The organism is Stenotrophomonas sp. CFBP8980, assembly GCF_034046095.1.
In the GTDB taxonomy this organism is placed as follows: Bacteria; Pseudomonadota; Gammaproteobacteria; order Xanthomonadales; family Xanthomonadaceae; genus Stenotrophomonas; species Stenotrophomonas lacuserhaii.
On record NZ_JAXCXF010000006.1, the window covers coordinates 1 to 57082 of the forward strand.

Annotated in this window: 52 protein-coding genes (1 of these 52 cut by a window edge); 28 read left to right on the forward strand and 24 right to left on the reverse strand. The window is 67.2% G+C overall.

Annotated elements, in window-relative coordinates; genetic code table 11:
• Positions 1 to 278: 278 nt before the first annotated feature.
• A complete protein-coding gene (locus tag SOM47_RS13005) occupies positions 279 to 1106 on the reverse strand; it encodes an inositol monophosphatase family protein (RefSeq protein ID WP_042615229.1) in 828 nt (275 codons plus the stop codon).
• Positions 1107 to 1221: 115 nt separating this feature from the next.
• Here SOM47_RS13005 and SOM47_RS13010 point away from each other — a divergent pair, with 115 nt between their 5' ends.
• From SOM47_RS13010 to SOM47_RS13020, 3 genes are all read left to right on the forward strand, one after another.
• Complete coding sequence (locus tag SOM47_RS13010) at positions 1222 to 1986, forward strand: RNA methyltransferase (protein ID WP_192083322.1); 765 nt, start codon at positions 1222 to 1224, stop codon at positions 1984 to 1986.
• Positions 1987 to 2064: 78 nt separating this feature from the next.
• Positions 2065 to 2997 (forward strand): phosphate/phosphite/phosphonate ABC transporter substrate-binding protein, encoded by a 933-nt coding sequence (locus tag SOM47_RS13015; protein WP_192084128.1) that lies wholly within the window; start codon positions 2065 to 2067, stop codon positions 2995 to 2997.
• Positions 2994 to 5126, forward strand: a complete 2133-nt coding sequence (locus tag SOM47_RS13020) for a putative bifunctional diguanylate cyclase/phosphodiesterase (protein ID WP_320505815.1) — start codon at positions 2994 to 2996, stop codon at positions 5124 to 5126. Before SOM47_RS13015 ends, SOM47_RS13020 begins: the two co-directional genes overlap by 4 nt.
• A gap of 7 nt (positions 5127 to 5133) precedes the next feature.
• Here the strand turns inward: SOM47_RS13020 and epmB are convergent, their stop codons facing one another.
• Entirely contained in the window at positions 5134 to 6138 is a 1005-nt protein-coding gene (gene epmB / locus SOM47_RS13025) for an EF-P beta-lysylation protein EpmB (protein ID WP_320505816.1), read from the reverse strand.
• 120 nt (positions 6139 to 6258) lie between these two features.
• On the opposite strand from epmB, the gene efp reads away from it, so the two are divergent.
• From efp to SOM47_RS13050, 5 genes are all read left to right on the forward strand, one after another.
• The gene (efp, locus tag SOM47_RS13030) at positions 6259 to 6825 is read left to right on the forward strand and encodes an elongation factor P (protein WP_320505817.1); all 567 of its coding nucleotides are present in this window, start codon (positions 6259 to 6261) and stop codon (positions 6823 to 6825) included.
• Positions 6826 to 6974: 149 nt separating this feature from the next.
• Positions 6975 to 8318: a TRZ/ATZ family hydrolase gene (locus SOM47_RS13035; protein ID WP_192083325.1), complete on the forward strand. Its 1344-nt coding sequence runs from the start codon at positions 6975 to 6977 to the stop codon at positions 8316 to 8318.
• Between the two features lie 42 nt (positions 8319 to 8360).
• Positions 8361 to 9077 carry a bifunctional 2-polyprenyl-6-hydroxyphenol methylase/3-demethylubiquinol 3-O-methyltransferase UbiG gene (ubiG, locus tag SOM47_RS13040; RefSeq protein ID WP_320505818.1) on the forward strand — a complete coding sequence of 239 codons (717 nt, stop codon included), beginning with the start codon at positions 8361 to 8363 and terminating at the stop codon, positions 9075 to 9077.
• Complete coding sequence (locus SOM47_RS13045) at positions 9074 to 9769, forward strand: phosphoglycolate phosphatase (protein ID WP_320505819.1); 696 nt, start codon at positions 9074 to 9076, stop codon at positions 9767 to 9769. Before ubiG ends, SOM47_RS13045 begins: the two co-directional genes overlap by 4 nt.
• A 10-nt stretch (positions 9770 to 9779) precedes the next feature.
• Positions 9780 to 10484, forward strand: coding sequence for an isoprenoid biosynthesis enzyme family protein (locus tag SOM47_RS13050; RefSeq protein WP_320505820.1), 705 nt, complete (start codon positions 9780 to 9782; stop codon positions 10482 to 10484).
• Between the two features lie 354 nt (positions 10485 to 10838).
• On the opposite strand, the gene SOM47_RS13055 is transcribed toward SOM47_RS13050, so the two are convergent.
• From SOM47_RS13055 to yidD, 3 genes are read right to left on the reverse strand one after another with little or no spacing between them, the layout of a single operon-like run.
• Complete coding sequence (locus tag SOM47_RS13055; RefSeq protein WP_320505821.1) at positions 10839 to 11678, reverse strand: M23 family metallopeptidase; 840 nt, start codon at positions 11676 to 11678, stop codon at positions 10839 to 10841.
• A complete protein-coding gene (locus tag SOM47_RS13060) occupies positions 11678 to 13024 on the reverse strand; it encodes a dihydroorotase (protein WP_320505822.1) in 1347 nt (448 codons plus the stop codon). Before SOM47_RS13060 ends, SOM47_RS13055 begins: the two co-directional genes overlap by 1 nt.
• Before the next feature lies 1 nt (position 13025).
• Entirely contained in the window at positions 13026 to 13280 is a 255-nt protein-coding gene (gene yidD / locus SOM47_RS13065) for a membrane protein insertion efficiency factor YidD (protein ID WP_042615209.1), read from the reverse strand.
• Positions 13281 to 13650: 370 nt separating this feature from the next.
• Here yidD and dksA point away from each other — a divergent pair, with 370 nt between their 5' ends.
• A complete protein-coding gene (gene dksA / locus SOM47_RS13070; RefSeq protein ID WP_320505823.1) occupies positions 13651 to 14910 on the forward strand; it encodes an RNA polymerase-binding protein DksA in 1260 nt (419 codons plus the stop codon).
• Positions 14911 to 15217: 307 nt separating this feature from the next.
• Here the strand turns inward: dksA and SOM47_RS13075 are convergent, their stop codons facing one another.
• The 9 genes from SOM47_RS13075 to ccmA are packed head-to-tail and all read right to left on the reverse strand — an operon-like array spanning position 15218 to position 21993.
• Positions 15218 to 16210 carry a tetratricopeptide repeat protein gene (locus SOM47_RS13075; RefSeq protein ID WP_320505824.1) on the reverse strand — a complete coding sequence of 331 codons (993 nt, stop codon included), beginning with the start codon at positions 16208 to 16210 and terminating at the stop codon, positions 15218 to 15220.
• Positions 16211 to 16218: 8 nt separating this feature from the next.
• Complete coding sequence (locus tag SOM47_RS13080) at positions 16219 to 16710, reverse strand: cytochrome c-type biogenesis protein (protein ID WP_414715803.1); 492 nt, start codon at positions 16708 to 16710, stop codon at positions 16219 to 16221.
• Positions 16688 to 17305, reverse strand: a complete 618-nt coding sequence (locus SOM47_RS13085) for a DsbE family thiol:disulfide interchange protein (RefSeq protein WP_042615204.1) — start codon at positions 17303 to 17305, stop codon at positions 16688 to 16690. Before SOM47_RS13085 ends, SOM47_RS13080 begins: the two co-directional genes overlap by 23 nt.
• Before the next feature lie 14 nt (positions 17306 to 17319).
• The gene (locus tag SOM47_RS13090; protein WP_320505825.1) at positions 17320 to 19239 is read right to left on the reverse strand and encodes a heme lyase CcmF/NrfE family subunit; all 1920 of its coding nucleotides are present in this window, start codon (positions 19237 to 19239) and stop codon (positions 17320 to 17322) included.
• Positions 19240 to 19701 carry a cytochrome c maturation protein CcmE gene (gene ccmE / locus SOM47_RS13095; RefSeq protein ID WP_320505826.1) on the reverse strand — a complete coding sequence of 154 codons (462 nt, stop codon included), beginning with the start codon at positions 19699 to 19701 and terminating at the stop codon, positions 19240 to 19242.
• On the reverse strand, positions 19698 to 19883 hold the full coding sequence (ccmD, locus tag SOM47_RS13100; RefSeq protein WP_320505827.1) for a heme exporter protein CcmD: 186 nt from the start codon (positions 19881 to 19883) through the stop codon (positions 19698 to 19700). The genes ccmE and ccmD overlap by 4 nt, the downstream gene beginning before the upstream one ends.
• Complete coding sequence (locus tag SOM47_RS13105) at positions 19880 to 20629, reverse strand: heme ABC transporter permease (protein ID WP_320505828.1); 750 nt, start codon at positions 20627 to 20629, stop codon at positions 19880 to 19882. The genes ccmD and SOM47_RS13105 overlap by 4 nt, the downstream gene beginning before the upstream one ends.
• 33 nt (positions 20630 to 20662) lie before the next feature.
• On the reverse strand, positions 20663 to 21358 hold the full coding sequence (gene ccmB / locus SOM47_RS13110) for a heme exporter protein CcmB (RefSeq protein ID WP_101098509.1): 696 nt from the start codon (positions 21356 to 21358) through the stop codon (positions 20663 to 20665).
• A complete protein-coding gene (gene ccmA / locus SOM47_RS13115) occupies positions 21355 to 21993 on the reverse strand; it encodes a heme ABC exporter ATP-binding protein CcmA (RefSeq protein ID WP_101098508.1) in 639 nt (212 codons plus the stop codon). The genes ccmB and ccmA overlap by 4 nt, the downstream gene beginning before the upstream one ends.
• A 203-nt stretch (positions 21994 to 22196) precedes the next feature.
• Here ccmA and SOM47_RS13120 point away from each other — a divergent pair, with 203 nt between their 5' ends.
• From SOM47_RS13120 to SOM47_RS13130, 3 genes are all read left to right on the forward strand, one after another.
• Positions 22197 to 23345 (forward strand): pyridoxal phosphate-dependent aminotransferase, encoded by a 1149-nt coding sequence (locus SOM47_RS13120; protein ID WP_320505829.1) that lies wholly within the window; start codon positions 22197 to 22199, stop codon positions 23343 to 23345.
• Entirely contained in the window at positions 23342 to 24169 is an 828-nt protein-coding gene (locus SOM47_RS13125) for an amidohydrolase (RefSeq protein WP_042615196.1), read from the forward strand. Before SOM47_RS13120 ends, SOM47_RS13125 begins: the two co-directional genes overlap by 4 nt.
• A gap of 90 nt (positions 24170 to 24259) precedes the next feature.
• Positions 24260 to 24697, forward strand: a complete 438-nt coding sequence (locus SOM47_RS13130) for a hypothetical protein (protein ID WP_320505830.1) — start codon at positions 24260 to 24262, stop codon at positions 24695 to 24697.
• A gap of 121 nt (positions 24698 to 24818) precedes the next feature.
• Here the strand turns inward: SOM47_RS13130 and SOM47_RS13135 are convergent, their stop codons facing one another.
• From SOM47_RS13135 to SOM47_RS13145, 3 genes are read right to left on the reverse strand one after another with little or no spacing between them, the layout of a single operon-like run.
• Complete coding sequence (locus SOM47_RS13135) at positions 24819 to 26495, reverse strand: pseudouridine synthase (protein ID WP_320505831.1); 1677 nt, start codon at positions 26493 to 26495, stop codon at positions 24819 to 24821.
• Positions 26488 to 27396: an SMC-Scp complex subunit ScpB gene (scpB, locus tag SOM47_RS13140; protein WP_320505832.1), complete on the reverse strand. Its 909-nt coding sequence runs from the start codon at positions 27394 to 27396 to the stop codon at positions 26488 to 26490. The genes SOM47_RS13135 and scpB overlap by 8 nt, the downstream gene beginning before the upstream one ends.
• Positions 27397 to 27409: 13 nt before the next feature.
• The gene (locus SOM47_RS13145; RefSeq protein WP_042615192.1) at positions 27410 to 28315 is read right to left on the reverse strand and encodes a segregation and condensation protein A; all 906 of its coding nucleotides are present in this window, start codon (positions 28313 to 28315) and stop codon (positions 27410 to 27412) included.
• Between the two features lie 369 nt (positions 28316 to 28684).
• Between SOM47_RS13145 and SOM47_RS13150 the strand changes: the two genes are divergently transcribed.
• The 10 genes from SOM47_RS13150 (at position 28685) to SOM47_RS13195 (ending at position 42607) form a co-directional block, all read left to right on the forward strand.
• Positions 28685 to 28984 (forward strand): YciI family protein, encoded by a 300-nt coding sequence (locus SOM47_RS13150; protein WP_320505833.1) that lies wholly within the window; start codon positions 28685 to 28687, stop codon positions 28982 to 28984.
• Positions 28981 to 29259 (forward strand): BolA family protein, encoded by a 279-nt coding sequence (locus SOM47_RS13155; RefSeq protein WP_320505834.1) that lies wholly within the window; start codon positions 28981 to 28983, stop codon positions 29257 to 29259. The genes SOM47_RS13150 and SOM47_RS13155 overlap by 4 nt, the downstream gene beginning before the upstream one ends.
• Positions 29260 to 29406: 147 nt before the next feature.
• Positions 29407 to 30471, forward strand: a complete 1065-nt coding sequence (locus tag SOM47_RS13160) for a LacI family DNA-binding transcriptional regulator (RefSeq protein ID WP_042615189.1) — start codon at positions 29407 to 29409, stop codon at positions 30469 to 30471.
• Positions 30472 to 30547: 76 nt separating this feature from the next.
• A complete protein-coding gene (locus SOM47_RS13165; RefSeq protein WP_042615188.1) occupies positions 30548 to 33610 on the forward strand; it encodes a TonB-dependent receptor in 3063 nt (1020 codons plus the stop codon).
• A gap of 237 nt (positions 33611 to 33847) precedes the next feature.
• Positions 33848 to 35452: a glucoamylase family protein gene (locus tag SOM47_RS13170; RefSeq protein ID WP_191771470.1), complete on the forward strand. Its 1605-nt coding sequence runs from the start codon at positions 33848 to 33850 to the stop codon at positions 35450 to 35452.
• Between the two features lie 40 nt (positions 35453 to 35492).
• Complete coding sequence (locus SOM47_RS13175) at positions 35493 to 36791, forward strand: sugar ABC transporter substrate-binding protein (RefSeq protein ID WP_414715808.1); 1299 nt, start codon at positions 35493 to 35495, stop codon at positions 36789 to 36791.
• Positions 36788 to 37669: a carbohydrate ABC transporter permease gene (locus SOM47_RS13180; protein ID WP_057506835.1), complete on the forward strand. Its 882-nt coding sequence runs from the start codon at positions 36788 to 36790 to the stop codon at positions 37667 to 37669. Before SOM47_RS13175 ends, SOM47_RS13180 begins: the two co-directional genes overlap by 4 nt.
• On the forward strand, positions 37666 to 38502 hold the full coding sequence (locus tag SOM47_RS13185) for a carbohydrate ABC transporter permease (RefSeq protein ID WP_042615044.1): 837 nt from the start codon (positions 37666 to 37668) through the stop codon (positions 38500 to 38502). Before SOM47_RS13180 ends, SOM47_RS13185 begins: the two co-directional genes overlap by 4 nt.
• Positions 38503 to 38543: 41 nt before the next feature.
• Complete coding sequence (locus SOM47_RS13190; protein ID WP_320505919.1) at positions 38544 to 41666, forward strand: discoidin domain-containing protein; 3123 nt, start codon at positions 38544 to 38546, stop codon at positions 41664 to 41666.
• A 5-nt stretch (positions 41667 to 41671) separates the two neighbouring features.
• Positions 41672 to 42607 carry an endonuclease/exonuclease/phosphatase family protein gene (locus tag SOM47_RS13195; protein ID WP_320505835.1) on the forward strand — a complete coding sequence of 312 codons (936 nt, stop codon included), beginning with the start codon at positions 41672 to 41674 and terminating at the stop codon, positions 42605 to 42607.
• Positions 42608 to 42871: 264 nt separating this feature from the next.
• Here SOM47_RS13195 and SOM47_RS13200 read toward each other — a convergent pair whose 3' ends face one another.
• Positions 42872 to 46348, reverse strand: a complete 3477-nt coding sequence (locus tag SOM47_RS13200; RefSeq protein WP_320505836.1) for an Rne/Rng family ribonuclease — start codon at positions 46346 to 46348, stop codon at positions 42872 to 42874.
• A 407-nt stretch (positions 46349 to 46755) separates the two neighbouring features.
• Here SOM47_RS13200 and SOM47_RS13205 point away from each other — a divergent pair, with 407 nt between their 5' ends.
• Positions 46756 to 47730, forward strand: coding sequence for an RluA family pseudouridine synthase (locus SOM47_RS13205; protein WP_320505837.1), 975 nt, complete (start codon positions 46756 to 46758; stop codon positions 47728 to 47730).
• A gap of 504 nt (positions 47731 to 48234) precedes the next feature.
• Here SOM47_RS13205 and zupT read toward each other — a convergent pair.
• The 3 genes from zupT to SOM47_RS13220 form a co-directional block, all read right to left on the reverse strand.
• Positions 48235 to 49044: a zinc transporter ZupT gene (zupT, locus tag SOM47_RS13210; RefSeq protein ID WP_192083346.1), complete on the reverse strand. Its 810-nt coding sequence runs from the start codon at positions 49042 to 49044 to the stop codon at positions 48235 to 48237.
• 93 nt (positions 49045 to 49137) lie between these two features.
• Entirely contained in the window at positions 49138 to 49560 is a 423-nt protein-coding gene (locus SOM47_RS13215) for an energy transducer TonB (protein WP_042613276.1), read from the reverse strand.
• 5 nt (positions 49561 to 49565) lie between these two features.
• Entirely contained in the window at positions 49566 to 49907 is a 342-nt protein-coding gene (locus SOM47_RS13220) for a 4a-hydroxytetrahydrobiopterin dehydratase (protein ID WP_042613277.1), read from the reverse strand.
• 95 nt (positions 49908 to 50002) lie between these two features.
• On the opposite strand from SOM47_RS13220, the gene SOM47_RS13225 reads away from it, so the two are divergent.
• Together SOM47_RS13225 and SOM47_RS13230 are read left to right on the forward strand one after the other, a co-directional pair.
• Positions 50003 to 50602, forward strand: a complete 600-nt coding sequence (locus SOM47_RS13225; RefSeq protein WP_320505838.1) for an NfuA family Fe-S biogenesis protein — start codon at positions 50003 to 50005, stop codon at positions 50600 to 50602.
• A 10-nt stretch (positions 50603 to 50612) separates the two neighbouring features.
• Positions 50613 to 52397 carry a hypothetical protein gene (locus SOM47_RS13230; RefSeq protein WP_320505839.1) on the forward strand — a complete coding sequence of 595 codons (1785 nt, stop codon included), beginning with the start codon at positions 50613 to 50615 and terminating at the stop codon, positions 52395 to 52397.
• 4 nt (positions 52398 to 52401) lie between these two features.
• On the opposite strand, the gene SOM47_RS13235 is transcribed toward SOM47_RS13230, so the two are convergent.
• Together SOM47_RS13235 and SOM47_RS13240 are read right to left on the reverse strand one after the other, a co-directional pair.
• On the reverse strand, positions 52402 to 52818 hold the full coding sequence (locus tag SOM47_RS13235; protein ID WP_319277600.1) for a barstar family protein: 417 nt from the start codon (positions 52816 to 52818) through the stop codon (positions 52402 to 52404).
• Entirely contained in the window at positions 52815 to 53267 is a 453-nt protein-coding gene (locus tag SOM47_RS13240; RefSeq protein WP_320505840.1) for a guanyl-specific ribonuclease, read from the reverse strand. The genes SOM47_RS13235 and SOM47_RS13240 overlap by 4 nt, the downstream gene beginning before the upstream one ends.
• A 199-nt stretch (positions 53268 to 53466) precedes the next feature.
• Between SOM47_RS13240 and SOM47_RS13245 the strand changes: the two genes are divergently transcribed.
• Positions 53467 to 54078: a superoxide dismutase gene (locus SOM47_RS13245; RefSeq protein ID WP_101098562.1), complete on the forward strand. Its 612-nt coding sequence runs from the start codon at positions 53467 to 53469 to the stop codon at positions 54076 to 54078.
• A gap of 83 nt (positions 54079 to 54161) precedes the next feature.
• On the opposite strand, the gene SOM47_RS13250 is transcribed toward SOM47_RS13245, so the two are convergent.
• Positions 54162 to 54980: an endonuclease/exonuclease/phosphatase family protein gene (locus SOM47_RS13250; protein ID WP_320505841.1), complete on the reverse strand. Its 819-nt coding sequence runs from the start codon at positions 54978 to 54980 to the stop codon at positions 54162 to 54164.
• Positions 54981 to 55134: 154 nt separating this feature from the next.
• On the opposite strand from SOM47_RS13250, the gene SOM47_RS13255 reads away from it, so the two are divergent.
• The gene (locus SOM47_RS13255) at positions 55135 to 56697 is read left to right on the forward strand and encodes a POT-type proton-dependent oligopeptide transporter (RefSeq protein WP_320505842.1); all 1563 of its coding nucleotides are present in this window, start codon (positions 55135 to 55137) and stop codon (positions 56695 to 56697) included.
• A gap of 7 nt (positions 56698 to 56704) precedes the next feature.
• Positions 56705 to 57082, forward strand: the 5' portion of a protein-coding gene (locus SOM47_RS13260; RefSeq protein WP_042613285.1) for a rhomboid family intramembrane serine protease. It continues 246 nt past the right edge of the window; only the first 378 of its 624 coding nucleotides appear in the window; its start codon is at positions 56705 to 56707; its stop codon lies off the right edge, out of view.

The following is a 57082-nucleotide window of genomic DNA, read 5'->3' on the forward strand; positions in this document are numbered from 1 at the left end:
AAGGACTCTGACCCCATTTTTCTCCCACCCTTCCAACCCCTGCCTTGTCCATGGCCGCCATGGACCTGTCGAAGGTGGGGCGGGGTGGGTTGGCGGGGGCGTTGAGCGCCATGGATGGCGCGAAACGAGGCCCGCAGGAGCGGCTCTTGCCGTCCCCCGCCAAGCCACCCCGTCCCGCCTACACCCAGCCCTGCAGCCTTTGACGTTGACCTTGACGTTGCTCCAGAAAGCAGAACGGCGCCCGCAGGCGCCGTCCGCTCAACCTGATTCAAGCGAAATCAGAACTTCGCGTCGAACTCGGCGGCGTAGCCGGTGTTGACCAGGACCTTCTGCAGCGACTCGGCCACCTTCAGGTTGCCGGCCACCACCTGATGGTTTTCCGGGCCGCGGTTGTCCATCCGGCCCAGCGTGGCGCCCTTGTAATCGCAGACCTTGCCGCCGGCTTCGCGCACCAGCAGGATGCCAGCGGCGATGTCCCAGGACTTCACCCCGGCCTCGAAGTAGGCATCGGCGCGGCCACAGGCCACGTAGGCCAGGTCCAGCGCGGCCGAGCCGGTGCGACGCACGTCCTCGGCCTGCACCAGCAGCGTATCCACCGCCTTCAGCTGGGCGCTGGCGCGGGCGCGCTCGCGCGGGGCGAAACCGGTGTGGATCATCGTGCCTTCCAGATCCTTGCGGTCCGACACGCGGATGCGGCGGTCGTTGAACACCGCGCCGGCACCGCGGCTGGCGGTGAACAGTTCATTGCGCAGCGGATCGAAGATCACCGCGTCGGTCGGCTCGCCGTTCTCCACCAGCGCGATGGATACGCAGTAGTGCGGGAAACCGCGCAGGTAGTTGCTGGTGCCGTCCAGCGGATCGATGACCCACATGTAGCGGTTGGCACCCTGGGTGCCACCTTCTTCGCCGATCACCCCGTATTCCGGGTAGGCGCGCTTGAGTTCCTTGACGATGACTTTTTCCGCGTCCGCATCGACCTCGCTCGCATAGTCCATGCGGCCCTTCTGCACCACGTTGAGCGCCTCGAGCTTGTTGATGTTGCGCAACAACACGTTGCCGGCGAGGCGGGCGGCCTTGACCATGACGGTGACGGCGGGTTTCTGCATGGCGGTAGCTCCCGGGAGGGCAGAGGGGGGATCGGCGGGGGAAAAGAGCAGGTCCGGCGCAGTGGCCGGCCGCACAGTTTACCATTGCAGGCCGTCCAGCTCGACTACCGCGTTCATGTCCGATCCATCCATTGCTTCCCGTATCCGTTTCGTCCTGGTCGGGACCCAGCATCCCGGCAACATGGGCGCCGCCGCGCGTGCCATGAAAACCATGGGCCTGGCCCGGCTGGTGCTGGTCGCCCCGGAAAAGCCGCTGGACGAAGACGCGTTCCGGCGTTCGGCCGGCGCCGAAGACGTCCTGGGCGACGCGCCGGTGGTGGCGACCCTGGCCGATGCCGTCGCCGACTGCACCCTCGTGCTGGGCTGCACCGCGCGTGCGCGCCGGGTGCAGCTGGAAGAACTGCTGCCCACCGTGGCCGCCACCCGGGTCGCGGCCAAGGCGGCCGAAGGCGCTGAAGTGGCGATCGTGTTCGGTCGTGAGCGCACCGGCCTGACCAACGAAGAGCTGCAGCTGTGCCATGCCGCGGTGCATATCCCGTCTGATCCGGCGTTCAGCTCGTTGAACCTGGCCGCAGCGGTGCAGGTGCTCGCTTACGAGGTGCGCATGCGCCTGCTCGGCGATGCGGCCACGCCGGTGGCCGAGCCGGGGCTGCGTGAACAGCCGGCCAGCCATGAGCAGATGGAAAGCTTCTTCGGGCAGCTGGGCGAGACCCTGGACGAGATCGAATTCCACAAGGGCCGGGCGCCGGAATCGGCGATGCGCAAACTGCGCCGGCTGTTCCTGCGCAGCGAACCCAGCGAGCAGGAAGTGCGGCTGCTGCGTGGGATCCTGGCCGACGCCCAGCGGATGGCCAGGATTGCGCACGGCGACAAAAAATAGCCTGACGCAGTTCTCATTTTTTCGGGTAGTCTTTCCCTTACATGACGGGGGAACATCGTGAACGCTTGGCTGGGACGCATGCAGTGGGGACTGCTGGGCCTGGCGTGCCTGCTGATGGCAGGTGCGTGCATGGCGGCGTCGCCGGCGTCCAGCAGTGGACGCCCGGACCAGCGTCACGTGCTGGTGCTCGGCCGCATCAGCGATGACCCCAAGGCCCATCATGCGCAGCTGCAGCCGTTGCTCGACTATGTCGTGGCCCACATGCATGACCTGGGGATCACCGAAGGCCGCGTGTTGATGGCGCGCGATGCGCAGCAGATGGCCAGCTACCTGCGGCGCGGGCGCGTTGACTGGGTCACCGAAACGGCCAGCACCGCGGTGGCGCTGGGCCAGCGCGCCGATGCGCGCCCGCTGCTGCTGACCGAACGCAGCGGGGTGCGCGAATACCACAGCGTGTTCTTCGTGCGCCGCGAGAGCCAGCTGCACCAGTTGGCCGACCTGCGCGGGCACACCCTGGCCCTGCAGAATTCGGCCTCCACCAGCGCCTATCTGGTGCCGGCCATGACCCTGCTGGAGAACGGCCTGGTGCCGCAGATCCTGCAGGAACCCGATGACACGCCGACCGCCGATGCGGTCGGTTACGTGTTCGCGCGCACCGAACTGAACATCGCCACCTTCGTGCAGAAGGGCATGGTCGATGCGGGCGCGGTGAGCAGCGTGGACTGGGACGACGAACGCCGGGTGCCGCCTTCATTCAAGCATGATCTGCGGGTCATCCATCGCACTGCGCCGTATCCGCGTGCAGTGGAGGTGGTGCGCCCGGACCTGGATCGGCGCGTGCGCGATCGCCTGCAGCAGGTGCTGCTGGATGCCGCACGGGATCCGCAGGCGAAGGATGCGTTGGCACGCTTTTTTGGTACATCCGGCTTCCATCGCGTTGATGCGCGGATGCTGCAGCGGCTGGATGATTTGAAACGAGGACTGGTACGCGTGCGGATGGAAGTGGAATGAAGGGCCTGGGCTTGGGATCGGGAATGCAGGCGCGCTTCGTGCTGGCGATGGGCGGGGCGATGCTGGTGGTGGTGGCCATCCTGGCGGTGCTGCTGGGGCGGCAGGCGGCGACGCAGCGGGAAGTGACCCGCCTCAGTGGCACGGTGATCCACGAACTGTTCGACCGCAGCATGCGCAGCCGCGGTGAAACGATGGCCCGTGAGCTGGCCGATGCGCTGTCCAATCCGCTGTACTACAACGATCTGGAGCAGGTCGGGTCGCTGGTGCGCAACGTGTCGCGGCAACGTGCGGTGGGTTACGTGCTGGTGTTCGATGCCAAGGGCCGCCTGCTGCACGACGGGTCGGTCGGGGTGCCGGACTACGGGCGTGCGATGACCGATCCGCTCGCTGCCAGGGCGGTGGCCGCCAAGGGTGCGCTGGTGCAGGAATCGCCCAAGGTGCTTGAGAACAGCATGCCGATCATGGTCGGCAACCAGCGCCTGGGCGGCGTGCGCGTCGGCATCTCGTTGAAGGACGTGCAGGTGCTGGAGGCACAGGCCAGCCAGACACTGGCGCAGCGGCTGGAACAGGTCGGCACCCGCCACCTTGGCTGGTTGCTGCTGATGCTGGCCTTGCTGGCGGCGATCGGCGTGGCGGTGGTGTTGTACGTGCAGCGCACCCTGGTCACGCCGATCCGTGGGCTGGCGATGGCGGCGCGGCAGATCGAGGCCGGCGACTACCAGGTGCCGCTGCGCGAGAACCACCGCGATGACGAAGTCGGCGAGCTGGTGCGTGCCTTCGCGCGGATGCGCGATGCCATCGCCCGGCATGATCGCGAAGTGCGGCACATGGCCTACACCGATGCGCTGACCGGCTTGACCAATCGGCTGGCGTTCCGCGAGGCGCTCGACCATCGGCTGATGGCGGCGCGCGCTTCGGGTCACCAGTTGGCGTTGCTGTTTGCCGACATGGATGATTTCAAGCGGGTCAACGACACGCTGGGCCACGAAGCCGGCGATGAAGCGCTGCTGCAGTTCGTGCAGCGCATCAGCGAGGCGGTGTCCACGGCGGGTGGCGACGACGCCCTGCTGGCGCGTTTCGGCGGCGACGAATTCGTGATCCTGCTGGCTGAAGGCGATGTCGCCGCGCAGGCGCGCGAGCTGGCCGACCTGCTGGTGCGCGAGCTGGGCAAGCCGCTGCGCGTGCAGGGCCGCGAGCTGTTCCTCGGGGCGTCGATCGGCGTCACGCTGTTCCCCGATGATGCCGCCGATGCGACCACCCTGCTGAAGAACGGCGACATCGCCATGTACCAGGCCAAGATGGCCGGCAAGAACTGCCATCGCTATTACAGCCGGGCCATGGACCACGCCGTGGAGCGCCGCGTGCACATGGAGCAGGAGCTGCGCGGTGCCTGGGAACGCGGCGAGCTGCGGCTGGCCTACCAGCCGATCTTCCGCACCCGCGACCGGCGCATGGTCGGGGTGGAAGTGCTGCTGCGCTGGCAGCACCCCACGCTGGGCACGATCCCGCCATCGGTGTTCATCGAAGTGGCCGAGCAGAGTGGGTTGATCGAAGTGATCGGCCCCAAGGTGCTGCGCGCGGCCTGCATGGAGGCCGCGCAGTGGCCGCGCAATGTCGACGGCGAGGGCCTGTTCGTGTCGGTCAACGTGTCATCCCGGCAGCTGCGCGGCGGCGAACTGCCGGACCTGGTGGCGCAGTGCCTGCACCAGTCCGGGCTACCGGCTTCGCGCCTGCACCTGGAGCTGACCGAAACCGCAGTGATCGGCGATGAGATGCTCGCTGCGCAGTTGCTGGACAAGTTGCACCGCACCGGCGTGAAGGTCTGGCTGGATGACTTCGGTACCGGGTTCTCCGGGCTCAGCCACCTGCGCCAGGTCCCTGTGGACGGGGTGAAGATCGACAAGAGTTTCGTCGCCGACATGCAACGCGACCCGGACGACCTGGCCTTGACCACCGCGATCATCGCCATGGCCCACGCGCTGGGGATCACCGTGGTGGCCGAAGGCATCGAACAGGAAGTGCAGTTCGACCTGCTCAGCCAGCGCGGCTGTGACCTGGCCCAGGGCTACTGGCTGAGCCACCCGGTCACCGCCACCGCGGTGGTGCAGATGATCGAATCCGGCGCCTGATTTCCCGCTACACAGGACGCTTGCTGGGGTCGCCGGGCAGTTCGCGGACCAGCTTGGGGACCAGGTAGCCGGACAGGCGTGCGGTCAGTGCGGCGATCAGCGCCTTGGCCGTTGCATCGTCCACTTCGAAGTGGGCCACGCCCTCCACGCGATCCAGCTGGTAGAGGTAGTAGGGCATCACGCCGGCGGCGAAGCTGCGTTCGCTCAGCGCGGCCAGGGCGTCTTCGCTGTCGTTGACCCCGCGCAGCAGCACGGCCTGGTTCAGCAGGTGCGCGCCGGCCGCGCGCAGGCGCGCCAATGCGGCATCCACGCTGGCATCGAACTCATTGGCATGGTTGGCGTGGATCACGAAGGCCAGCGGCCACGGCAGGCTGCCCAGCCAGGCCACCAGTTCATCGTCAACGCGCTCGGGCAACACAACCGGAAGGCGGCTGTGGATGCGCAGCCGGCGCAGGTGCGGGATGGCGCGCAGGGCGTCGGTCAGCTCTACCAGCTTGTGCGTGGCCAGTGACAGGGGATCACCGCCGGACAGGATCACTTCGTCGATGCCCGGGTCTTCGGCGATTGCCCGCACCGCGTCCTGCCAGCCCCCCTTGGCGGCGTTTTCGGTGCCGTAATCGAAGTGGCGGCGGAAACAGTAACGACAGTTGATCGCGCAGCTGCCGGTGGTCACCAGCAGCGCGCGGCCACGGTACTTCTGGATGACCCCGGTGGCCTTCTTTGCCGCGCCGTCGCCGACCGCATCCAGGCTGAAGCCGGGCACCTGGCGCATTTCGGCGTCGATCGGGAGTACCTGGCGCAGCAGCGGATCGTGTGGGTCGCCATGCCGCATGCGGGCCACGAACCCTTCCGGTACGCGCTGTGCGAACTGCTGCAGGGCCGCCTCCGAAACGCCCAGCGCGGCAGGCTCCAGCCCGAGCCGTGACAGCAGTTCGGCCGGGTCGCGTATCGCCTGGCGCCAGAGCTGCTGCCAGCGGGCGGAAACGGGGCGGTGAGCGGCGGAGAGCTGCATGGACAGGGGGCCTGCGGTTATCATGGGGGCATAAATCAGTGCCCACCGTCCTGCGGTGGGCTTTCCATTCTATCCGGCTCGCCGCGCATGCGGCGGTTTCGCCATTTGAGGAGCTTGAGCATGGCCACTGCGGGCATGAACGATGTCAAGAACGGGATGAAGATCCTGGTCAACAATGAACCGGCCGTCATCTCGGAAACCGAGTTCATCAAGCCGGGCAAGGGCCAGGCCTTCACCCGCGTGCGCTACCGCTTCATCAAGTCCGGCCGTACCGTGGAAATGACCATGAAGGCCACCGATGACGTCGAAGTGGCCGACGTTGTCGACACCAACATGGACTACATGTACAGCGACGGCGAGTACTGGCACTTCATGGACCCGGAAACCTTCGAGCAGGTGCAGGCCGACAAGGCCGGCATGGGCGGCGCGGAGAAGTGGCTGAAGGGTGAAGAATCCTGCATCGTGACCCTGTGGAACGGCTCGCCGATCTTCGTGCAGCCGCCGAACTTCGTTGAACTGAAGATCACCGAAACCGATCCGGGCGTGCGCGGTGACACCTCCGGCGGCGGCGGCAAGCCGGCCACGCTGGAAACCGGCGCGGTGGTCCGCGTTCCGCTGTTCGTGAACCAGGACGAGATCATCAAGGTCGACACCCGCTCGGGCGAATACTCCGCGCGCGTAAAGTAATCCGGCGCAGCCGGATTACGGTAGGGACGGCCGCTGGCCGTCTGCTCCACACGGTAGGGACGGCCGCTGGCCGTCCACTCCCGGCGTTACGTGGGGCGGCCACTGGCCGTCACCACGGCCGACCCGCCGCCCCCGCCAAGTGAGTCCGCATGACCGACACCGCACGCACCCCCGAAGCCTGTGACCTGCTGATCGAAGCCGGCTACGTGGTCCCGATCGAGCCGCATGCGGTGGTGCTGGAAGACCATGCCGTGGCCGTGCGCAATGGCGGGATCATCGCGGTCCTGCCGCGCAGCCAGGCGCGCGAGCGCTTCAATGCCGCCCAGGTGGTCAGCCGACCCGAGGCCGCGCTGATGCCGGGCCTGGTCAATGCCCACACCCACAACCCGATGACCCTGCTGCGCGGGGTGGCCGACGACCTGCCGCTGATGACGTGGCTGCAGCAGCACATCTGGCCGGTGGAAGCGGCGGTGATCGGGCCGGAGTTCGTGGCCGACGGCACCACCCTGGCGATCGCCGAGATGCTGCGTGGTGGCACCACCTGCGCCAACGAAAACTATTTCTTCGGCGACGTGCAGGCAGCGGTCTACAAGAAGCACGGTTTCCGCGCGCTGGTCGGCGCGGTGATCATCGATTTCCCCACCGCCTGGGCGAAGAGTGATGACGAGTACTTCGCCAAGGCCGGCGAGCTGCACGACCAGTGGCGCAACGACCCGCTGATCGGCACCGCGTTCGCCCCGCATGCGCCGTATACGGTCAACGATGCGAACTTCGAGCGCGTGCGCATGCTGTCCGACCAGCTGGACATGCAGGTGCACCTGCACACGCACGAGACCGCGCAGGAAATCAGCGATTCGATCACCCTGCACGGGCAACGTCCGCTGGCTCGGCTGGATCGTCTGGGCCTGGTCAACGACCGCCTGATCGCCGTGCACATGACCCAGCTGACCGAGGCGGAGATCCACTTGTGCGCCGAGCGCGGCGTCAGCGTGGTGCATTGCCCGGAATCCAACCTCAAGCTGGCGTCCGGCTTTTGCCCGGCCTGCGCGCTGCAGCGCGCCGGGGTGAACCTGGCCATCGGTACGGATGGCTGCGCCAGCAACAACGACCTGGACATGTTCAGCGAGAACCGCACTGCGGCGATCCTGGCCAAGGCCGTGGCCAATGATGCGACCGCACTGGATGCGGCCAGCACGCTGCGCGCGTCCACGCTGGGCGGCGCACGCGCGCTGGGCTTCGGCGAGCGCATCGGTTCGATCGAAGTCGGCAAGCAGGCCGACCTGGTCTGCGTGGACCTGTCCGCGCTGGAGACCCAGCCGCTGCACAACGTGCTGTCGCAGCTGGTGTATGCCACCGGTCGCCAGCAGGTCAGCGATGTGTGGATCGCCGGCCAGCCCAAGCTGGTGCAGCGCGAACTGGTCGGCATGGACCTGCCGGGCATCATCGCCAACGCGCGCCAGTGGCGCGAGCGCATCCGCCACGTGCGTGCCTGATCCATCCCATCCGCGCGCCTCCCGGCGCCGCAAGGACACCCCATGAACGCCCCGAATGTCTCTTCCAATTTCGACCAGGCCGAGCTGGACAAATTCGCCGCCCTGGCCAACCGCTGGTGGGACGCAGACGGTCCGCAGAAGCCGCTGCATGCGCTCAACCCGGTGCGCCTGAAGTACGTCGCCGACCGGGCACCACTGCGCGGACTGCGCGTGCTGGACATCGGCTGCGGTGGCGGCCTGCTGAGCGAGGCGCTGGCCCAGGCCGGTGCCGAAGTGACTGCCATCGACCTGGCACCGGAACTGGTCAAAGTGGCGCGCCTGCACGCGCTGGAAAGCGGCGTGAGCGTGGACTACCGGGTACAGGCTGCCGAGGACCTGGCCGCCGAGCAGCCGGAAAGCTACGACGTGGTGACCTGCATGGAAATGCTGGAACACGTGCCGGACCCCGGTGCGATCATCGAAGCCTGCAAGCGGCTGCTCAAGCCCGGCGGCCAGCTGTTCCTGTCCACCATCAACCGCACCGCCGCCGCCTTCGCGGTGGCGATCGTGGGCGCCGAGTACGTGGCGCGGCTGCTGCCCAAGGGCACCCACCACTACCAGGAATTCATCACCCCGGCCGAGCTGTCGCGCTGGCTGCGCGAGGCTGACCTGCAGCTGCAGGACGTCAGCGGCATGGCCTACGAGCCATGGCGCAACCGTGCACGGCTGTCCAGCCGGACCGACATCAACTACCTGGCCCACGCGACCAAGCCGGCATGAGTGCAGTGCGCTTCCCGCCAGCGGTGCTGTTCGACCTGGACGGTACCCTGCTGGACAGCGCGCCGGATTTCGTCGCCACCGCCGGCGACATGCTGGCCGCCCGCAGTCGCCCGCCGGTGTCCCTGGAAGTGCTTCGCCCGGTGGTGTCCAAGGGCTCGCGCGCGATGCTGGGCGCCGCCTTCCCTGACCTGCCCGGCGACCAGCGCGATGCGCTGGTTCCGGAGTTCCTGCAGCGCTACGAAGCGCTGATCGGCCGGCATGCAACGCTGTTCGACGGCGTGGCGGGCATGCTTGCTGCGCTGGACGCCGCGGGCGTGCGCTGGGGCATCGTCACCAACAAGCCCGAATACCTGGCGCGGCTGATCCTGCCGCAGCATGGCTGGCAGGCACGTTGTGCGGTGCTGGTGGGCGGCGATTCGCTGCCTGAGCGCAAGCCGCACCCGCTGCCGCTGCTGCATGCCGCGCAGGCGATCGGCGTCGCACCGTCGCAGTGTGTGTACGTCGGCGATGACGAGCGCGACATCATCGCCGCGCGCGCTGCCGGAATGCCTTCGGTCGCCGCTTTGTGGGGCTATCGCCTGGCCGATGATGACCCGGCCAGCTGGAACGCCGATGTCGCGCTGGACGATGCGCATTCGCTGCAGCAGGCCAGCCAGTGGCCGACCCTCCCGGCACCGCCGGCCAAGAATTGAAGGATACGTAGTGAACAGCAGTGCGTTGGACAGCTTCCTGGACAAGTGGCGTGCGCGTTGGCCGGAATGGTCGGTGGCCGAGCCGTTCGTGGCGCCGGAGCAGCGTGCGCGTGCGGTGGCGTGGTTTTCGCTGCTGCAGGAACTCGATGACATGCTCAACACCAGCGGCGACCCGCTGCCGGCCGATGCCAAGCTGGCCTGGTGGGGCGAAGAGCTGCGCAGCTGGGCGGGGCAGCGCTCACGTCATCCGCTGGGCCGCGTGCTGGAGCCGATCCGCGCGCCGTGGACGGTACTGGCCGATGCGCTGCCGACCCTGGCGGAGGCGCGTGCGGTGGCCGTGGATGCGGCAGCCGCGCAGCGCGCCTTGATGGCGTTCGCCGAAGCGGTGGCGGCGGTGGAAGCGGTATTGTTCGACGACCGTCCGCGCAATGGTGCTGGTCAGGCGGTGCTGCTGCAGACGTTGGCGCAGCGGCTTTACGACGCGGGCGTGGCCGGCGTGCCGCGTTCGCTGCTGGACCAGGAGACCGATGGCGCCTCGCAGCGCTGGGCCGGCGAACTGCTGAAGGACTGGAAGCTGCGCGTTGCCGGCCCCCGCCCGCGACGGATATGGGCAGCGCTGGCGCGTGCACGGCTGCAGGCGCAGGCCAGCGGCAAGCCGATAGAAGCAACGCCGGTGCGCACCTTGTTGCGCGTGTGGTGGGCCGCGCGCGGCTGACGCCTTGGTAGCGCCGACCCATGGTCGGCGAGTACAGCGGGCCTTGGCCTGATCGATTCCGCCGAGCATGGCTCGGCGCTACCCGCTGGTCCGGGTTCTCGGTAGCGCCGACCCATGGTCGGCGAGCACAGCGGGCCGTGGCCTGATCGATTCCGCCGAGCATGGCTCGGCGCTACCCGCTGGTCCGGGTTCTCGGTAGCGCCGACCCATGGTCGGCGAGCGCAGCGGGCTGTTGCCTGATCGATTCCGCCGAGCATGGCTCGGCGCTACCCGCTGGCCCGGGTTCTCGGTAGCGCCGACCCATGGTCGGCGAGCGCAGCGGGCTGTGGGTGACGACCGTTGGTCGTCACGTCCTCACTTGCGTTCCAGCACCAGCAGCGGGTCGATACGGGTGTCGAACCAGTTCATGCCCCAGTGCAGGTGCGGGCCGGTCGCCCGCCCGGTGGCCCCCACCGCGGCAATCACCTGGCCTTGTTCAACGCGGTCGCCGACCTTCACAACGATGCGCGACAGGTGCAGGAAGTTCGAGCTCACCCCAAAGCCGTGGTCGAGCAGCAGGGTGCCGCCGGTGAGATACAGATCCGGTGCGGCGAAGGTCACCACGCCAGCCGCTGGCGCCTTGACCGGCGTGCCGGTGGGCACGGCGATATCCATCCCGGAGTGACCCGATCCGGGCTGCCCGTTGTAGACACGGGCATTGCCGAAGCGGCCACTGATGCGGCCCTGCACCGGCCACACGAAAGGTTGGGCGAAGTCGGCGCGATTGTCGTCGCGCCCGCGCGCGGCGGTCACCAGGGCCTGTTCGCGCTTGATCCGTTCGGCGATCGCCGGCGGCGGATTGACGGTTTTCGGTGGCACGCCGTTGACCCGTTCCACCGGCCAGTCACGCGGGGTCACCGCGATCGCCACGCGCTCGCTGCCGCCGTCGGGCCGCTGCACTTCAACCTGCAGCGGACCCTTCTCGTCGCGACCGATGCCGAACACCACGCTGCCGTAGCCACTCACCCGCAGCGTGCGGCCGGCGAATCGCACCGTGCTGCCCGCCGGCACCTTGCCGATCACCATCGCGCCCTGCGAGGCGCTGGCGGGAAACACGACGCGACTGTCGGTGGTTTGTGCGGCGGCCGGGTTCACCGCGCACAACAGGACGGGCAGGGCGCCGGCGAGTACCGAGGCCAGCAACAGCGCCCGCATCAGCGGTTGAACGCCAGGCGCTGGCCGTTGGCCGCCCCCACGATCTGCGTGCCGTCCCAGGCCAGCTGGCCGTTGATCCAGGTCGATGCGATGCGCGACTGGAACGTGGTGCCTTCGAAGGGCGACCAGCCACACTTGGACAGCACGTCTTCGCGCTTGACGGTGAACGGCTTGTCCTCCACCAGCACCAGATCGGCGAAGTAGCCTTCGCGCAGGAAGCCGCGTTCGGCCACGTCGAACAACTGGGCTGGCGCGTGGGCGAATTTCTGCACCACACGGGCGATGTCCAGCTTGCCTTCGTGCACCAGTTCCAGCGCGGCGGTCAGCGCGTACTGCACCAGTGGCAGGCCGGACGGCGCCTGCGCGTATGGCTTCTGCTTTTCTTCCCAGGTGTGCGGGGCATGGTCGGTGGCGAGCACGTCGATGATGTCTTCCACCAGCGCAGCGGTCAGGGCCTCACGGTCAGCCACGTCCTTGATCGCCGGATTGCACTTGATCAGGTTGCCCAGGCGCGCGTAATCGGTCCGATCAAAGCGCAGGAAATGAATGCAGGTTTCGGCGGTGATCTGCTTGCGGCTGCCATCGGCGCGGATCAGCGGGCCGCGCTCGAACAGGGCCAGCTCGTCGGCGGTGGAGATGTGGAGCACGTGCAGGCGGGTGCCATGCCTGCGGGCCAGCGAAACCGCCAGTTCCGACGACTTCAGGCAAGCCTGGCGCGAGCGGATGTCCGGATGCTGTTCGGCGCTCAGCGTGTCGCCGTATTGCGCCTGGTACTGCTTCATCAGCGCGTCGATCATCGGCGTGTCTTCGCAGTGCGTGATGATCGGGGTCGGCGCGTCGCGGAAGATCGCATCCAGTGTGTCCGGGTTATCGACCAGCATGTTGCCGGTGGAGGCGCCCATGAACACCTTGATGCCCGGCGCGGTCTTCGGATCAAGGCGCTGGATGTGCTCGAGGTTGTCGTTGCTGGCGCCCATGTAGAAGCCGTAATTCGCACGCGCGCGGCCCGCGGCGGCATCGTACTTGGCCTGCAGGGCATCGGCGTTCAACGTCGGCGGATTGGTGTTGGGCATGTCCATGAAGGTGGTCAGGCCCCCGGCCACGGCGGCCGCCGATTCGGTGGCGATGTCGCCCTTCTGGGTCAGGCCGGGTTCGCGGAAGTGCACCTGGTCATCGATCATGCCGGGCAGCAGCCAGCGGCCTGCGGCATCGACCACCTGCTCGCCATCGCGCGCGGCCAGGCCGCTTTCGATGCGGGCGATGCGGCCGTTCTCGATGCGCAGGTCGGCATCGAAGACGCGTCCTTCGTTGACCAGGCGGGCGTTGGTAATCAGCGTGGAAGGCATGTCAGTGGTTTCCTTTGCAGCGGCAGGCGGGATCTTCGGTGCGCTCGGGCACCGGATCGAATCCGCCAGGATGGAAGGGATGGCAGCGGCCGATACGGCGCACGGCGAGCCAGCTGCCACGCAGCGGACCGTGGCCGGCGATGGCCTGCATGGCATATTCGGAACAGCTGGGGACAAAGCGGCAGCGTGGCCCGAGCAGCGGGCTGATGAAGCGCTTGTAGAAGCGCAGCAGGGCGATGAGCAGGTGGGAGATCACCCGTTCATAGTAAAACGAGTGCCCGCGGTTGGGGTGAATCGCGGCGGCATGGCAGCGCTGCCGGTAAATCCCGACGGAACGGCGGTTGCCCATTCAGTGGGAGCCGGTGGGATACATGGTTGGCAGCGGCGCATATTTGTCGCAGGATGGGGCGTTGGCTGCCGCACGCGTCCTGCGCCGCAGCCATGTCGGCGGCATGGCTGCCGACCAGGTTCCGTGCCGCGCAGCAGATGATGCGGGTTCCGGGCAACCCACAGCCCCGTGTTGCAAGGGCCGTGTGTGCGTCCTGTCACGCGGTTGCTGCAGTCGGCCGGGTAGGCTATAAAGGCCCGCTTTCCCGGGCCCCGGGGAATCCAAGGAAGAGCGTTTCGTGGCTGCTAAAAAATCTGCAAAAAAGGCCGTCAAGGCCGCCAAGAAGTCCGCCAGCCCTGTTGCGAAGAAGACGGCGGCCAAGTCTGTAGCCAGCAAGCCTGCCAAGCCGGTGGCCAAGGCAGCGGGAAAGACAACGGCCAGGACGGCCACGGCGAAGAAGGCGCCGGCAGCGAAAGCGCCCGCGAAGAAAGCGCCGGTGAAGAAGGTCGCGGCCAAGAAGGTCGCAGTGACCAAGGCACCGGCGAAGAAGGTCGTGGCCAAGAAGACGGCGGTGACCAAGGCAGTGGCGAATAAAGCGCCGGCCAAGGGCGCTGCGAAGCCCGCCAAGCCGGTTGCCAAACCGGCCGGCAAGGTCGCAAAGAAGCCCGTGGCCAAGCCGGCCCCGGCAAAGAAGGTTTCCACGGTCGCCAAGGCGGCCAAGGCCGCCAAGCCGGTTTCCGGCAAGGCGTCCGCAAGCAAGCCGTCGGCCCGTCCGGCGGTGAACAAGACCGCCACGGCAAAGCCCGCGGTCGGCAAAGCCACCGGCAAGCCGGTGGCGGCGCCCGCAGTGAAGTCCGTACCGAAGCCGGCCCCGCCGGTTCCGGCCACGTCTGTCCCGGCCAGCAACGCCGGCACCAAGGCACCTGAAAAGGTGGCCAAGGCGCCAGCCAAGCAGGCCCCGCAAATCAAGAATCCCGTGCCCGTTTCGAAATCGTCCGCGAAAACCCCTGTGAAATCCGATGCCGCCCCGAAGACCGTCGCCCGCCCGGTGGGCAAGGTCGCCGTGGCAGTGACCGCACGCTCGACCGCTCCGGCGCCGCGCAGCAAGTACAAGGTGGTCGAGTACAAGACCGACGAAGCCACCGGCCGTCCGATCCTGCCCACCGGCTACAAGCCGGGCGCAGAAGAGGAATACATGAGCCCGCTGCAGCAGGAGTACTTCCGCAAGCGCCTGCAGGACTGGCGCGCCGATCTGGTGGAAGAATCCAAGCAGACCATCGAGAACCTGCGCGAGGAAGTGCGTGACATCGGCGATGAAGCCGAGCGTGCGACCCGCGAAACCGAGAACTCGCTGGAACTGCGCACCCGCGATCGTTACCGCAAGCTGATCGGCAAGATCGACAGCACGCTCAAGCGCCTGGAAGCAGGTGATTACGGCTACTGCGTCGATACCGGCGAAGAGATCGGCCTGGATCGCCTCGAAGCGCGCTTGACCGCCGAGCGCACCATCGATGCGCAGGAGCGCTGGGAACACATGCAGAAGCAGCAGGGCGACTGAGCCTGGTGTTCTGAGGCAGTACCGAAAAGCCCGGCTCGCGCCGGGCTTTTTCGTTGCTGCGTCCGCCGGGCATGCGCAGGCCATGTAGCGCCGACCCATGGTCGGCGAGCGCAGCGGGCCGTGGGTGACAGGATTCCGCCGAGCATGGCTCGGCGCTACCAGGGCAGGTCGGTAGCGCCGACCCGTGGTCGGCGAGCGCAGCGGGCCGTGGGTGACAGGATTCCGCCGAGCATGGCTCGGCGCTACCAGGGCAGGTCGGTAGCGCCGACCCATGGTCGGCGAGCGCAGCGGGCCGTGTTCGGCCGCGTTACCGCAGCTGCAGCTCCAGCTCGCCAGTCTGCGGCATCTGCACCGTCACCGGCTCGCTTTCCAGATCGCCCTCGGCGTGCGACGCCGTGCCGGTGCGTGACAGTCGCGCCAGCACCTCTACCTGTGCGTGGGAAGACAGCGGCTGGGTCGGCATCGGGCTGTCGGCGTCGCTGAGGGTGACCCTCGCAGGCAGCGCCTGCAGTGGATAGCGGCGCACCGCCACCGGCATCGGCGGGCCTCCCGGTGCACGTGCCAGCACGAACAATGCCGCGCCCTGCGGCCACTGCGCGGGATCGAAACCGGGCGGTAGCGCGATGCCGATGCTCAGCAGGGGCGTCGCGTTTTCCTGCACCGCGCCTGCTGAAGCGGGGGGCGTTCCGGCACCCGCCGCAGTGCGTGCGATGACCAGCTGTTGTTGCAGCGCAGCCGCCGCCCCGGGCTGCAGGCGCGGCAGCAGCGCTGACCACACGGCCACCGCTTCCGCATCGCGGCCGCGCTGGCGCAGCGCGATACCCAGCAGCCAGGCCGCGCGTTCGGCATCGGGCTGCACCTGCAGCGCATGCTGCAGCCAGCCCAGCGCCCGGTCATCGAAATGTTTTTCCGGATCAGCCTGGGCACGCGCCTGGGCGGCTTCCACCAGCACGCCGGCGTCGTCCGGCGCCAGCGCCGCAGCCCGGCTGTACGCAGCAGCAGCGGCATCAAGCTGGCCGAGTTCGCCGCGCGAGCGGCCCAGCAGCACCCAGCCATCGGCGCGCTGCGGTTCCTGCTCAAGTGCCTGTTCCAGCGCCTGCACGCCATCGCGCAGCTCCGCCAGCGAGGGGGCGCCCGGTGCCTGCGCGGCGCGCGGATCGCCCACCAGCAGGTACAGGCTGGCGCTGGCCAGGCCGATGCTCAGGCAGGCAATGAGGAATCCCACCCGCCCACGCGCGCGCAGCGGCCACAGCACCGCCAGCGCCAGCAGCACGCCAGCAACGCCGGCAAGCGCGGCCAAGCCGGCCGTCACCAGCCGTCACCGCGGGTTTCGTCCACCACCACCGTGCCACCGCGGCGGCGCACCAGCCGCCACACCAGCAGCGCGCCGGCCAGCAGGAACAGCAACGGTCCGCCCCACAACAGCCACGTACCGGGTTGCAGCGTGGGCTGGTACAGCACGAACTCGCCATAGCGCTGCACCAGGAAGCGCTTCACCTCGGCATCGTCATGGCCCTGCTGGATCAACTGCAGCACTTCGCGGCGCAGGTCCTGGGCGATCTGTGCATTGGAATCGGCCAGTGACTGGTTCTGGCATTGAACGCAGCGCAGCTGCGCGGCCAGCGCGTGGAAGCGGGCTTCTTCGGCATCGTCGGTGAACTGCAGCGGCCGCGCATCATGCACGGGCTGCTGCGCGCGGGCGACGCTGCAGAACAGCGATGCCAGCAGCAGCACGGCCATCAGCAGGCCGCCCGCCAGCTGGCTGGCCCGGTGGCGATCAGGGCGTGGCGTGCAGTGCATTGCCGGCATCGGCCTGGGACTTCTCGACCTGTTCCAGCGCCGGGATCAACTTCTGCTCGATCACCGCCTGGGTCATCGCGCCACTGTACTTCCAGCGCACCACGCCGCTGCCATCCACCAGGAAGGTTTCCGGTGCGGCGGTGATGCCCCAGTCGATCGCGGTGCGGCCTTCGATATCACTCAACACCACCATGAAGGGATTGCCGAGCTGTTCCAGCCAGCGCAGGGCATCGGCCGGTTCATCCTTCCAGTTGTAGCCGATCACCCGCACGCGCTTGGTTTCGGCGAAGCGGGTCAGCACCGGATGTTCCTCGCGGCAGGCCGCGCACCAGCTGCCCCAGACATTGAGCAGGTACGGCGCGCCGCGCAGCTCTTCGCTGCGGACCTGGATGTGCGGATCGTGCAGCACCGGCAGTTCGAAGGCCGGCGCCTGCTTGCCGATCAGCGGCGAGGGCAGGACATCGCGCTGCGGATCGCCGCTCTTCATCACCCCATACACCATCAGCCCGAGCAGGCCGAAGAAGAACAGCACGCCGATCACGATGGCCACCGGCGGCAGCGGACGGGAAGGGCGGGGGGCGGGGGATTCGGACATGGAAAACAGGACTCCTACGGACGGCGGAAACGACGATCAACGGCAGCGACCAGGCCACCGAGCGCCATCAGCAGCGCCCCGAGCCAGATCCAGCGCACGAATGGCTTGATATGCACGCGTACGGCCCATGCATTGTTGCCCAGTGGCTCGCCCATTGCCACGTAGACATCGCCGGAAAGGCGCGCGTCGATGCCGGCTTCGGTCATCACCTGGCCACCGCTGGAATACAGGCGCTTTTCCGGATGCAGCAGGGCGCGTTCGCGGCCGTCGCGGAACACCCGCAGGTGGCCGCGGTCGGCGCTGAAGTTCGGGCCCTCGCGATGGTCGACGCCTTCGAAGCGGATCTCATGGCGGCCAACCACCACGGTCTGCCCGGGAGACAGGGCGACTTCGCGCTGCACGTTCAGCGCTTCCACCAGCAGCGCGCCGGCCAGGAACACCGCCATGCCCACGTGGCCCAGCAGCATGCCGGTCATTTCCGCGGTGAAGCGCCCATTGCCACGCAGCCGCTGCCAGATGAAGCGTGCCGTGCCCAGTCCGACCCAGGCAGCCGCGCCGACGCCGAGGCCGACCTTCCAGCCGTTCTGCGGTGCGCGCCACCAGGCCAACGCGGCCAGCAGCACCGCCAGCACCAGCCACGGCAGCAGCAGCGCCAGTGCGCGAGAGGGCTGGTCGCGTTGCCAGTTGACCAGCGGGCCAAACGGCAACAGCAGCACCAGCGGCGCCATCAGCAGCAGGAACAGGCTGCCGAAGTAGGGCGGCCCGACGGAGATCTTGCCCAGCCCCATCGCATCGGCCAGCAACGGATACAGGGTACCCAGCAGCACCATCGCACAGGCACTGGCCAGCAGCAGGTTGTTGGCCAGCAGCAGGGTCTCGCGCGAGGTGGCGGTGAAGCCGCGGCGCGGATCGCTGCTGTCCACGCCCAGGCTGCCGGCGCGCAGCGCGAACAGCAGCAGTGCACCGCCGACCAGGATCGCCAGGAACAACAGGATGAACATGCCGCGCGAGGGATCGGCGGCGAACGAATGCACGCTGGTCAGCACGCCCGATCGCACCAGGAAGGTGCCGAGCAGGGACAACGCGAACGCGGCGATCGCCAGCAGCAGGGTCCAGCTGGCGAAGGTGCCGCGCTTCTCCGTTACCGCCTGCGAGTGGATCAGCGCGGCGCCGGCCAGCCATGGCATGAAGCTCGCATTTTCCACCGGATCCCAGAACCACCAGCCGCCCCAACCCAGTTCGTAGTAGGCCCACCAACTGCCCAGCGCGATGCCCAGGGTGAGGAAGGCCCAGGCCACGTTGGTCCACGGCCGTGTCCAGCGCACCCAGCGCGTGTCGACCCAGCCATCCAGCAGCGCGGCGACCGCGAACGCGAATGGCACCGAGAAGCCGACGTAGCCCAGGTACAGCATCGGCGGGTGGATGATCAGTCCCGGGTCCTGCAGCAGGGGATTGAGATCACGGCCTTCCAATGGCGCGGGGATCAGGCGCGCGAACGGATTGGAGGTGAAGATCAGAAACGCCAGGAAGCCGATGCTGACCAGGCCCATCACCGCCAGCACGCGTGCCTGCACGGTAGCGGGCAGCGCGCGCGAGCCCAGCGCCACCGCGCCGGTCCACGCGGCCAACACCAGCGCCCACAGCAGCAGCGAGCCTTCGTGCGCGCCCCACACCGCCGACCAGCGATACACCATCGGCAGCAGCGTATTGGAGTTTTCGGCGACGTAGCGCACCGAGAAATCCTGCTGCACGAAGGCAGCGCTCAGCACCGCGAAGGCGGCCGCCACCAACAGCAACTGCGCCAGCGCCGCCGGTCGCGCGACCTGCATCCAGCTGGCGATGCCGCGCTGCGCCCCGATCAGCGGCAGGCTGGCCTGCAGCAACGCGGCCAACAGCGCCAGCAGCAGCAGGATCTGTCCCAGTTCGGGCAGCACTCAGCGCACCTCCGGCGCAGGCACGGGAACATCGTGTTTGACGTGCGCCTTGCCCATCTTGTCGGCCAGTTCCTTCGGCATGTAGGTTTCATCGTGCTTGGCCAGCACTTCTTCGGCGATGAAGCGATCACCCTGCAGGCGTCCGGTCACCACTACCGCCTGGCCTTCGCGGAACAGGTCGGGCAGGATCTGGTCGCTGCGAACGGTGAGCTCGGCATCACCATCGGTCACGGTGAACAGCGCCACCAGCGAGCCGGGCTCACGCTTCAGCGAGCCCTTGGCGACCATGCCGCCCAAGCGGAAGCGTTCGGCGCTGCCGGCATCACCACGCAGCACTTCGGCCGGGGTGTACAGGTAGGCCACGTTGCGCTGCAGGGCCATCGCCACCAGCGCGGTGGCCAGCCCGGAAGCGGCCACCAGCAGCAGTACCCACAGCAGTCGACGCCGGCGCTGCGGGTTCATCGCTCCAGCTCCAGCGGCACGCCGTTGCCGGGGCTGGCCGAGCGCCGCGCCTGCTGCCGCTGCTGGCGCTGGCGGGCGTCCTGCCGTGCGCGGCGCAGGCGCAGGTGCGAGCCGATCGCATCGATGGCCAGCACCGCGACGAACACTGCGTAGGCGGCGACCACGTAGCCCAGGTAATTCATGCTTCCCCCTGCAGCTGGCGCTGCACCCAGTCCTTGCCGGCTTCGCGCTGCAGGTTGTCCGCACGCGCCTTGGCCAACAATGAGCCGACGAACCACAGCTTGGTGCCGATCACCATCAGCCACAGCGGCAGCTGCATGCTGGCATCCAGCGTGGTCGGCCCGAACAGGCGGATGGTCTGGCCCTGGTGCAGGCTGCCCCACCAGTCCACCGAATAGCGGATGACCGGCAGCAACGCGACCCCGACGATGGCCAGCAGGCCTGCCGCGCGCGCAGCATTGCGCCGGTCCTCGATCGCCATGTACAGCCCGATCACCCCGAAGTACAGGAACAGCAGGATCAGTTCGGTGGTCAGGCGCGGGTCCCAGTCCCACCAGGTGCCCCACATCGGCCGGCCCCAGATGCTGCCGGTGAGCAGGGTGATGAGGGTGAAGCCTGCACCGATGGGTGCGCACGCCATCGCCAGCACCTCGCAGACCTTGATCTTCCACACCATTGCGATGGCTGCATAAAGCGCCATCAGCGCGAACACGAACAGGCTCATCCACGCGCTGGGCACGTGCACGAACAGGATGCGGAAACTATCGCCCTGCTGGTAGTCGGCCGGCACCACGAACAACGCCTGCCACAGCCCGAAGGCCAGCACCGGCAGCGCAGCGAGGTGGAAGACACGGGACCAGCGACGGGCGAAACGGTCGAAGGTGGGCGGTGAGCCGAGTTGGTGGAACCAGCGGACGATCGGTTGCATGCGGTAGCGGCTATCCCGGTTGGTCGGTGTGGCTCAGCTCAAGGAAATGCGGATGGCGGCAGCGGTGGCCAGTGGCGCCAGCACCAGTGCCACTACCAGCCCGGCGGCGAGCATCAACAGCGCGCCATACGGATCCTGGTCGCGTGCAGCAGCGGCGACACTGCCTGCGCCGAACACCAGCACCGGTACGTACAGCGGCAAGGACAGCAACGCCACGAGGATACCAGAGCGCCGGATGCCCACCGTCAGTGCCGCCACCATGCCGCCGATCAGGCTCAACAGCGGCGTGCCCAGCAGCAACGATGCCAGCAACATCGGCAGTTGGTCATGTGGCAGATGCAGCATTTCCGCCAGCAGCGGGCTGAGCACGATCAACGGCAGGGCCGTCGTCAGCCAGTGCATCAGCACGCGCACCAGCACCAGCCAGGCCAGCGGCACCGGCGCCAGCAGCCATTGTTCCAGCGAGCCGTCTTCGGCATCGGAGCGGAACAGCGAATCCAGCGCAAGTTGCCCGGCCAGCAGCACCGCCAGCCACAGCACCGCAACCGCGTTGGCGGCCAGCTGCTGCGGATCGCGGCCGGACGCCAGTGCGAACAGCACCACCACCAGCAACGCGAACAGCACCGGTTGCAGCGCATCGCCGCGGCGGCGCCAGACCAGCCGCAGGTCACGCGTGGCCAGGGCGCGGGCGGTCTGCCACAGGCCGGGTTCGGTACCGGGCGCGATCATGCGGCTACCTGCGGCAGCGCCAACTGCAACTGCCGCGTGCGCACTGGCGGGGCGGCATACGCGCCGTGGGTGGTGACCAGCGCGGCGCCACCGCCGCGCAGGTGCGCGGAAATCATCCGGTTGACCAGGTTGATGCCCTCCAGGTCGAGGTTGGCATAGGGCTCGTCCAGCAGCCACAGCGGTGCCGGCGACAGCCACATCCGTGCCAGCGCCAGGCGGCGCTTCTGCCCCGCGGAAAGATGCCGCACCAGGGTGTCTTCATGGCCGGCCAGCCCGACCACGGCCAGTGCGCTGCCGGGCATCTGGCGCGCGCGGCGGCCATGCAGCCCGCACAGGAAATGCAGGTTCTGCAGCGTATCCAGGTCCGGCTTCATGGCGGGCAGGTGACCCAGGTAGGCGACGAAGCGCGCGCGTTCGGCGGTGCTGGCGGCGCGGCCATCGATCTCCACCCGGCCGGCGGACGGCCGCAGCAGGCCTGCCAGCACGCGCAGCAGGGTGGTCTTGCCGGCGCCGTTGTCACCCTGCACCAGCAGCGCTTCGCCGGTATCGACATGGAACTCGAGCGGCCCGAACACGCGTTCGTCATCTCGTGAGAAGCAAAGGCCATGTGCGGCCAGCAGCGCAGGGGTATTCAAGGGACACGATCTCTGCACGGCGGACGGGCCATGATTCTAGCCGCCCGCGCCGGCTTGCGGAGCGCGCGGGCAGCTGCAGGTGGGCGGCGACCCCAGCACCCGGCGGCGGCGACTCCAGCACCCGGTGGGTGACGACCGTTGGTCGTCACGCTTCACCCCCCGCAGTACACTTCACGCCTGTCTTCCGCTCCCCGCACAGGCCGATGCAACCGCAGACCAAGCTGCCCAAGGTGGGCACCACCATCTTCACCGTGATGTCCCAGCTGGCCGCCGAACACGGCGCGGTCAACCTCGGCCAGGGCTTCCCCGATTTCAGCGCGCCGCAGCGCCTGATCGATGCCACCACCCGCGCGATGGCCGAAGGACTCAACCAGTATCCGCCGATGACCGGGGTGGCGCCGCTGCGCCAGGCCATCGCGCAGAAGTCGCTGGACCTGTATGGCGCGCAGGTGGACCCGGATGCCGAGATCACCGTCACCAGCGGCGCCACCGAAGCGATCTTCAACGCCATCCACGCCGTCGTGCGTGCCGGCGAGGAAGTGATCGTGCTCGACCCCGCGTACGACTGCTATGAACCGGCGATCGACCTGGCTGGCGCACGTGCGGTGCACGTGCCACTGGACCCGCAGACCTTCGCGGTGGACTGGGACCGCGTGCGCGCGGCGATCACCCCGCGCACCCGCCTGCTGATGGTCAACACCCCGCACAACCCGTCCGGTGCGATGCTGGACGAGGCCGACCTTCAGGCGCTGGCCGACCTGCTGCGTGGGACGGACATCTACCTGATCTCCGATGAGGTGTACGAACACATCATCTACGACGGCCGTCGCCACGAGTCGGCGCTGCGACACCCGGAACTGCGCGCGCGCGCGTTTGTGATTTCCAGCTTCGGCAAGACCTACCACTGCACCGGCTGGAAGATCGGCTATGCGATCGCGCCGCCAGCGCTGAGCGCGGAATTCCGCAAAGTGCACCAGTACAACACCTTCACCAGTTTCGGCCCCGCGCAGCATGGTTTCGCCGCGATGATCCGTGACGAACCGGAGCACCACCTTGAACTGGGGGCGTTCTACCAGGCCAAGCGCGACCGCTTCCGCGAGCAGCTGGCGCAGACCCGGCTGGTGCCGCTGGCGGTGCCGGGCGGTTACTTCCAGTTGGTTGATTACTCGGCCATCAGCGACCTGCCGGACCATGAATTCGTGAAATGGCTGACCATCGAAAAGGGCGTGGCGGCGATCCCGCTGTCGCCTTTCTACGAGACGCCGCCGGCCGGGCAGCGCATCGTGCGGCTGTGCTTTGCCAAGAACGAGGCCACGCTGGATGCGGCCATTGAACGGTTGCAGCGGCTGTGAGCGCCGCCGCGCAGGACCTGCGCATCAGCCTGGTGCAGGGCGATACGCGCTGGCACGATCCGGAAGGCAACCGCGCGCATTACGCCGCGCTGCTGGCGCCGCTGGTCGGCACGACCGACCTGGTGGTGCTGCCGGAAACCTTCACCAGCGGTTTCTCCAACGCGGCGATCAGCCAGGCCGAAGACATGCACGGCCCCACCATTGCGTGGATCGTCGAGCAGGCGGTGAAACTGGGCGCGGCGGTCACCGGCAGCGTGCAGCTGCGCGAAGGCGATGCGGTCTACAACCGGCTGCTGTTTGCCACTCCGGATGGCGTTCTGCAGCAGTACGACAAGCGCCACCTGTTCCGTTACGGCGGCGAGCACGAACGCTATGCCGCCGGGCGCGAGCGCCTGAGCGTGGAGTGGAAGGGCTGGCGGATCAATCCGCAGGTCTGCTACGACCTGCGTTTCCCGGTGTTCTGCCGCAACCGCTTCGACGTGGAGCGGGCAGGGCAGCTGGATTTCGACCTGCAGATCTTCGTCGCCAACTGGCCTTCGGCGCGGGCGTACGCGTGGAAGACGCTGCTGCGCGCACGGGCGATCGAAAACCTGTGTTTCGTGGCCGCGGTGAACCGGGTGGGCGTGGATGGTAATGACCTGCACTACGCCGGTGACAGCGCGGTCATTGATTACCTGGGCCAGCCGCAGGTTGAGGTGCGCGAGGTAGAGCAGGTGGTGACCACCACGTTGTCGGCACAGGCGTTGGCCGCCCATCGCGCGCGCTTCCCGGCGATGCTGGACGCAGACCGTTTCGAACTGGACCCGCCGCCGCGCGCAGGCTGAACCGCGCAGCGGACTGGCGCGGCCGGCCCTGTCCTGACGGGGCGGCTCGCTGCTAGATTCGGCGCATCACGCATCCGGAGTATCCCCACGATGAAGAACACTGTTTCCCTGATGGCTGTGCTGTTGGCGTCGGCGTTTGCCGCTCCCGCTGCGCAGGCGGCCGGCAACATCGAATGCAGCCTGCGCTATGACCTGTCGGGCTGGTCGGTGTTCTACAAGACCGCCTCCGGCAATGGCACGATCACCTGCGACAACGGCATGCGCATGCCGGTCACGCTGAAGGTCAGGGGCGGCGGCCTTACCGTGGGCAAGTCGAAGATCGTCGATGGCACGGGCCGTTTCAGCGGGGCGTATGCCCCCGATGACCTGTTCGGCACCTATGCGGCGGTCAGCGCGCATGCCGGGGCGGTCCGCTCCAGTGGCGCGGTGGCGATGACCAAGGGCGATATCTCGCTGGCGTTGGCCGGCACCGGCAAAGGCTGGGACCTGGGGATCGACGGAACGGCGTTCACCATCGAACGGCGCTGAGCAAAGGCGTTGTAGGTGACGACCAAGGTCCTCACCCACCCGCCCGGCATGAGGGCCAGCGGCCGTCACTACCAAAAAACCCGGCCGAGGCCGGGTTTTTCTGTTGCATCACGCGAGGGGATCAGCCGCCGCGCGGACCACCGCGACCGCGGTTGCCGCCGGGACCACCCGGGCCACGGTTGCCACCCGGACCACCCGGGCCGCGATTGCCGCCGGGACCACCCGGTCCGCGGTTGCCGCCCGGGCCGCCGGCTGAGCGGTTGCCGCCCGGTCCGCGATTGCCGCTGGCCGGACGCGGGGTGCTGCCGTACGGGCTGAAGCCCGGGTTGGCGTGGTCGGACGGGAACGACGGCGCGTTGCCCGGATGACCATACGGATGCTTGTTGCCCTGGCCGCCCTGACCCTGGCCACCGCGGTTGCCACCGGCACCCGGCGACTTCGGCTTGGCATAACCGCCACGACCGCCTTCACCCTGGCCTTGGCCGTAACCACCGCCCTGGCCGGGACCGCGTGCGCCGGGACCGCGGGCTCCCGGACCACGGGCACCGGGGCCGCCGGGGCCACGGGCGCCTGGGCCGCGCGCCGCGCCCGGACCGGCGTTGCGGTGGCCACTCGGGCCGGTGCTGACGCCATCCGGCACGTACCAGCTGCGGAACGCGGCCGGATTGCCTTCCGGCAGGCCACGATCATTCTTCTGCGGGCGTGCCTTGAACGGACGCTGCGACTGCTTGGCCGCGGCTTCGCCGCTGACCGTCAAGCCACCCTTGAAACCGCCGCCGCCCTTGCCACCGCGACCACGACCGCGCTCTTCGCGCACGTTGTCGAAGCGACGCAGCTCGCGGCCTTCATCGGCGGTGTTGTGGCCGTTGACATAGGCCGTGCCCCGGCCGCCATCGCGGCCCATGCGCACGGTGGTCTTGGCCGCCCGACGCTGGCCGATCACCGGCTGCAGGGTCAGCGCGGACGGTGCGCCTTCTTCCAGGTTCAACTTGGCGCGCAGCGCTTCGACCTGGGCAGTCGGCAGTTCCACCGAATGGCCACGGGTCAGTTCGCGCGGCAGGCTGACGGTGCCATAGCGGGTACGCTTCAGGCGGCTGACCTGGCAGCCCTGCGATTCCCACAGGCGACGGACTTCGCGGTTGCGGCCTTCCTTCACCACCACGCGGAACCAGTCATGCGAATCGGTGCCGCCAATGCGCTCGACTTCATCGAACTTGGCCGGGCCGTCTTCCAGCGCGACGCCACGCTGCAGACGCAGGATGGTGTTGTCGTCGACCTTTTCCTGGCCTTCCGGGGCGCGCACGCGCACCACGTATTCGCGCTCGACCTCGAAGGACGGGTGCATCATCGCGTTGGCGAGTTCACCGTCGGTGGTGGCCAGCAGCAGGCCGGTGGTGTTGATGTCCAGGCGGCCCACGGCGATCCAGCGCGCACCCTTCAGCGCCGGCAGCGACTCGAACACGGTCGGGCGGCCTTCGGGATCTTCGCGCGTGGTCACTTCGCCTTCCGGCTTGTTGTAGATCAGCACACGCGACGGTTCGGCCAGGGCGGTGGCGACGAAGCCACGGCCATCCAGCTCGATGCGGTCGCCGCTGCGGACCGACATGCCGGTCTGCGCGACTTCGCCGTTGACCTTGACCAGGCCTTCGGCGATGCGCTGTTCCAGCGCGCGGCGCGAACCGAGGCCGGCCTGTGCCAGCACCTTGTGCAGGCGTTCTTCCAGCTTGAACTGTTCGGAGGTGGCTTCGCGCTTCAGCGACAGCTTGTTCAACGACAGCTTGCGGGGGGTATCACTCATTAACTTTGGCTCCGGCCGGCGTTTGGTCGTCGGCCTCTGGTTCGGAATCGGCTAGGTCAACAGCCACGGTCGTCTTCGCGACGGCGTTGTCTTCGCTCTCGTTCACTGGCGCCGCGCGCGTGCCCGGCGCGGTGTCGGGGTGCCCGTTGTCGCTGGGCGAAGGTGCTTGCTCATCAGGGTCTGCCGCGACGGGCGCGGCAGGGGATACGGGTCCGGCATCGGCGCCTGCGGCGGCCGGGATGCCTTCTTCATCGGTGCCACCGGCGGCCGGGGCATCGTCATCATTGGCTGCTGCACCCGGGCTGGCGGCCGTGGCGGGCTGCGGCGCATCGGGCTGGCCATCCGGACCCAGCGGCAGCTGCGGTTCCAGTTCGGCCAGGTCTTTCAGCTCGGACAGCGGCGGTAGTTCGTCCAGCCGCTTGAGGCCGAAATAATCCAGGAAGCCCTTGGTGGTGCCGAACAGCGCCGGCCTGCCAGGCACGTCGCGGTGGCCGATCACCCGGATCCACTCACGTTCTTCCAGGGCCTGGATGATGTTGCTGCTCACCGCCACGCCACGTACCTGCTCGATCTCGCCACGGGTGATCGGCTGCCGGTAGGCGATCAGCGCCAGGGTTTCCAGCGTGGCGCGGGTATAGCGCGTCTTGCGCTCGGTCCACAACCGGCTGATATGCACATGCACTTCGGCGGTGACCTGGTAACGGAAGCCGGAGGCCACCTCCACCAGTTCCACGCCACGCTCGCCGCAGGCCTCGCGCAGGGTTTCCAATGCGCGTTCCACGCTGCCTGCCGGCGCCGGCTCGTCTTCCGGGAACAGCTCCTTGAGCTGCACCAGGGTCAGCGGCTGCGGCGATGCCAGCAGTGCGCCTTCGACGATTCGGTTGATCAGCGGTTGATCCATCGGCAATTCGCGCTCACTCGGTCGGGTTGGCTGCGTCGTTGTCATCGAATTCGCTGCTGAAAGACAGCGGCTCATTGGTGTTTCCCGCCGCCAGCGACTTGACGTAGATCGCCGCCAGCGGGGCTTCCTGCACGATATCCAGCAGCTGTTCCTTGGCCAGTTCCAGCATTGCCAGGAAGGTGACCAACACGCCGAGCTTTCCTTCTTCGGCGGTGAACAGCGATTCGAAACGGTAGAACACGCCTTCTTCCATGCGGCCCAGCAGGTCGCCCATGCGCTGGCGGACACTCAGGGCCTCGCGCTTGATCGCGTGCCCGGTGAACAGCTCGGCGCGCTTGAGCACGTCGTGCAGGGCCACCAGCATTTCCTTCAGTTCCACCGGCGGCGGCAGGCGGATCGCCGCGCGGTCGGGGACGAAGGCATGCACCACGGTGGTGTCGCGGTCCTGCCGGGGCAGGCTGTCGATATCCTCGGCGGCCTGCTTGAAACGTTCGTACTCCTGCAGCCGGCGGACCAGTTCGGCGCGCGGATCGGCTTCATCGCCGTCCTCGCTGACCGGCCGCGGCAGCAACATCCGCGACTTCACTTCGGCCAGGATCGCGGCCATCACCAGGTATTCGGCGGCGAGCTCGAAACGCAGTTCGCGCATCACCGTGATGTATTCCACGTACTGCCGGGTGATCTCGGCGACGGGAATGTCCAGGACATCCAGGTTCTGGCGGCGGATCAGGTACAGCAACAGGTCCAGCGGTCCCTCGAAGGCGTCGAGGATGACTTCCAGTGCATCCGGTGGGATGTACAGGTCCTGCGGGATCTGCAGGACCGGTTGTCCATGCACCACGGCCAGCGGCATTTCCTGCTGCTGTGGGGTGGGCGGCCGGATTGACGGGGTCGCGTCTAGCGCGGTTTCAGAGGTCATCAAAGGACATCAGGATTGCAACGGACCGGTCGCGGCACCGGCCATTCCCTTCAGGCAACTGCCTGACAGACCATGGCGGAAACCAGGACACGCCGGAATCGGCGCGATTCCACACATCAATAAAGCAGGACGCACCGCACTGGCGGCAGCGACGAAACTACGGGGAGGTCGTCTACGCGGTCTGGTCGGGGGCAGCGGTTCGATCATCGGTGGCCTGCGGGGCCATGGGACCGACGGGACGCTGCGTCCAGTCACGTGCAATGCAAACAGGTTACGGCTTTGCAATGCCGGTGTCCAGTCAGGCGCAGCGCAGGGCCGGGCAGCCGCTAGAATCAGCGCCAGTTCCCGCAGGACAACAGGAGACAATCGATGTGGTACGTAATTGAAGGCTACGACGGCCAGGACGTGCTCGCGGCCCGGATCGCGGCCCGCCCGACCCACCTGGCACGGCTGCATGCCCTGCAGGAGCAGGGCAGGTTGCTGCTGGCCGGACCGTGTCCGGCGATAGACAGCGAAGATCCGGGTCCGGCGGGTTTCAGCGGCAGCGTGGTGATCGCCGGGTTCGACTCGCTGGCCGCCGCCCGCGAGTGGGCCGATGCCGACCCGTACGTGGCGGCCGGTGTCTACGTGCGCACCGAGGTACGTCCGTTCCGCAAGGTGCTGCCGTGAGCAATGCCGAGCGGATCGAGCGAATTCGTGATGCATTGCAGCATTCGCTTGCCCCCGTGCAGTTGCACATCGAAGACGACAGCCACCGTCATGCCGGGCATGCGGGAGCGCGTGACGGGCGCGGCCATTTCAACGTCAGGGTGGTCAGCGAAGCGTTCGCCGGTCTGGGTCAGTTGGCCCGACATCGCGCCATTTACGCCGCACTTGGCGACATGATGCAGACCGATATCCATGCGCTGTCGATCCAGGCGCATACCCCGGCCGAGGCTGGCTGACCCGGTGTCCCCTCCTGTCCTGTGACGTCCCGGGGACGTCCCGCCGTGGACAGCGGGCGGACGCCCCACGACCTATAGGACTAACGAAGTGTTTACATCGGACATTGGAAACGCTTACATTCCGCGCCAAGCCGTAAGGCTGGAGTCGTGGAGGGCGACTTTGTGAACAAGGCAGCGATCACCATCAAGGATGTTGCGCGGGAAGCCAAGGTCTCCGTGGCCACGGTTTCGCGCGCGCTCAATGGACACGAAAATGTCGCCGAGCCGGTTCGCCAACTGGTGCTGGAGGTGGCTGCGCGCCTGCGCTACACCCCGCACGCCGCCGCCCGCAGCCTGAGCAGCCGGCGCACCAATACCGTCGGGGTGGTGCTGCCTGATCTGTATGGCGAGTTCTTCTCCGAACTGATGCGCGGCATCGACCAGATCGCCCGTATCCGTCGCCAGCACCTGCTGGTGTCCAGTTACCACGGTGACCAGGAGCAGCAGGGCGCTGCCCTGCGGGCCATGCGCGGCCGCGTCGACGGCCTGCTGGTGCTGTCCCCGTATGCGGAAAGCCCGGGTTTCCTGACCGACAACCTGCCGCAGTCGCTGCCTACGGTACTGATCAATACCTACCTGCCCGACCAGGACCATCCTGTGTTGAGCATCGATGACCACGCCGGCGCGGTGGCGATGACCCGCCACCTGCTCGACGTCGGCCACCGCCGCATTGCCTTCATTTCAGGCCCGGACTCCAACTACGATGCGCGCGAACGCCTGCGGGGCTTCCGCGATGCGCTGGCTGCCTTTGGCAGCGATGCGCAGGGCATCGAGCTGCCCGGCGATTTCGACGAAGCTTCCGGCCATCGCGCCGGTCAGGAGTTGCTGGCAGCCGGCACGCTGCCCGATGCGGTATTCGCGGCCAACGACATGATGGCGCTGGGCTGTCTGTACGCGTTTGCCCAGGCCGGACTGAAGGTTCCCGATGACGTGGCCCTGGCCGGTTTCGATGACATTCCGCTGGCCCGTTTCGTTCACCCGTCGTTGACGACGATGCAGGTGAGTATCGCCGAACTCGGTGACATGGCGATGACGCGCCTGATGCAGTTGATGGATTCAAAAAGCACGGAAGGCGCGGGTGACAAGCAGACGCTTGTGCCGAAGCTGATCGTGCGTGATTCAAGCAAGAGTGTTGCCCGCAGGACCCAAACCCACACGCCATCCGGCCGTTGAAGCCAGAGGCGATTCCATTTTTTGTTTGACATGAAAGGGGCGGCCATCGCGGTCGCCACCACCCCCGGAGATTTTCATGACGCAGTTCAATCACCATCGTCGGATGCCGGCTCGCCGTCTTTTGACGTGCGCCCTGGTCAGCTGCCTGGCCATCGCTGCAGCACCGGACGTGATGGCCCAGTCGGCCAACGCGAGCCTGCGCGGCAACGTCGCTTCGGCCCAGGCCGGCAGCGAAGTGGTCGCCACCAATGTCGCCACCGGTTCGGTGCGACGTTCCACCGTGCGCGCCGATGGCAGCTATTCGCTGCAGGGCCTCGACCCGGGCACCTACAACGTGGTGGCCAACGGCCAGACGCAGAAGGTCACCGTGACCGTGGCTTCGGCCGCCACGCTGAACTTCTCCGGTGAAGCTGCCGCGCCCGCCGCTGCCGGCGATGCCAAGAACCTCGACACCATCACTGTCGTCGCCCCGACCCTGCTGCAGGAAGTGCGTACCTCCGAAGTCGGCAAGACCGTCAGCCTGCAGCAGATCCAGACCACGCCGCAGGTGTCGCGCAACTTCCTGGAGTTCGCCGATGCCGTGCCGGGTCTGATCTTCACCCGCGACGCCAAGGGCAATACCTCCCTGCGCGGCGGTGCGACCAACGCCGATGGCACCAACGTCTACATCGACGGCGTGGGCCAGAAGAGCTACGTCAAGGGCGGCGGCGTGGCCGGCCAGTCCGGCAGCGCCGGCAACCCGTTCCCGCAGCTGGCGATCGGCGAATACAAGGTCATCAGCGGCAACTACAAGGCCGAGTACGGCCAGGTCTCCAGCGCCGCGGTGACGGCGGCGACCAAGTCCGGTACCAACGAGTTCAAGGGTGAAACCTTCTACCGTTATACCAACGAAGACATGCGTGCCAAGACCCCGGCGGAGCGCCAGGCCGGCCAGGACAAGATGGCCTCGGCCGAGAAGGAATACGGCTTCGCACTCGGCGGTCCGATCGTCCAGGACAAGGCACACTTCTTCGTGACCTACGAAGCCAAGCGCTTCGACCTGCCGGTCACCATCGCGCCGGACGGCGCGGTCGGCGGTGCAGCCAGCCTGCTGCCGGCCGATGCCGCCGCCGGCCTCGGCCCGGCCAGCCAGCCGTTCGAGCAGGACCTGATCTTCGCCAAGATCGACTTCGAGCCGACCGACAACGATCGCATCGAGCTGACCTTCCAGGATCGCGACGAGACCCAGCAGCAGTTCAGCGGCCAGACCGCACCGGAAGCGGGTCGTGAAGTGGTCAACACCGACCGTCGTTACGCCCTGCGCTGGAACCACAGCGGCGAGCGTTACTACAACGAAGTGCTGCTCACCCACGAAGATTCGTTCAACAACCCGACCCCGCTGACGCTGGCCAACGGCATCACCTACACCGCACCGGACGGCACCGAAGACCGCACCGTGGTGAAGGTCGGTGGCGCCTCGGCGCTCGATTCGCAGGTGAAGGGCCAGAAAGGCTGGTCGATCGAAGACAACCTGACGCTGGACGGCCTGCAGTGGGCCGGCGACCACACCGTCAAGATGGGCGTGAAGTACAAGGAAATCGACCTGTACGCATCCGATGCGGCGCAGATCAACCCGACCTTCACCTACAGCCTGGGCGATGCGGACTTCCCCGATTCCATTCCGTACAAGGCGCAGTTCGTCAAGCCGGTGACCGGCGTGTCGGGCGTGTCCGGCGAAGTGCGCTCCAAGTCCAAGCAGATCGGCCTGTTCATCCAGGACGACTGGCAGGTCAACGACCACCTGCAGCTGAACCTCGGCCTGCGTTGGGACTACGAAAAGACCCCGTCCTACCTGGACTTCGTGACGCCGCGGGAAGTGGTCGACGCCATCTATTCGCAGGATCCGCGCGCTGCCGCCGGCCAGACCTACGCCGATTCGCTGGCGCTGGGCGGGTTGGACATCAGCGATTACATCAGCACCGGCAAGAACCGCAAGGCGTTCAAGGATGCCTGGCAGCCGCGCCTGGGCTTCTCGTATGACATCAACGCCGACGAGCAGCACGTGATCCACGGTGGTGCGGGCCGTTCCTACGATCGCGACCTGTTCGACAACCTGCAGCTGGAAACCACCAAGCTGGCCCTGCCGCAGCCGACCATCTACTTCCGCAACCCGGCCACCGGCAGCTGCATCAACGGCCAGGCCGCCTGCTATGACTGGAACCCGAACCTGCTCAATGGCATCGGCAACCTGCAGGCGCTGGTCGGTTCGACCAGCAATGCCGGTCTGGAAGTGGACCTGCTGAACAACAACCTCAAGGCGCCGTACTCCGATCAGTTCAGCCTGGGCATGAGCAACCAGGTCGGTGAATGGCTGACCGATGCCACCATCGCCCGCACCCTGAGCTATGACGGTTTCGCCTTCACCCTGGGCAACCGCTACCCGACCGGCCAGTTCTTCGATGACCCGCAGCTGTGCGGCGGCTCCGCGCCGGGCCTGAGCCAGGCATGGAGCTGCAACGTGCCGGGCTTCGGCAGCCTGATCATCGGCCAGCAGGGCATCAAGACCCGTGCGACCCAGGTGCTGCTGTCGGCGCAGAAGCCGTTCACCAAGGAAAGCGGCTGGGGCACCTCGGTCGCCTACACCTGGACCACCGCGCGCCACAACCGCGACATCAACGAGAAGTACGCCTTCGACCGCGGCCTGATCGAGGATTACCCGACCATCCGCTCCAACGGCGCACCGCGCCACCGCCTGGTGGTCACCGGTTCGTATGCGGGCTTCTGGGGCATCACCTTCGGCGGCAAGGTCACCCTGGCCACCCCGACCGCGGTGAACGACTGGTACAACGTGCTGCAGGCCAGCGGTTACAACCTGCCGACGCCGGGGGCCGCGGTGCCCAACGGCAACGGCAAGTTCCTGCTGGGTGGCAAGATCTTCGGCTACCGTTCGGTCGACCTGCAGGCGACGAAGACGTTCAAGATGGCGCACGATACCGAGCTGTATGCTCGCATCGACATCATCAACGTGTTCAACTTCGACAACTTCTCCACCTACAACTACACCAAGCCCGATGGCAAGCTGCTGGCCAGCTACAACGAGACCGGCGAAATCATCGGTACGCCGCGCCAGGTGAAGGCGGAGGTCGGCTTCCGGTTCTGATCCGGAACGCCTGATGCACGACGCGGTACCGCCTCCGGGCGGTACCGTGGGAAGCAATGGCGGGTCTTCGGACCCGTCCATTGCCCAGCCCACTGCCCTGGAGGGGGCAGTGGGCTGGGCAATGACCGACGGCGTCGAACCACTACGGTGGTTTTTTTTCGAGACGCGTTTGTAAACGATTTCAGGTCATTGGACGTTATGCTCTCCATTCTTGAACAGCACAAAAGGAAGGGGCCGATGCGGGTTAGCCACCTGTTGACCATCGCCGCGATCACCTTGGCCGCCGCCGGCTGCAAGCCGCAGGCCGCGCCCGAGCCGGCCAAGCCGGCGCCGCAGGTGATCCTGGTCGAAGCCGACCTGCCACCGCGTCCGATGAAGCCGGATCTGCCGCCGCTGTTCGATGACATCGAACGCCGCACCTTCCAGTTTTTCTGGGACACCAGCAATGAGATCAACGGGCTGACCCCGGACCGCTATCCCTCGCGGCCGTTCGCCAGCATCGCTTCGGTCGGCTTCGCGCTGACCGCTTATCCGATCGGCATCGAGAACGGGTGGGTCAGCCGCAACCAGGCGGTGGATCGCACGCTGACCACGCTGCGCTTCCTGCGCGATGTGCCGATGGGCCCGCAGCGCACCGGCAAGGGCGGTTACAAGGGTTTCTATTACCACTTCCTGGACATGCAGGAAGGCCACCGCTACGACAGCTGGGTGGAACTGTCTTCGGTGGATACCGCGCTGCTGATGATGGGCGTGCTGTTCGCGCAGTCGTACTACGACGGCGGCGATTCGCGCGAGAAGGAAATCCGCGACATCGCCGAGACGCTGTACAAGCGCGTGGACTGGCCGTGGCTGCAGGAGCGTTCGCCGCTGATCTCGATGGGCTGGTTCCCGGAAAGCGGCACCATCGAACACGACTGGATGGGCTACAACGAGGCGATGATCGTCTACATCCTGGCGCTGGGTTCGCCGACCCATCCGGTCAGCCCGGATGCCTGGACGGTGTGGACGCGCACCTACGACAACGACTGGGGTGTCTACCAGGGCCAGGAATACCTGTCCTTCGGTCCGCTGTTCGGCCATCAGTACAGCCATGTCTGGATCGACTTCCGCGATATCCAGGACGCGTACATGCGCGAACGCGGCAGCACGTATTTCCTCAACAGCCGTTCGGCTGCGCTGGCCCAGCGTGAGTATGCGATCAGCAACCCGATGAACTGGAAGGAATACGGCCAGAACGTCTGGGGCCTGACCGCCAGCGACGGCCCGCAGAACACCACCCAGGAATACCGTGGCGAGCAGCGCCAGTTCCGTCATTACTCTTCGCGCGGCGCCGGCCTTCGCGAGAATTTCGACGACGGCACCATCGCCCCTACCGCGGCCATTTCCTCGATCGTATTCGCGCCCGAAGAAGTGATTCCGGCGACGCAGGAAATGCACAAGCGCTTCGGTGATTACATCTATTCCAGTTACGGCTTCCTGGATTCGTTCAACCCGAGTTTCAACTACGACATCCCGATCAAGACCGGGCGCATGGTGCCTGATCGCGGCTGGGTGGCGAGTGACTACATCGGCATCGACCAGGGACCGATCCTGACCATGATCGCCAACTACCGCAATGATTTCGTGTGGGAGGTGATGAAGAAGAACCCACACATCCGCAAGGGGCTGGAGCGCGCTGGTTTCAGTGGCGGCTGGCTGACCCCGGAAGGCGAGCAGCAGCCGCTGCAGCTGGAAAAAGACGAGAAGGCCGCCGACGCACGCGCGGTCGGCATTGCAGAATCACGCGCCGCCGCGGCACAGGAACAGAAGAATGCATCGCGCAACAACAACCCGGGCAAGTAAGCCTGCGCTGGCAACGAAGAAGAAGTCCCCGGGCCGTCGCCTGCGCTGGGTCGCCGCGCTGGTGGCCGGCCTGGTGCTGGCGGGCTGCGCGCGCAAGGAAGAAGGCACCACGGTGCGCTTCTGGGCGATGGGGCGCGAGGCCGAAGTGGTGGCCGAGCTGATCCACGAGTTCGAAGCGGAAAACCCCGGTATCCGGGTGGACGTGCAGAACATCCCGTGGACCGCCGCGCATGAAAAACTGCTGACCGCGTTCGCCGCCGATGGGCTGCCCGATGTCTGCCAGCTCGGCAATACCTGGATCCCGGAGTTCGCCGAGCTCAATACGCTGGAGCCGCTGCAGCCCTACATCGACCGCTCCAAGGTGGTCGAGCCGGCTGATTATTTCCCGGGCATCTGGGACACCAACGTGATCCACGGCGAGGTGGTCGGCGTGCCGTGGTACGTCGATACCCGCCTGCTGTATTACCGCAAGGACCTGCTCGCGCAGGCCGGCCACGATGCGCCGCCGCGCACCTGGGCCGAGTTCGAACAGCAGATGGCCGACATCAAGAAGATGCAGGGCCCGAACCGCTACGCGGTGCTGATGCCGATCAACGAATTCGAGCAGCAGTTGTCCTTTGCCCTGCAGCAGCCGGACCCGCTGCTGCGCGATGACGATACCCGCGGCAATTTCCGCAGCCCCGGTTTCCGCCGGACGCTGGGTTTCTACGCCAACATGTTCGAGAAGGGCTGGGCGCCGAAGATGTCCGAAACCCAGATCTCCAACGTCTGGGATGAGTTCTTCCGGGGCTTCAACGTGTTCTACATTTCCGGCCCCTGGAACATCCGCGAGTTCAAGAAGCTGGAGCCGAAGGAACTGGCCGGCAAGTGGGGCACCGCCGCACTGCCCGGGCCGGACGGCCCCGGTGCCGGCATCGCCGGTGGCACCAGCCTGGTGATCTTCCGCAAGGCGCAGCAGAAGGAAGCGTCGTGGAAGCTGATCGAGTTCCTGTCGCGCCCGGAGATCCAGCAACGCTTCCATTCCATCATCGGCGACCTGCCGCCGCGTCGCAGCACCTGGCAGGCCCCATCGCTCGCGGGTGATCCGCTGGCGGCTGCGTTCCGTGACCAGCTCGAGCGCGTCAAGCCGACGCCGAAGGTGCTGGAATGGGAGCGCATCGTGCAGGAAATGCGCATCGTCACCGAAAAGGTGGTGCGTGGTGGGCAGGCGCAGGATGCGGCCGTGACCGAGCTGGACGACCGCGTGGACAAGGTGCTGGCCAAGCGTCGCTGGATGCATGAGCAGGCCACCGGACAACCGGACGATGCTGCGCCCGTGGCCACGGGAGGCCAGCCATGAACCGTTCTTCGCTTGCCGGCTGGATCTTCGCTGCCCCGGCGGTGATCGTGCTGGGCGTGTTCTTCGGCCTGCCGGTGGCCTCGGCGCTGGCGCTCAGCGTGACCGACTTCGACCTGTACTCGCTGGCCGACGGCGCCAACCTGCGCTTCGTCGGATTGGGCAACTACATCGACCTGCTGCAGACCCCGATGTTCTGGAAGTCGCTGTGGAACACCACCTACTTCGTGGTGATCGGCGTGCCGCTGTCCATCGCGGTATCGCTGGGTGCGGCGATCCTGCTCAATGCGCCGGCGGCCCGCTTCAAGGCCCTGTTCCGTACCGCGCTGTTCGCCCCGGTGGTGACCACGCTGGTGGCGGTGGCGGTGATCTGGCGCTACCTGTTCCACACCAGCTATGGCCTGGTCAACTACGGGCTGGGGCACATCGGCATCAGCCCGATCGACTGGCTGGGCGATCCGGACTGGGCCATGCCGACGATCATGCTGTTCGCGGTGTGGAAGAACTTCGGCTACAACATGGTGATCTTCCTGGCCGGCCTGCAGGCGATCCCGCATGACCTGTACGAGGCCGCGCGCATCGATGGCGCATCGCGCTGGAAGCAGTTCCTGCACATCACCCTGCCGATGCTCGGCCCGGTGTTGCTGGTGGTCGGGGTGATCACTGTGTCCGGCTACTTCCAGCTGTTCGCCGAACCCTACGTGATGACCCGCGGCGACCCGCTGCAGAGCACCGTGAGCGTGCTGTACTTCATGTTCGAAGAAGGCTTCAAGTGGTGGAACCTCGGCCGTGCATCGGCGGTGGCGTTCCTGTTGTTCCTGATCATCCTGGCGGTGACCTCGGTGATGCTGCGCTTCGGGCGCAAAAGGCAGATGGTATGAGTCGCGAAATCGGCCAGTCACGCTGGCACGGATGGTGGATCAACGGTGGGTTGCTGGTGCTGGCCCTGGTCAGCCTGGCGCCGCTGTTGTGGATGGTGTCGGTGTCGGTGATGCCGGCCGGCGAGGCGACCACGTTCCCGCCGCCGCTGACGCCCTCGCACGTCACCTTCGCCAACTACCACGAGCTCTTCGCGCGGACCGGCATGGGCGTCAATTTCGCCAACAGCCTGCTGGTGTCGGTGGCGATCACGCTGGGTTCGCTGCTGCTCAACACGATGGCCGGCTATGCCTTCGCCAAGCTGCGCTTCGTCGGGCGTGACCGCCTGTTCCAGGTGCTGATGGCCGCGCTGGTGATCCCGGCGCAGGTGGCGATGCTGCCGCTGTTCCTGCTGATGAAGCAGCTGGGCCTGGTCAACAGCTTCGGCGGGGTGATCGTGCCGGCGCTGGCCACCGTGTTCGGTATCTTCCTGGTGCGCCAGTACGCGCGCTCCATCCCGGACGAACTGCTGGAAGCGGCGCGGATGGACGGGGCAGGGGAGATGCGGATCTTCTTCCAGATCGTGCTGCCGATGCTCAAGCCGGTGCTGGTCACCCTGTCCATCTTCACCTTCATGGGCGCGTGGAACGATTTCATGTGGCCGCTGATCGTGCTGACCGACCAGGAGCACTACACCCTGCCGGTAGCGCTTGCCACGCTGTCACGCGAACACATCATGGACGTTGAGATGATGATGGCCGGCGCGGTGGTCACGGTGATCCCGGTGCTGGCGTTGTTCCTGCTGCTGCAGCGCTATTACATTCAAGGTCTCATGTTGGGGAGTGTCAAAGGGTGAACCGGAAAATCATCGCTGGCCTGGCGTTGTTGTGGTCCTGCGTGGCAGTTGCTGCCCCGCCTCCTGCCGCACCTGCACCGAAGGTCATCGATGATCTCGACGATATGGGCCAGTGGACACTGGTGCTGTCCGACCAGGTCAGCGGCTCGCTGCGCAACGTCGCCGGTGCCGGCGGCGGTCGCGCGATGTGCCTGGATTACGACTTCCACGAGGTATCCGGCTATGTCGGCGTGCGTCGCGCGCTGAGCATCGACTACCCGGCCAACTACCGCTTTGGTTTCCAGCTGCGCGGTGATTCGCCGTCCAACGACCTGCAGTTCAAGTTGATCGATGCCAGCGGCGACAACGTGTGGTGGGTCAACCGCCCCGGCTACGCCTTCCCCAAGGCCTGGACGCCGGTGGAGTTCCGCAAGCGCCACATCGACAAGGCCTGGGGCCCGTCGCCGGAGAAGGAACTCAAGCGCAGCGCGTCGATGGAGTTCACCGTATACAGCAAGGTTGGCGGGCGCGGCACGGTCTGTTTCGACAAGCTGACCCTGCAGGGCCTGCCCGCGCAGGATGATTCGCCGCTGCACCCGGACGTGCTGGCCGACACGGCCACCGCGCTGCAGGACCGCATGATCGACGGCAAGGCCGATACATTCTGGGTCAGCGGCGGGGTCAAGCAACAGACCATCAGCCTGGACCTGGGCAAGCCGCGCGAAGTGGGCGGGGCGGTGATCGACTGGCTGCCCGGCCTGGAGGCCACGCGTTACACCGTGCGCGCCTCGCAGGACGGGCGCGACTGGCGCACCGTGCGCGAGGTCACTGCCGGCAGTGGCGGCCGTGACTGGCTGGCGTTGCCGGAAACCGATGCGCGCTACCTGCGCTTCGACCTGCAGGGTGGCCCCAACTGGCGCTATGGCATCCGCGATATCGCGCTGAAGCCGCTTGCGTTCGCCGCCACCCCGAATGCGTTTCTTTCTTCGGTGGCCGCCGACCTGCCGCGCGGTTCGCTGCCGCGTGCGTACGTAGGCGAGCAGCCGAGCTGGACCCTGCTGGGCCTGGATGGTGGCCGCGAACAGGCGCTGATCAGCGAAGACGGCGCGCTGGAAATGGCGCGTGGCAGCTTCAGCGTGGAGCCGTTCCTGAAGCTGGACGGCAAGCTGGTCAGCTGGGCCGATGTCAGCCCGATCCAGTCGCTGCAGGACAGTTACCTGCCGATCGCCAGCGTGGACTGGCAGCACGACAAGGCGTCGCTGTCGGTGACCGGATTCGTGCAGGGCAGCCCGGAAAAATCCCAGCTGGTGGCCCGTTACTCACTGAAGAATCCGGACAAGGTCGCCCACGAGTACACCCTGGCGCTGGCGATCCGCCCGTGGCAGGTCAATCCGCCGACCCAGTTCCTCAATACCGTCGGGGGCTTCAGCCGCATCGACAGCCTGGACATGGAAGAAGGCCTGGTGAAGGTCAACGGCGAGCCGCGGCTGTATCCGGTGCAGACCCCCGATGCGCGCTTCGCCACCCCGTTCGACGGCAAGCTGGAGGTGATGCACCTGGCCGGCGGCGCGTTGCCGACCACCACCTCGGTGAAGGATCCCGCCGGCATGGCCTCCGGTGCGCTGCTGTATACGTTCAAGCTGGAACCGGGCCAGAGCCGCGAGGTGGCGCTGGTGCTGCCGCAGGTCGGCAGCTTCAACCCGCGCGGTTTCGATGCCGGCAAGGCGCAGGCGCAGGTCGCGGCGATGTGGCGGCAGAAGCTGGACGGCCTGCAGCTGCAGCTGCCGCGCGAAGGCCAGCCGCTGGCCGACACGCTGCGCACGGCGCTGGCGCACATGCTGATTTCCCGCGTGGGCCCACGCCTGCAGCCCGGCACGCGCTCCTACGGACGCAGCTGGATCCGCGATGGCGCGATGATTTCCGAGGGCCTGCTGCGCATGGGCCGCAGCGATGCGGTGCGCGACTACGTGCAGTGGTATGCCCCGTTCCAGTTCGACAACGGCAAGGTGCCCTGCTGCGTGGACGACCGCGGCAGTGACCCGGTGCCGGAGAACGACAGCCACGGCGAGCTGATCTACAACATCGCCGAATACTGGCGCTACACCGGCGACGACGCCTTCCTGGAGGCGATGTGGCCACACGTGGCCGGCGCGTTCCACTACATGGAACGCCTGCGCGCCAGCGAGCGTACCGAAGAGAACCGCGCGCGCAACCCGGCCTTCTACGGGATGATGCCGGCCTCGATCAGCCACGAAGGCTACTCGGCCAAGCCGATGCATTCGTACTGGGACAATTTCTGGGCGCTGCGTGGTTACAAGGACGCCGGGATCATCGCCGAGCGCCTGCAGAAGATGGAAGTGCTGGCGATCACCGGCGCGCGCGATGAATTCCGCGCCGACCTGCAGGCATCGCTGTATGCGGCGATGGAGCAGCACCGCATCGACTTCCTGCCCGGCTCGGCCGAGCTGGGGGACTTCGATGCAACCTCCACCACCATCGCACTGGCGCCCGGCGGCGAGCAGGGTCGCCTGCCGCAGCCGCAGCTGGACAACACCTTCCAGCGCTACTGGACCGAGTTCGTGGCACGCCGCGACGGCAAGCGCGAATGGAAGGATTACACCCCGTACGAATGGCGCAACGTCGCCGCTTTCGTGCGCCTGGGCTGGCGCGACCGCGCCTGGCAGGCGACCGAGTTCTTCTTCAAGGACCGCTCGCCGCAGGCCTGGAACCAGTGGGCCGAAGTGGTGTCGCGCACGCCGCGCAAGCCGTTCTTCGTCGGCGACCTGCCGCATGCCTGGGTGGCGTCGGACTTCGTGCGCTCGGCGCTGGACATGTTTGCCTACAACCGCGACGTGGACCAGTCGCTGGTGCTGGCCGCCGGCGTGCCGGTGCGTTGGTTCGAAGGGCAGGGCATCGCGGTGAAGGGCCTGCGCACGCCGCAGGGCAAGCTGGATTACCGGCTGCAGCGCAGCGACAAGCAACTGGTGCTGGAGGTCGCAGCCGGCGTGCTGCCGCCGGCCGGTGGCCTGGTGCTGCCGTGGCCGTATGCCGGCGAGCCCGGTGCGACCACCATCAATGGCGAGCCGGTGGAATGGATCGGCGGTGAGCTGCACGTGCACCAGGTGCCGGCGAAGATCGAGATCGAGGTTCCGGCCGCCGTGCGCCGGGCCGAACGCAAGGGGTGAGCAGCATGCGGGTGAGGGGCGGGAAGGGCGCGCGTGGTGTCGTGCGGATGATGCTTGGGTGTGCCGTGGGCGCGGCGTTGCTGTTGCCCGGTGGGGGCATGGCGGCGGAACTACGGTCGGATGCAGCGGTCGCGGCAACGACCGGCGCTTCAACGGGGATGACGCGCGAAGCGGGCATGAGCATGGTGACCTTCAACCTGCACCATGATCGCGAGGACTGGCCGGAGCGGCGCAAGACGATCCTGGCCGAGCTGCAGCGGCTGCAGCCGGATGCGATCGCGCTGCAGGAAGTGATCCAGAAGCGTGATGTGCGCAACCAGGCCGAGTGGTTGGCGGCCCGGCTGGGCTATTCGTACCTGTTCGTTTCGACCGATCCGGCCGGGGCAACCAAACGCTATGGCAATGCGCTGCTGACCCGTCGGCCGGTCCTCGCTCGCGGCCAGCACCTGCTGCAGCCGCTGGGCGACTACCGCACGGTGGGCCACCTGCGCATCGAAGTGGATGGGAGGCCGATCAATGTCTACGCCACCCACCTCAACGAGCGTTCCGATGCGCAGGGCATCCAGATCCGGCGGGCGCAGGTGGAAGACCTGCTGCGCTTCATCAGCAGCACCTCGGCCGGAGCGCCGGTGGTGATTGCAGGCGACTTCAACGCCCTGGTCGATGCGGGGGATCTGAGCGGGCTGCGCAGCCATTACGGCGACAGCTACGGCAGCGTGCACGTCAACAATGACCTGGCGAAGGTCAGCACGCTGAACCGCCACTATTTCGAAGCGCCATCGCGCATCGACCATATCTTCTTCCAGCAGGACCAGTTGCTGGCGCGCGAGGCGAAGATCCTGTTCGACCAGCCCGACGCGAGCGGCCGCTGGGCGTCGGACCATTACGGTGTATGGACGCGCCTGCAGTTCGCACCGGAAACGGCGGCAGCGCAGAAATAAGCAACCCGGTAGTGACGGCCGCTGGCCGTCAGCTCCTGCCCGGGTGGGTGACGACCGTTGGTCGTCACGCCTCTGCCGTTGCACTCGCCGAGCATGGCTCGGCGCTACCGTTCGTGCACCGCGACCCGGTAGTGACGGCCGCTGGCCGTCAGCCTTTGTTCTGTGGGTGACGACCGTTGGTCGTCACGCCTTTGCCGTATACCACCAGGCACAAAAAAACAGCGACCCGAGGGTCGCTGTTTTCGTTTGCATCACAACAGCGGATCAGCCCTGCGGCAGGTTGCCCGGCTTGGTCTTGTCTTCCTCGGCATCCGTCTCGCTGGTCACCGTTTCGGTGACCTTCGATGCGGCGGCCGGTTCCGGCTGGGCCACGACCGCAGCCTGGGCGGCGGCGTCGGTGCCACCGGCCAGGATCGCCGGCTCGGCGGCTTCGACCGCTTCGACCACTGCCGGTGCGGCAACCGCGGCCGGCAACGGAGCGGCAACCGGAGCCACGACCGGCTCAGCCGCCGCGGGTGCGGTGACGGCCGGAGCCTGCGGCGCAGCCGGTTCGATGGCATCCAGCATGCTGGTCTGCACCGGTGCCGGCTGTGCTGCCACGGCGGCAGGCTTCGGCGCCTCGGCTTCGGCCTGGGCGGCCTCCACCTTGGGCGCTGCCTGCGGCACGGGCTGCCAGGACGGAGCCTGCTCGACAGCTGCGACCGGGGCTGCAGCGGCCGGCGCTTCGGCCTTCGGCACTTCTGCCTGCGCCTGGGTGGCGGCGTCGCGCTGCGGGCGGACAACGTCGGCGCTGACGGCCGGCTTCACCGTTTCCACATCGACGACGGCTTCGGCGGGGGTGTCGGTCCGGGTCGGTGCCACGAATGCGGGCGCTGCTTCGATCTTCGGCGCCTCGACCTTCGGTGCTTCCACCTTGGGTGCTTCAACCTTCGGCGCTTCAACCACGGGAGCCCGCGCGGCAGTCACTGCGCTGGCCGCGGCCGGCACGATGGCGGCGGTCGCCAGCACTGCGGCTGCACGCTTTTCGCGCTCGACCGGCGCCGGGGCATCGCCTTCGTCGTCGAAGTCGAACTCCGGCTGCGGACGGCTCGAGGCCGGCTGGCGCTTTTCGGTGTCACTCACTTCAGACGGAGCCGAAGCTGCGGTCGCATCCTGCTCTTCGGCGTCGTTGTCGTCTTCGTCGGAATCGTCATGACCCAGCGAATCCGATGCGGTGCCTTCTGCATTGCCACGACGACGACGACGGCCACCACGACGACCACGACGACGACGCGAGCCGCCTTCACTGTTGCCGTCATCCGTGGCCGGCGTTTCGGTGCCTTCGGCGCCTTCAACGCTGACCGCGCTTGTTTCTTCGACGTCGGTGTCGGCGACCGGCACGCGTGCCGCGGCCGGTGCTGCCCCGGTTGCCTGCGGTGTTGCCGGGGATGCCGCGGTCGTGGTGTGGCTGTCGACCTCTTCGCCACGCAACTGCTGGTTGGCCAGGCGCGATGCGGCTTCGGCAGCGTCCAGGCCCATCGGCGTGATCGCCGCGACGGTTGCGGCGGCGGCAATGTCACTGCCGTCGCGCTGCGGCTTCTCGCCATCCTGCACGCGCGGCTGGCGCGGCTGCTTCACCTTCGGCTGCTGCTGGCCCTGTGCCGGCGCCTGGCCCTGGGCCTGCTCGGTGCGCTCGCCGCGCTCATTGCGCTGCTTGCCACCCTGCTGGCCCTGCTCCTGACGCTGCTTCGCCTGCTGGCCATTGCCGTTGCCGGCCTGTGCGTTGGCGGTGGCAGCGACCTGTGCGTTGCCGCCCGGTGCATTGCCCTGGCGGCGCTCACCACGCTCACCACGCTCACCACGCTCACCACGTTCCTTGCGGCCTTGGCCCTGCGCCTGCGCGGCGCCGTTGCCGGCGCTGCGGCTGTCGTCACGGCGGTCCTTGCGGTCCTTGCCGTTGCGATCCTTGCCGTTGCGGTCCTTGCGGCCATTCTCACCGCCGTTGGCACGCGCGGCCGGTGCCGGTGCCGGCGCGGCCGCCGGTTCACCACCGAAGATGCGCTTGAACCAACCGACCACGCCGCCGGTGGCAGCCGGAGCGGCCACCGGAGCGGCCACCGGAACCGGAGCCGGCTGCGGCGCGGCTTCTTCGCGGATCGGCGCTGGCGAGTTGTGCTGGACCTGGGTCACGGCCGGCGGCGGAATGTTCAGCTGGCCCTTGGTAAGGGCATGCACCGGCAGCTTGCGCGGGGTGCCGCGCTGGTAGCTCGGCTTGCCACTTTCCTCGCCCAGCTCGTTTTCGCGCAGGCGGGTCACGGTGTAATGCGGGGTGTGCAGCTGCTCGTCGGCCACGATCACGATCGGGGCTTCGTGGCGCGCTTCGATCTCGCGCAGCGCGCTGCGCTTTTCGTTGAGCAGGTAGTTGGCGATCTCGACCGGGGCCTGGACCAGCACCTGCCCGGTGTTTTCCTTCATCGCATGCTCTTCGGCGACGCGGATGATCGACAGCGACAGCGATTCCACGCTGCGCATGCGGCCGTGGCCGTCGCAGTGCGGGCAGACCAGCTGGCTGGATTCGCCCAGGCTCGGACGCAGGCGCTGGCGGCTCATTTCCAGCAGGCCGAAGCGCGAGATGCGGCCGACCTGCACGCGGGCGCGGTCGTACTTCAGCGCCTGGGCGAGGCGGTTCTCGACCTCACGCTGGTGCTTGTTGGAGGACATGTCGATGAAATCGATCACCACCAGGCCGCCGAGGTCGCGCAGGCGCAGCTGGCGGGCCGCTTCTTCTGCCGCTTCCAGGTTGGTCTGGAACGCGGTGTCCTCGATGTCGCTGCCCTTGGTGGCGCGCGAGGAGTTCACATCGATGGCGGTCAGCGCTTCGGTCTGGTCGACCACGATCGAGCCGCCCGACGGCAGGCGCACGTTGCGCTCGTAGGCGCCTTCGATCTGCGACTCGATCTGGAAGCGGTTGAACAGCGGGATGTCATCGGTGTAGTGCTTGAGCTTGCGCAGGGTCTGCGGCATCACCTGCTGCATGAACTCGCGGGCGTGCTGGTACATCTCTTCGGTATCGACCAGGATCTCGCCGATGTCCGCGCGCAGGTAGTCGCGCAGGGCACGCACGATCAGCCGCGATTCCTGGTAGATGAGGAACGGGGCGGGCTTGCTCAGCGCCGCTTCGGCGATGGCGCGCCACACGTTCAGCAGGTAATCCAGGTCCCACTGCAGCTCTTCGGCATCGCGGCCGACGCCGGCGGTGCGGATGATCACGCCCATTTCGTCAGGAATGTTCAGCTTGTCCAGCGCGTCCTTCAGGGCGGCGCGGTCTTCGCCTTCGATCCGGCGCGAGACGCCACCGGCGCTCGGCGAATTCGGCATCAGCACCATGTAGCGGCCGGCCAGCGAGATGAACGTGGTCAGGGCAGCGCCCTTGTTGCCGCGCTCATCCTTGTCGATCTGCACCACGATTTCCTGGCCTTCGCGCAGGAGCTCCTTGATGCCGGCCTTGTTGTGGTCCACGCCGGCCTGGAAGTAATCGCGGGAGATTTCCTTCAGCGGCAGGAAGCCGTGGCGGCCACCGCCGTATTCGACGAAGGCCGCTTCGAGCGAGGGCTCGATGCGGAAGATCCGGCCCTTGTAGATGTTGGACTTCTTCTGTTCCTTGGCCGGCTGCTCGATGTCGATGTCATACAACGACTGGCCATCCACGATGGCTACACGCAGTTCTTCGGCCTGCGTGGCGTTGATCAGCATTCGCTTCATTGTTGCGTTCCTCGCAAGCGGCTACCGCGCGGAACGCCATGGAGTTTCGCCTCTGGATACGGCTGGCCGCCCATTCGCGCAGGCGCGGGGAGGGTGGCCCGGGTTTCCAGCGCTACGACACCACGGCAGGCCGCGGGAGCGCTCTTGTTATCTGGTTTTGGGTGTTACGGGACCGGCGGCAGCTGTCAGCCAAAACTGGAGCGCCACACGGGACATGTTCAGCGCGACTGCGTGTCAGGCAATCGGCGATGGCCGGGAGCGCCGGTGAGCCGCTAACATGGCCGCCCCGGGGGCGGTGGTCGCGCACTGTGCCGGATTCGTTGGAAGACAGGCTTCTGGCCCGGAGTAACTTCCAACGAAATCAATCCCTTATCTCGCCGCCCGAGTGTAACAGAATAAACAGGCTGATGACTGCTCAAGACCCCGCAAACCCCAACTCCGACAAGCCTTCCGTGCGCATGATCACCGTTCCCGACGACCGGGCGGGACAGCGGCTGGACAATTTCCTGCTTGGACAACTGAAAGGGGCGCCGCGCAGCCTGGTCTACAAGCTGGTCCGCAGCGGCCAGGTGCGGGTGAACGGCGGCCGCGCCAAGGCCGAGCGCAAGCTGGAAGGCGGGGAAGTGATCCGGATTCCGCCGGTCCATCTCAGCGAGGAAGGCGACAGGACCGGTCCGCCGGAGTCGTTCATGCGCCGACTGGAACAGGCCATCGTGTATGAAGATGAGCGCCTGCTGGCCCTGAACAAGCCGTCCGGCGTGGCCAGCCACGGCGGCAGCGGGATCAGCTTCGGCGCCATCGAAACCCTGCGGGCGCTGCGTCCGGGCAAGACGCTGGAGCTGGTCCACCGGTTGGACCGGGACACCTCCGGCCTGCTGATCGTGGCCAAGAAGCGCTCTGCGCTGAGCGAGCTGCAGGCGCTGTTGCGCGAGGACCACGGCGCCGGCATCCGCAAGAAATACCTGACCCTGCTGGCCGGGCGCATGCCCGACGGCACCATGACGGTGGACGCGCCGCTGCACGTCGGCCTGCGCCAGGGCGGAGAGCGCCACGTACAGGTGAACGCGATCGGCAAGCCCTCGATCAGCCACTTCAAGGTGCTGGAGCGCCGCGGTGGCCATTCGTACTGCGAGGTACGGATTGAAACCGGGCGCACCCACCAGATCCGCGTGCACGCCCAGCACTTGGGTAATCCGGTGGCGGGTGATGACAAGTACGGCGATCCTGTCGTCAACAAGCGCTTTCGTGAGCAGATCGGCCTGAAGCGGCTGTTCCTGCATGCCGCCTCGCTGGAGTTCGCGCTGGACGCGGGCAAGACCCCTTACGTGCTCAATGCGCCGCTGGCGGATGAGCTGGTCGAGGCGCTGGATCGCCTGAAATAGGGGTCTGCGAACGGCGGAGCCCCTCGCGGCGGGTGGAAGCAGGTCGCGTGTCTGGGGCCGGATGCTGGGACTGTGCGGGGGACGGCAAAAGCCGCTCCTGCGGGCCTCGATTCGCGCCATCCATGGCGCTCTACGCCCCCGCCCAGCCCCAGCATCCGGCCCCCTGATGGGTTCCGGGGGCCATCCGCCGCGTAAGAAAAAAAAAGGGTAGCGCCGACCCATGGTCGGCGGAATGTTCCCGCCAACGGCCCGCTGCGCTCGCCGACCATTGGTCGGCGCTACCGCTTCTTTCTTTTTTTTCACGCGGCTGGCGCGCACGGAACCTGTCCGGGGGCCGGGCGGCGGGGTTGGGCGGGGGCGTAGAGCGCCATGGATGGCGCGAATCGAGGCCCGCATGGACGCAGTTTTTGCCGTCCCCCGACCAGCCCCGCCGCCCGGCCCAGCCTCGGATGCACCCCAGCAGGCCGCCACCCGCGAGGGGGTTTCACCCGTTCGCCAACCCACTCACCACTTGAACAGCACCAGGCTCAAGGCCAGGGTCATCATGCCCGCCACCAGCCCGTACACCGTTTCGTGACCTTGGGCATAGCGCTTGGCCGCCGGCAGCAGCTCGTCCAGCGCCAGGAACACCATCACCCCGGCAATCAGCCCGAATACCCAGCCGAAGGTGGCGTGGTTCAGCGAGCCGGACAGCAGGAAATAGCCGATCGCCGCGCCGATCGGCTCGGCCAGGCCGGACAGCAGGCTCGCCGCGAAGGCGTAGAACTTGTTCTGCGTGGCGAAGTACACCGGCACCGCGATGGCGATGCCTTCGGGAATGTTGTGGATGGCGATGGCGAAGGCCAGCGGCATGCCCACCGATGGGCTTTCCAGCGTGGCGAAGAAGGTCGCCAGGCCTTCGGGGAAGTTGTGCGCGGTGATCGCCACGGCGGTCAGCAGGCCGACCCGCTTGATGTAGGCCTTGTTATCGGCGCGGAAGTTCGGATCCTTGGCGTCCAGGCTCTCGTGCGGGTTGGGGATCAGGTGGTCGATGCCCATGATCACCAGGATGCCCAACAGGAAGGCGAGGGTGCCATAGGTGAAGCCGAGGCGCGGATCGTAGGCCTGGGTGAACGAGTCGATCGACTTGTTGAGGATCTCCGACAGTGACACGTAGACCATCGCGCCCCCAGCAAACGCCAGGCCGAAGGCCAGCAGGCGAGGGTTGGGACGTTTTGCGAACAGCACCATCAGGCTGCCGAGCGCGGTGGCCAGACCCGCAGCCAGGGTGACCGCCAAGGCGATCCAGACGTTCTCAGTGGAAATCTGCAGCATCTGCCGGTGCAATCCTTCGGGGAGCGGTCGCCCCGCACAGGCGGGACGATGGGGACGGGTGGGCGCCGGCGGGCCGTGGCGGAAAGCGGGGCATCAGCCGCCGCGGCGCAGCCGCTCTTCCACCGCGAAGCATTCATCCGGGCGCGGCTGCGGCGGGTTGAAACTCACCGGTACCTGGATCGTGGCGGGCATCTTCTGGCCGTTGCGGCTGGCGGCGTTGAACTGCCAGCCCTGCACGGCGGTGCGCGCCTGTTCGTCCAGCTGCGGGTTGCCGCTGCTGGTCAGCTGGGTCACTTCGGTGGGCTTGCCTTCCACCCCCACCACGACCTTCAGGGTGGTGGTACCGCCCACGCCGCTGCAGGCCAGTTCGATCGGGTACTGCGGCGGCGGCGTCTTCACCGCGGCGACTTCGGTCGGCGGCGTGGCCGGCGCGGCCGGGGTCGCCGGCTGGCCGGAGCCACCGCAGGCGGCAAGGCCGGTGGCGAGCAGGGGCAGGATCAACAGGCGCAGGGTCATGGCAGTCACTCCGTCAGGGCCGATGCTTTGGCAGCGCAGATGAAATCGTTCTCGCTCAGCCCGCCCACGTCGTGCGTGGAATAACGCACCACGGCGCGGTCGTAATGCACCCCCAGGTCGGGGTGGTGGTCCTCGCGATGGGCGATGAAGGCCAGCGCATTGACGAAGGCGAGCGTGTGGTAGTAGTCCTTGAAGCGGAAGGTGCGCTGCAGGGCCTGGCCGTTCTCGACCAGTTCCCAGCCGGGCACCTGGGGCAGCAGTTCCGCCAGCCGGGCCTGCCCCAGGCGGTGCTCGTTGCCCCGGCGGGGGATGCAATGGGCCTGTTCCAGCGGGACCAGATCGTTCATGGAATGCTCTACCTCTGAAATCGTTGACTGAACATTGCGCGGTCCCGTGTATAAACCGAATGATCGCGTAACAGGTACTTCGTTAGAATAGCCCGATGATCCAGATCTCCGACACCGCCCAGACCCATTTCCGCAAGTTGATCGAACGCGAAGGCGTGCCCGGCATGGGCGTGCGTGTGTCCGCGGTCGACGCCGGCACCCCCCGCGCCGATGCCCGGCTTGAGTTCGCCGAACCGGCCGACCTGCTCGGCGACGAGTGGGCGGTGGACTGCGACGGCTTCACCGTGTACGTGGCCGCCGACAGCGTGGGCTGGCTGGACGGCGCCGAGATTGACATCGTCACCGGCAATGCCGGTGGCCAGCAGCTGACCATCAAGGCGCCGCGCATAAAGGGGGAAGCACCCGGTGATGCGGCCTCGCTGGTGGAGCGCGTGCACTGGGTGGTGGAGAACGAGGTCAATCCGCAGCTTGCCTCGCACGGTGGCAAGGTCGCGGTGCAGGAAGTGTCCGCGGACGGCGTGGTACTGCTGCGCTTCGGTGGCGGCTGCCAGGGCTGCGGCATGGCCGATGTCACGTTGAAGCAGGGAATCGAGAAGACGCTGATGGGCCGGGTTCCGGGCATCACGGCGGTACGTGATGCCACCGACCACGATAGTGGGCAGGCGCCGTACATGCCGCGCGGCAACGTCGCCTGACGCCCGCTGCGTGCCGTCATCCCGGGCTGCACAGTGGATCGAGGCCCTGCTGGCGCGCCAGCAGGAGCCGCCCATTCTGGAAAAGAAGACCGGCCTGCCGTATGGGTGGGCCATCTGGCTGCGCGCGCGTCCGCCGCTGCCGCGTCCCCAGCATGCGCGTGAGCTGGTTGCGGTGCTGCTGCCGCGGCCACTACCGGCCAGCAGTGGGCGCCTGCCAGGACTGACGATGTGGCAGGCGCTGCGTCGCCTGGGATGGCAGCAATGGGATCCGGCCCCGCGCGACCAGCGCTGGATGCGCTGGACTTCCGCAGGGGTGAGCCTGCTGTTGCACCTGCTGTTTGCTTTCCTGCTGGTGTGGGTGGCACTGGTGCGCTCTTCGCAGCCGGAGACCCAGGGTGGGGAGGGCGAGCGGGTGCAGGTGGAATTCATCGGGCAGGGCGCGCAGGAAGGTGGCGGCGAGCAGCCCGGAAGCGAGGCCGCAGCAGCTGCCGAGGCCGGTGCGGCTTCGGCGGACGGCCCAGCGGCACCCCCGTCCGAAGCACGGGACAGCGCGTCGGCAGCGTCCACCGCAGCGGCGCAGCCGGCCCCGGACGCAGCCGCTGCCGCGCCTGCGATGGTGTCCGAACCCACGCCTGCCGAGCCGACGCCGCCTGCACCGACGCCTCCGCTGCCGACGCCGCCGGTACAGGCGACGGACGTGGCCGAGGCAACAACCGATTTCGTGGTGCCGCCGGTCAGCGTGCCGCGTACCGAAGTCACCGTGGTCCCGCGCCAGGCGGCACCGTCGGTTCGCGAACGCGAGGTGCAGGTCGTGCAGGCCCCGGTCGTGGTCACGTCGCGTCCGGTAACGCCCGTGCGCACCCGTGCGCCGTCTGAAACCACCGTGCAGGTGCGTGAGCGCGAGGTCCCGCTTGCGGTGCAGGCGCCGACGCCGCTGCGGCTGCCGCAGGCCGAGGTGGCGGTGCAGGTTGCCCCGCGTGAGCCCACCGTCGTGCGCGAACGCGAGGTGGCTGCCGTGACCGCGCCTGCGATCAGCGTGCCGACGATACCGGGGCGCGAGCCGGCGCTGCGCACGCGGCCCAGTACCGAGCCGACCGTGCGCGAACGTGCCGTTGCCAATGCCGCTGCCAGTGCGGCGGCCAGCGCCAGCCCGCGCCCGTCAGCGACCCCCGCTGCCCAGGCCTCACCGTCTTCTTCGGCGGCTGCAGCGGCTTCAGCATCGACCGCCGCATCGCGCGCGCCGGGCCAGGCGGGTGCGCAGGCGCGTCCGACGCCGGGCAACTGGGCGACGCCGGCGCGCGGTGATGATTGGGGTGCGTCCACCCGTGATCGTCCTGGCAGCAGCGCGGGCGCGCAGGCCAATCGTGATGCCGGGCAGGGCAGCGGCGTCTTCAACGCGGACGGCAGCGTGCGCGTTCCCGGCCAGGACGGCGCCGGCAACAGCGACCGCGGTGCGCCTGGCGGTGACAACGATGGCTGGAGCCGCGACCGCATCGCGCAGTCCGGCACCTGGCTCAAGCGACCGCCGTATGACTACACCCCGACCTCGTTCGACAAGTATTGGGTGCCCAATGAATCGCTGCTTGCCGAGTGGGTGCGGCGCGGCGTGCAGTCGGTCGAAATCCCGCTGCCGGGTACCAGCACGAAGATCTCCTGCGTGATTTCGGTGCTGCAGTTCGGCGGTGGGTGCGGCCTCAACGATCCGAACATGCAGGACCAGCCGGCCATCGCGCGTCCGCCGCCGGACATTCCGTTCAAGAAAGAGCTGCAGGAAGACAACGGCAGCGTCCGCTGACCGCTCAGTATCCGCTGGACAGGAACGCCCACAGCGGCAGGTCCTGCTCGGCCCAGTACTGGCTGGCTTCGTCGAGGATCTCCAGCAGGGTGTCGAAGCTGGCCGCGTCCTGCGCACGCAGGGCGTCGATGCGGTCCAGGAACAGTGCGTGCCCGCCTGCGGCGCCCAGCCACGACAGGTCGCGCAGGTTGTCCGACAGCGCGTCCCAGTTGCCGCCGGACCCGGCGGGGAAATCCAGCTGCGCGGCAAGTCGTGCGAGGAGCGTGCGTTTGTCTGCGACCCCTTCCAGATCGACCCGACGCACCAGCAGGCCGGCATCGCGCATGGCGGCGGCGAGCGCGGCCTCGTCGCCCTCTCCTATCGCATACACGCCAGCGTTGTTGAGGTCATGCAGGCCCAGGCCGAAGGCATCGTGGGTCATGGCACGGCCCCCTGCGCGGGTACATTGAAGCTGCGGAAGCTTTCGTAATGATCGCTGGTGTAATACCAGGCGTCCGGTGGCTTGCCGCCGGTGATGATGCGGCGTGCGCCGCGGTTGCCGGCGCCCGGCGTTTCCACGGTGTACTCTCGGTAATAACCGCGCTCGCGTTGCGGCAGCCGCTGCTCGCGATTGCCGAATACGCTGCCGTCCTGGCGGTGCGGGAACGGGCCGCCGCGCTGGATCAGCGCGATCGTCTGGCGCGCTTCGGCGGGCAGGAAGCCAGGCAGCGCGGCATGGGTCGCCGGGGCGGCCGAGGTGGCCGCCGGCGCCGACGCGCCGGACAGGCTGGGCGCGAACTGGGGCTTGGCCGGGCGCTGCAGGAAATGGTTGCCCACCAGCCCGAGCAGCAGCAGGGCGATGGCGGTAATCAGCAGGCGGGGATTGCGCATGGCGACGACAGGCGTGGAAACAGTGGCCACTGTAACGCCGCCGGACTGCATCGCGCATGAGGGCCACGCTGTCGCACCACGGTCACCTGCAGGACGAAGTTTCCTTTACATCCCTCTTGGTAATCTTCACGCCTGTCCCCATCATTTACCGTGCACCACCTGGCGTCAGCCAGGTCCCCAAGCTACGAGGAGATGCACCATGGCCTACACCCTGCCCAAGCTGTCCTACGCCTATGACGCCCTGGAACCGCATATCGATGCGGCCACCATGGAGATCCACCACACCAAGCATCACCAGACCTACATCAACAACGTCAACGCAGCGCTGGAAGGCACCGAGTACGCCGACCTGCCGGTTGAAGAGCTGGTCAAGAAGCTGAAGTCGCTGCCGGAGAACCTGCAGGGCCCGGTGCGCAACAACGGGGGCGGCCATGCCAACCATTCGTTGTTCTGGACCGTGATGGCGCCCAGCGCCGGCGGCAATCCGGTCGGTGAGGTGGCCAAGAAGATCGACAGCGATCTCGGTGGCTTCGACAAGTTCAAGGACGCCTTCACCAAGGCGGCGCTGACGCGCTTCGGCAGCGGCTGGGCGTGGCTGAGCGTTACCCCGGACAAGAAGGTCGTGGTGGAAAGCACCGGCAACCAGGACAGCCCGCTGATGGAAGGCAACACGCCGATCCTCGGCCTGGATGTCTGGGAGCACGCGTATTACCTGAAGTACCAGAACCGTCGCCCGGAATACATCGGCGCGTTCTTCAACGTGATCGACTGGAACGAAGTCGAGCGTCGTTACCAGGAAGCAGTTGCCTGATCGCAACAGCGTTCCGGTAGAACCAGCAGGGCCGCGCATTTCCAGCGCGGCCCTTTTTCGTTGCGCCGGTGCGCAGCGTCGCGTCAGCCGGCCGGAGCCTGCAGTCGCAGCACGGCCATCACGCCAAGGGGCAGCAGCGGCATTTCACCCTCGGCCGGCAGTTCGATGCGCTGCTGGCGCTTTCCGCTGAAGGATTTGACCTGGAACAGCACGTCCAGTCCGTGGCTGTCGACGCTGCCGTTCGCAACGCCGGGCTTTTCCGCCCGTGCCGAGGGGTTGCGCCGCGCCGGTTGGAAGCCGGGCATGCCGCGCACCACCTCGCTGCTGCTGGCGGAAAAATCACCTGCGACCAGGCTCGGGTGGCCGTCGGAGGTAGCGGCGATCCAGGCCATCAGGTCGTTGGTCTGGTGCTGGCGGTTGGCCGCGGTATCCGGCTCGGGCCGCAACCGTGCCACGTAGATGTTGACCTGCCCCTCGCCGACGGCGACGCGCATCATGCCCGCAGCGCTGAAGCGCCCCGGGGGATGCAGCAGGGTGACGCCGTCTTCTTCCACGCGCAGCCGGCTGAGCATCGCGCTGCCATGCCGCTGGGCCTGGCTGGGCGGATCGGAGGTGATGAAGTCACAGCTGTAGCGCAGCCGGCTGGCCAGCCAGCAGGCCGGATTGCGACGACCCTCCTGCAGTACCGACTGCACCGTGATCACGTCCGGTCGCAGGGTGGCCAGCAGCTGGGCGATCGCTTCGCGGCGATGTTCCCAGCTCGGATCCTCCTGTCCGGGCAGCTGCAGGCTGGCCACGCTGAGTTCGGCAAGCGGGCTGGCCGCCGCCGGCTGGGCACGGACCATCAGGGGAGCCAACAACAGGCCAACGCACAGCAACAGGGGGAAAGGGGGGGTGCGCATAACGATAAGTTTACGCTTGGGCCGTGCAGGCGTCGTGACCCCGAGGCGCGTCTGCCACGCATCCGCCGCGCTGTCATGCAGCCCTGCAGCGTGCGCTGGGTGCCCGCATTCCGGTAACCTTGGCGCTTTCGTGTCCGCAGGAAAGCCTTACAGGATGAGCCATAACGCAGTCGCCCCCGCCGGCAAGGGATCCATGCCGCGCCAGATCCCGTACATCATCGGCAATGAGGCCTGCGAGCGCTTCAGTTTTTACGGCATGCGCAACATCCTGGTGCAGTTCCTGATCACCTCGCTGCTGTTGCAGGAGATCACCGCCGAAGGACGTGCCGGTGAAGCCAAGGACATCATGCACAGCTTCATGATCGGCGTGTATTTCTTCCCGCTGCTCGGTGGCTGGCTGGCCGACAAGTTCTTCGGCAAGTACCACACCATCCTGTGGTTCAGCCTGATCTACTGCGTCGGCCACCTGTGCCTGGCACTGTTCGAAGGCAGCCGCGGCGGCTTCTTCTTCGGCCTGGGGCTGATCGCGCTGGGTGCCGGTGGGATCAAGCCGCTGGTCGCCTCGTTCATGGGCGACCAGTTCGACCAGGGCAACAAGCACCTGGCGAAGCTGGTCTTCGATGCCTTCTACTGGATCATCAACTTCGGCTCGCTGTTCGCCTCGCTGCTGATCCCGCTGGTGCTGAAGAACTGGGGTCCGCAGTGGGCCTTCGGCATCCCCGGCATCCTGATGTTCATCGCGACCTTCGTGTTCTGGCTGGGGCGCAAGCGCTACGTGCTGACCCCGCTGCCACCGAAGGATCCGCATTCGTTCGCCAACGCGGTACGCACTGCACTGACCGCGCGCGTCGAAGGCCGCGGCCGTCCTGGGCTGGTGCTGGCCGTGGCCGGCGTGGTGTTGGCGATCGCCTCGTTCGGGCTGGTCGGTACGCTGGGAATCGTGATCTGCCTGTGCCTGGCGCTGGTCTCGGTGCTGGCAGGCATCGGTGGCGGCACCTGGATGCAGCTGGACCGGGCCCGTGCGGTGCATCCGGCCGAGGCCGTCGAAGGCGTGCGCTCGGTGCTGCGCGTGCTGGTGATCTTCGCGCTGACCACGCCGTTCTTCTCGCTGTTCGACCAGAAGGCCTCCACCTGGGTGCTGCAGGGCCAGCAGATGCAGATGCCCAGCTGGTTCACCGCCTCGCAGATGCAGGCCTTGAATCCGCTGCTGGTGATGATCCTGATTCCGTTCAACAACCTGGTGCTGTACCCGGCGCTGCGCCGTTTCGGCTTCGAACCCACCGCGCTGCGCCGGATGACCGCCGGCATCGCCTTCAGCGGCCTGGCGTGGATCGTGGTCGGCGGCATCCAGGTGGTGATGGATGGCGGCAACGCGATGTCTATCTTCTGGCAGATGCTGCCGTACGCGCTGCTGACCTTCGGCGAAGTGCTGGTGTCGGCGACCGGTCTTGAGTTCGCCTACAGCCAAGCGCCGCAGGCGATGAAGGGGGTGGTGATGAGCTTCTGGAACCTGACCACCACCATCGGCAACCTGTGGGTGCTGCTGTCCAACGCCGCGGTGCGCAACGATACGGTGACCCACCAGATCGCCAGTACCGGGCTGAGCGAAGCGGCGTTCCTGATGTTCTTCTTCGCTGGCTTTGCGTTCGTCGCCGCACTGGCCTTTGGCTGGTATGCGCGCCGTTACCGCATGGTCGACAACTACCGCGCCGCCTGAGCCTGACATGACGCCCGTAAACCTCCTGCTGATCGCCATCACCGCCATCGTGTCCTACCTGGCGTTCAACAACCGCAAGCTGGCCGACCGGCTGATCCTGTGGCCACCGGCGGTGGATCGCCACCGCCAGTACGACCGGCTGGTGACCTACGGTTTCATCCACGCCGACTGGCCGCACCTGATCTTCAACATGATCACGCTGTTCTTCTTCGGCGGCCAGATCGAAACGGTGATGGTGCAGCTGTCGGGGAGCTATCTCACCTATCCGGCGTTCTATCTGGGCGCGCTGGTGGTGTCCATCCTGCCCAGCTATATCAAGAACCAGAAGAACCCCAACTACCTCAGCCTGGGCGCGTCGGGGGCGGTGTCGGCGGTGCTGTTCGCC

Coding starts and splice junctions, on each gene's coding strand:
- SOM47_RS13005 (WP_042615229.1), bottom strand. CDS start 1,106: ATGCAGAAACCCGCCGTCACCGTCATGGTCAAGGCCGCCCGCCTCGCC.
- SOM47_RS13010 (WP_192083322.1), top strand. CDS start 1,222: ATGTCCGATCCATCCATTGCTTCCCGTATCCGTTTCGTCCTGGTCGGG.
- SOM47_RS13015 (WP_192084128.1), top strand. CDS start 2,065: ATGCAGTGGGGACTGCTGGGCCTGGCGTGCCTGCTGATGGCAGGTGCG.
- SOM47_RS13020 (WP_320505815.1), top strand. CDS start 2,994: ATGAAGGGCCTGGGCTTGGGATCGGGAATGCAGGCGCGCTTCGTGCTG.
- epmB (WP_320505816.1), bottom strand. CDS start 6,138: ATGCAGCTCTCCGCCGCTCACCGCCCCGTTTCCGCCCGCTGGCAGCAG.
- efp (WP_320505817.1), top strand. CDS start 6,259: ATGGCCACTGCGGGCATGAACGATGTCAAGAACGGGATGAAGATCCTG.
- SOM47_RS13035 (WP_192083325.1), top strand. CDS start 6,975: ATGACCGACACCGCACGCACCCCCGAAGCCTGTGACCTGCTGATCGAA.
- ubiG (WP_320505818.1), top strand. CDS start 8,361: ATGAACGCCCCGAATGTCTCTTCCAATTTCGACCAGGCCGAGCTGGAC.
- SOM47_RS13045 (WP_320505819.1), top strand. CDS start 9,074: ATGAGTGCAGTGCGCTTCCCGCCAGCGGTGCTGTTCGACCTGGACGGT.
- SOM47_RS13055 (WP_320505821.1), bottom strand. CDS start 11,678: ATGCGGGCGCTGTTGCTGGCCTCGGTACTCGCCGGCGCCCTGCCCGTC.
- SOM47_RS13060 (WP_320505822.1), bottom strand. CDS start 13,024: ATGCCTTCCACGCTGATTACCAACGCCCGCCTGGTCAACGAAGGACGC.
- SOM47_RS13080 (WP_414715803.1), bottom strand. CDS start 16,710: ATGCACTGCACGCCACGCCCTGATCGCCACCGGGCCAGCCAGCTGGCG.
- SOM47_RS13085 (WP_042615204.1), bottom strand. CDS start 17,305: ATGTCCGAATCCCCCGCCCCCCGCCCTTCCCGTCCGCTGCCGCCGGTG.
- ccmE (WP_320505826.1), bottom strand. CDS start 19,701: ATGAACCCGCAGCGCCGGCGTCGACTGCTGTGGGTACTGCTGCTGGTG.
- ccmD (WP_320505827.1), bottom strand. CDS start 19,883: ATGAATTACCTGGGCTACGTGGTCGCCGCCTACGCAGTGTTCGTCGCG.
- SOM47_RS13105 (WP_320505828.1), bottom strand. CDS start 20,629: ATGCAACCGATCGTCCGCTGGTTCCACCAACTCGGCTCACCGCCCACC.
- ccmB (WP_101098509.1), bottom strand. CDS start 21,358: ATGATCGCGCCCGGTACCGAACCCGGCCTGTGGCAGACCGCCCGCGCC.
- SOM47_RS13120 (WP_320505829.1), top strand. CDS start 22,197: ATGCAACCGCAGACCAAGCTGCCCAAGGTGGGCACCACCATCTTCACC.
- SOM47_RS13130 (WP_320505830.1), top strand. CDS start 24,260: ATGAAGAACACTGTTTCCCTGATGGCTGTGCTGTTGGCGTCGGCGTTT.
- SOM47_RS13135 (WP_320505831.1), bottom strand. CDS start 26,495: ATGAGTGATACCCCCCGCAAGCTGTCGTTGAACAAGCTGTCGCTGAAG.
- scpB (WP_320505832.1), bottom strand. CDS start 27,396: ATGGATCAACCGCTGATCAACCGAATCGTCGAAGGCGCACTGCTGGCA.
- SOM47_RS13145 (WP_042615192.1), bottom strand. CDS start 28,315: ATGACCTCTGAAACCGCGCTAGACGCGACCCCGTCAATCCGGCCGCCC.
- SOM47_RS13150 (WP_320505833.1), top strand. CDS start 28,685: ATGTGGTACGTAATTGAAGGCTACGACGGCCAGGACGTGCTCGCGGCC.
- SOM47_RS13165 (WP_042615188.1), top strand. CDS start 30,548: ATGACGCAGTTCAATCACCATCGTCGGATGCCGGCTCGCCGTCTTTTG.
- SOM47_RS13170 (WP_191771470.1), top strand. CDS start 33,848: ATGCGGGTTAGCCACCTGTTGACCATCGCCGCGATCACCTTGGCCGCC.
- SOM47_RS13180 (WP_057506835.1), top strand. CDS start 36,788: ATGAACCGTTCTTCGCTTGCCGGCTGGATCTTCGCTGCCCCGGCGGTG.
- SOM47_RS13185 (WP_042615044.1), top strand. CDS start 37,666: ATGAGTCGCGAAATCGGCCAGTCACGCTGGCACGGATGGTGGATCAAC.
- SOM47_RS13195 (WP_320505835.1), top strand. CDS start 41,672: ATGCGGGTGAGGGGCGGGAAGGGCGCGCGTGGTGTCGTGCGGATGATG.
- SOM47_RS13200 (WP_320505836.1), bottom strand. CDS start 46,348: ATGAAGCGAATGCTGATCAACGCCACGCAGGCCGAAGAACTGCGTGTA.
- SOM47_RS13205 (WP_320505837.1), top strand. CDS start 46,756: ATGACTGCTCAAGACCCCGCAAACCCCAACTCCGACAAGCCTTCCGTG.
- zupT (WP_192083346.1), bottom strand. CDS start 49,044: ATGCTGCAGATTTCCACTGAGAACGTCTGGATCGCCTTGGCGGTCACC.
- SOM47_RS13215 (WP_042613276.1), bottom strand. CDS start 49,560: ATGACCCTGCGCCTGTTGATCCTGCCCCTGCTCGCCACCGGCCTTGCC.
- SOM47_RS13220 (WP_042613277.1), bottom strand. CDS start 49,907: ATGAACGATCTGGTCCCGCTGGAACAGGCCCATTGCATCCCCCGCCGG.
- SOM47_RS13225 (WP_320505838.1), top strand. CDS start 50,003: ATGATCCAGATCTCCGACACCGCCCAGACCCATTTCCGCAAGTTGATC.
- SOM47_RS13235 (WP_319277600.1), bottom strand. CDS start 52,818: ATGACCCACGATGCCTTCGGCCTGGGCCTGCATGACCTCAACAACGCT.
- SOM47_RS13240 (WP_320505840.1), bottom strand. CDS start 53,267: ATGCGCAATCCCCGCCTGCTGATTACCGCCATCGCCCTGCTGCTGCTC.
- SOM47_RS13245 (WP_101098562.1), top strand. CDS start 53,467: ATGGCCTACACCCTGCCCAAGCTGTCCTACGCCTATGACGCCCTGGAA.
- SOM47_RS13250 (WP_320505841.1), bottom strand. CDS start 54,980: ATGCGCACCCCCCCTTTCCCCCTGTTGCTGTGCGTTGGCCTGTTGTTG.
- SOM47_RS13255 (WP_320505842.1), top strand. CDS start 55,135: ATGAGCCATAACGCAGTCGCCCCCGCCGGCAAGGGATCCATGCCGCGC.